This window comes from Streptomyces sp. NPDC018029, from assembly GCF_044327655.1.
In the GTDB taxonomy this organism is placed as follows: Bacteria; Actinomycetota; Actinomycetes; order Streptomycetales; family Streptomycetaceae; genus Streptomyces.
The window spans coordinates 54,510-110,251 of sequence record NZ_JBIRFV010000019.1; the positions used below are offsets into that span (position 1 = coordinate 54,510).

The 55,742-nt window shown below is 71.0% G+C and carries 55 protein-coding genes (2 of these 55 cut by a window edge); 24 read left to right on the forward strand and 31 right to left on the reverse strand.

Going from position 1 to position 55,742, the window contains the following annotated elements; translation table 11 throughout:
• On the forward strand, window positions 1-689 hold the 3' portion of the coding sequence (locus ACH4D5_RS38155; protein ID WP_398312620.1) for an isopenicillin N synthase family dioxygenase. Its footprint begins 244 nt before the window's first position; only the last 689 of its 933 coding nucleotides appear in the window; its start codon lies beyond the left edge, outside the window; its stop codon occupies window positions 687-689.
• A gap of 38 nt (window positions 690-727) precedes the next feature.
• On the opposite strand, the gene ACH4D5_RS38160 is transcribed toward ACH4D5_RS38155, so the two are convergent.
• The 9 genes from ACH4D5_RS38160 to hemL form a co-directional block, all read right to left on the reverse strand.
• Complete coding sequence (locus tag ACH4D5_RS38160; protein WP_398312623.1) at window positions 728-1,642, reverse strand: CU044_5270 family protein; 915 nt, start codon at window positions 1,640-1,642, stop codon at window positions 728-730.
• The gene (locus ACH4D5_RS38165) at window positions 1,639-2,274 is read right to left on the reverse strand and encodes an RNA polymerase sigma factor (protein ID WP_398312626.1); all 636 of its coding nucleotides are present in this window, start codon (window positions 2,272-2,274) and stop codon (window positions 1,639-1,641) included. Before ACH4D5_RS38165 ends, ACH4D5_RS38160 begins: the two co-directional genes overlap by 4 nt.
• Before the next feature lie 84 nt (window positions 2,275-2,358).
• Window positions 2,359-3,453 (reverse strand): c-type cytochrome biogenesis protein CcsB, encoded by a 1,095-nt coding sequence (gene ccsB, locus ACH4D5_RS38170; RefSeq protein WP_398312629.1) that lies wholly within the window; start codon window positions 3,451-3,453, stop codon window positions 2,359-2,361.
• Complete coding sequence (locus tag ACH4D5_RS38175; protein ID WP_398312632.1) at window positions 3,450-5,180, reverse strand: cytochrome c biogenesis protein ResB; 1,731 nt, start codon at window positions 5,178-5,180, stop codon at window positions 3,450-3,452. Before ACH4D5_RS38175 ends, ccsB begins: the two co-directional genes overlap by 4 nt.
• Window positions 5,181-5,183: 3 nt before the next feature.
• Window positions 5,184-5,948 (reverse strand): cytochrome c biogenesis CcdA family protein, encoded by a 765-nt coding sequence (locus ACH4D5_RS38180; protein WP_398312635.1) that lies wholly within the window; start codon window positions 5,946-5,948, stop codon window positions 5,184-5,186.
• Window positions 5,948-6,583 (reverse strand): TlpA family protein disulfide reductase, encoded by a 636-nt coding sequence (locus ACH4D5_RS38185; protein ID WP_398312638.1) that lies wholly within the window; start codon window positions 6,581-6,583, stop codon window positions 5,948-5,950. Before ACH4D5_RS38185 ends, ACH4D5_RS38180 begins: the two co-directional genes overlap by 1 nt.
• 85 nt (window positions 6,584-6,668) lie before the next feature.
• Entirely contained in the window at window positions 6,669-7,889 is a 1,221-nt protein-coding gene (locus ACH4D5_RS38190; protein ID WP_398312641.1) for a hypothetical protein, read from the reverse strand.
• Window positions 7,890-8,072: 183 nt separating this feature from the next.
• Window positions 8,073-8,777 carry a histidine phosphatase family protein gene (locus ACH4D5_RS38195; protein ID WP_398312644.1) on the reverse strand — a complete coding sequence of 235 codons (705 nt, stop codon included), beginning with the start codon at window positions 8,775-8,777 and terminating at the stop codon, window positions 8,073-8,075.
• On the reverse strand, window positions 8,774-10,099 hold the full coding sequence (hemL, locus tag ACH4D5_RS38200; RefSeq protein ID WP_398312647.1) for a glutamate-1-semialdehyde 2,1-aminomutase: 1,326 nt from the start codon (window positions 10,097-10,099) through the stop codon (window positions 8,774-8,776). The genes ACH4D5_RS38195 and hemL overlap by 4 nt, the downstream gene beginning before the upstream one ends.
• 335 nt (window positions 10,100-10,434) lie before the next feature.
• Between hemL and ACH4D5_RS38205 the strand changes: the two genes are divergently transcribed.
• A complete protein-coding gene (locus ACH4D5_RS38205) occupies window positions 10,435-10,872 on the forward strand; it encodes a hypothetical protein (RefSeq protein WP_030565229.1) in 438 nt (145 codons plus the stop codon).
• Between the two features lie 7 nt (window positions 10,873-10,879).
• Here the strand turns inward: ACH4D5_RS38205 and ACH4D5_RS38210 are convergent, their stop codons facing one another.
• Together ACH4D5_RS38210 and ACH4D5_RS38215 are read right to left on the reverse strand one after the other, a co-directional pair.
• Window positions 10,880-11,557 carry a CE1759 family FMN reductase gene (locus ACH4D5_RS38210; protein ID WP_398312650.1) on the reverse strand — a complete coding sequence of 226 codons (678 nt, stop codon included), beginning with the start codon at window positions 11,555-11,557 and terminating at the stop codon, window positions 10,880-10,882.
• Entirely contained in the window at window positions 11,554-12,690 is a 1,137-nt protein-coding gene (locus ACH4D5_RS38215) for an LLM class flavin-dependent oxidoreductase (RefSeq protein WP_398312653.1), read from the reverse strand. Before ACH4D5_RS38215 ends, ACH4D5_RS38210 begins: the two co-directional genes overlap by 4 nt.
• Before the next feature lie 156 nt (window positions 12,691-12,846).
• On the opposite strand from ACH4D5_RS38215, the gene ACH4D5_RS38220 reads away from it, so the two are divergent.
• Together ACH4D5_RS38220 and ACH4D5_RS38225 are read left to right on the forward strand one after the other, a co-directional pair.
• Entirely contained in the window at window positions 12,847-13,389 is a 543-nt protein-coding gene (locus ACH4D5_RS38220; protein WP_398312656.1) for a GNAT family N-acetyltransferase, read from the forward strand.
• A gap of 229 nt (window positions 13,390-13,618) precedes the next feature.
• Complete coding sequence (locus ACH4D5_RS38225; RefSeq protein ID WP_398312659.1) at window positions 13,619-15,058, forward strand: MFS transporter; 1,440 nt, start codon at window positions 13,619-13,621, stop codon at window positions 15,056-15,058.
• A gap of 38 nt (window positions 15,059-15,096) precedes the next feature.
• On the opposite strand, the gene ACH4D5_RS38230 is transcribed toward ACH4D5_RS38225, so the two are convergent.
• Window positions 15,097-15,615, reverse strand: coding sequence for a MarR family winged helix-turn-helix transcriptional regulator (locus ACH4D5_RS38230; RefSeq protein WP_398312662.1), 519 nt, complete (start codon window positions 15,613-15,615; stop codon window positions 15,097-15,099).
• Between the two features lie 113 nt (window positions 15,616-15,728).
• The gene (locus ACH4D5_RS38235) at window positions 15,729-16,172 is read right to left on the reverse strand and encodes a hypothetical protein (protein ID WP_398312665.1); all 444 of its coding nucleotides are present in this window, start codon (window positions 16,170-16,172) and stop codon (window positions 15,729-15,731) included.
• Between the two features lie 144 nt (window positions 16,173-16,316).
• Here ACH4D5_RS38235 and ACH4D5_RS38240 point away from each other — a divergent pair, with 144 nt between their 5' ends.
• The 3 genes from ACH4D5_RS38240 to ACH4D5_RS38250 all read left to right on the forward strand — a co-directional run bounded on the left by ACH4D5_RS38240 (window position 16,317) and on the right by ACH4D5_RS38250 (window position 17,742).
• Window positions 16,317-16,652, forward strand: a complete 336-nt coding sequence (locus ACH4D5_RS38240; RefSeq protein ID WP_398312667.1) for a YnfA family protein — start codon at window positions 16,317-16,319, stop codon at window positions 16,650-16,652.
• Between the two features lie 113 nt (window positions 16,653-16,765).
• Complete coding sequence (locus tag ACH4D5_RS38245; protein ID WP_398312670.1) at window positions 16,766-17,530, forward strand: SDR family NAD(P)-dependent oxidoreductase; 765 nt, start codon at window positions 16,766-16,768, stop codon at window positions 17,528-17,530.
• 2 nt (window positions 17,531-17,532) lie between these two features.
• Window positions 17,533-17,742, forward strand: a complete 210-nt coding sequence (locus ACH4D5_RS38250; protein WP_150217018.1) for a hypothetical protein — start codon at window positions 17,533-17,535, stop codon at window positions 17,740-17,742.
• 31 nt (window positions 17,743-17,773) lie between these two features.
• On the opposite strand, the gene ACH4D5_RS38255 is transcribed toward ACH4D5_RS38250, so the two are convergent.
• Entirely contained in the window at window positions 17,774-18,967 is a 1,194-nt protein-coding gene (locus ACH4D5_RS38255) for an RtcB family protein (protein WP_398312674.1), read from the reverse strand.
• A 201-nt stretch (window positions 18,968-19,168) separates the two neighbouring features.
• On the opposite strand from ACH4D5_RS38255, the gene ACH4D5_RS38260 reads away from it, so the two are divergent.
• The 10 genes from ACH4D5_RS38260 to ACH4D5_RS38305 all read left to right on the forward strand — a co-directional run bounded on the left by ACH4D5_RS38260 (window position 19,169) and on the right by ACH4D5_RS38305 (window position 30,268).
• Window positions 19,169-20,074 carry a DUF3558 domain-containing protein gene (locus tag ACH4D5_RS38260; RefSeq protein WP_398312677.1) on the forward strand — a complete coding sequence of 302 codons (906 nt, stop codon included), beginning with the start codon at window positions 19,169-19,171 and terminating at the stop codon, window positions 20,072-20,074.
• A 144-nt stretch (window positions 20,075-20,218) separates the two neighbouring features.
• On the forward strand, window positions 20,219-21,139 hold the full coding sequence (locus ACH4D5_RS38265; RefSeq protein ID WP_398312680.1) for a DUF3558 family protein: 921 nt from the start codon (window positions 20,219-20,221) through the stop codon (window positions 21,137-21,139).
• 194 nt (window positions 21,140-21,333) lie between these two features.
• Window positions 21,334-22,623 carry a DUF2637 domain-containing protein gene (locus ACH4D5_RS38270; RefSeq protein ID WP_398312683.1) on the forward strand — a complete coding sequence of 430 codons (1,290 nt, stop codon included), beginning with the start codon at window positions 21,334-21,336 and terminating at the stop codon, window positions 22,621-22,623.
• 81 nt (window positions 22,624-22,704) lie between these two features.
• Entirely contained in the window at window positions 22,705-23,427 is a 723-nt protein-coding gene (locus ACH4D5_RS38275; RefSeq protein WP_398312686.1) for a TetR/AcrR family transcriptional regulator, read from the forward strand.
• Window positions 23,428-23,579: 152 nt separating this feature from the next.
• Entirely contained in the window at window positions 23,580-24,254 is a 675-nt protein-coding gene (locus ACH4D5_RS38280) for a thermostable hemolysin (RefSeq protein ID WP_398312689.1), read from the forward strand.
• Window positions 24,251-25,825 (forward strand): AMP-binding protein, encoded by a 1,575-nt coding sequence (locus ACH4D5_RS38285; RefSeq protein ID WP_398312691.1) that lies wholly within the window; start codon window positions 24,251-24,253, stop codon window positions 25,823-25,825. The genes ACH4D5_RS38280 and ACH4D5_RS38285 overlap by 4 nt, the downstream gene beginning before the upstream one ends.
• An 823-nt stretch (window positions 25,826-26,648) precedes the next feature.
• Entirely contained in the window at window positions 26,649-27,563 is a 915-nt protein-coding gene (locus tag ACH4D5_RS38290; protein WP_398312693.1) for a TauD/TfdA family dioxygenase, read from the forward strand.
• A gap of 2 nt (window positions 27,564-27,565) precedes the next feature.
• Window positions 27,566-27,895 carry a darcynin family protein gene (locus tag ACH4D5_RS38295; RefSeq protein ID WP_398312695.1) on the forward strand — a complete coding sequence of 110 codons (330 nt, stop codon included), beginning with the start codon at window positions 27,566-27,568 and terminating at the stop codon, window positions 27,893-27,895.
• Window positions 27,882-28,874: a hypothetical protein gene (locus ACH4D5_RS38300; RefSeq protein WP_398312697.1), complete on the forward strand. Its 993-nt coding sequence runs from the start codon at window positions 27,882-27,884 to the stop codon at window positions 28,872-28,874. Before ACH4D5_RS38295 ends, ACH4D5_RS38300 begins: the two co-directional genes overlap by 14 nt.
• A gap of 11 nt (window positions 28,875-28,885) precedes the next feature.
• Window positions 28,886-30,268, forward strand: coding sequence for an MFS transporter (locus tag ACH4D5_RS38305; protein ID WP_398312699.1), 1,383 nt, complete (start codon window positions 28,886-28,888; stop codon window positions 30,266-30,268).
• A 19-nt stretch (window positions 30,269-30,287) separates the two neighbouring features.
• Here the strand turns inward: ACH4D5_RS38305 and ACH4D5_RS38310 are convergent, their stop codons facing one another.
• A complete protein-coding gene (locus tag ACH4D5_RS38310; RefSeq protein ID WP_398312701.1) occupies window positions 30,288-30,497 on the reverse strand; it encodes a hypothetical protein in 210 nt (69 codons plus the stop codon).
• A gap of 133 nt (window positions 30,498-30,630) precedes the next feature.
• A complete protein-coding gene (lysS, locus tag ACH4D5_RS38315) occupies window positions 30,631-32,412 on the reverse strand; it encodes a lysine--tRNA ligase (protein ID WP_398312704.1) in 1,782 nt (593 codons plus the stop codon).
• Between the two features lie 145 nt (window positions 32,413-32,557).
• On the opposite strand from lysS, the gene argS reads away from it, so the two are divergent.
• On the forward strand, window positions 32,558-34,315 hold the full coding sequence (argS, locus tag ACH4D5_RS38320) for an arginine--tRNA ligase (RefSeq protein WP_398312707.1): 1,758 nt from the start codon (window positions 32,558-32,560) through the stop codon (window positions 34,313-34,315).
• A 27-nt stretch (window positions 34,316-34,342) separates the two neighbouring features.
• On the opposite strand, the gene ACH4D5_RS38325 is transcribed toward argS, so the two are convergent.
• From ACH4D5_RS38325 to ACH4D5_RS38335, 3 genes are all read right to left on the reverse strand, one after another.
• Complete coding sequence (locus ACH4D5_RS38325; RefSeq protein WP_398312710.1) at window positions 34,343-35,272, reverse strand: hypothetical protein; 930 nt, start codon at window positions 35,270-35,272, stop codon at window positions 34,343-34,345.
• Window positions 35,273-35,381: 109 nt separating this feature from the next.
• Entirely contained in the window at window positions 35,382-36,608 is a 1,227-nt protein-coding gene (locus ACH4D5_RS38330) for a PLP-dependent aminotransferase family protein (protein ID WP_398312713.1), read from the reverse strand.
• Between the two features lie 111 nt (window positions 36,609-36,719).
• Window positions 36,720-38,021, reverse strand: coding sequence for a helix-turn-helix domain-containing protein (locus ACH4D5_RS38335; protein WP_398312716.1), 1,302 nt, complete (start codon window positions 38,019-38,021; stop codon window positions 36,720-36,722).
• Between the two features lie 181 nt (window positions 38,022-38,202).
• On the opposite strand from ACH4D5_RS38335, the gene ACH4D5_RS38340 reads away from it, so the two are divergent.
• The 3 genes from ACH4D5_RS38340 to ACH4D5_RS38350 all read left to right on the forward strand — a co-directional run bounded on the left by ACH4D5_RS38340 (window position 38,203) and on the right by ACH4D5_RS38350 (window position 40,489).
• Window positions 38,203-38,850, forward strand: coding sequence for a DUF4232 domain-containing protein (locus tag ACH4D5_RS38340; protein WP_398312719.1), 648 nt, complete (start codon window positions 38,203-38,205; stop codon window positions 38,848-38,850).
• 120 nt (window positions 38,851-38,970) lie between these two features.
• Window positions 38,971-39,444 carry a carboxymuconolactone decarboxylase family protein gene (locus tag ACH4D5_RS38345; protein WP_398312722.1) on the forward strand — a complete coding sequence of 158 codons (474 nt, stop codon included), beginning with the start codon at window positions 38,971-38,973 and terminating at the stop codon, window positions 39,442-39,444.
• A 145-nt stretch (window positions 39,445-39,589) separates the two neighbouring features.
• Complete coding sequence (locus tag ACH4D5_RS38350) at window positions 39,590-40,489, forward strand: NAD(P)-dependent oxidoreductase (protein ID WP_398312725.1); 900 nt, start codon at window positions 39,590-39,592, stop codon at window positions 40,487-40,489.
• Window positions 40,490-40,513: 24 nt separating this feature from the next.
• Here ACH4D5_RS38350 and ACH4D5_RS38355 read toward each other — a convergent pair whose 3' ends face one another.
• From ACH4D5_RS38355 to ACH4D5_RS38385, 7 genes are all read right to left on the reverse strand, one after another.
• Entirely contained in the window at window positions 40,514-41,494 is a 981-nt protein-coding gene (locus ACH4D5_RS38355; protein WP_398312727.1) for a zinc-binding dehydrogenase, read from the reverse strand.
• A gap of 91 nt (window positions 41,495-41,585) precedes the next feature.
• Complete coding sequence (gene hemB / locus ACH4D5_RS38360; protein ID WP_398312730.1) at window positions 41,586-42,575, reverse strand: porphobilinogen synthase; 990 nt, start codon at window positions 42,573-42,575, stop codon at window positions 41,586-41,588.
• Between the two features lie 123 nt (window positions 42,576-42,698).
• Entirely contained in the window at window positions 42,699-44,354 is a 1,656-nt protein-coding gene (locus ACH4D5_RS38365) for a uroporphyrinogen-III synthase (RefSeq protein WP_398312733.1), read from the reverse strand.
• Entirely contained in the window at window positions 44,351-45,310 is a 960-nt protein-coding gene (gene hemC / locus ACH4D5_RS38370; protein WP_398312736.1) for a hydroxymethylbilane synthase, read from the reverse strand. Before hemC ends, ACH4D5_RS38365 begins: the two co-directional genes overlap by 4 nt.
• Window positions 45,307-47,016, reverse strand: coding sequence for a glutamyl-tRNA reductase (locus ACH4D5_RS38375; protein ID WP_398312739.1), 1,710 nt, complete (start codon window positions 47,014-47,016; stop codon window positions 45,307-45,309). Before ACH4D5_RS38375 ends, hemC begins: the two co-directional genes overlap by 4 nt.
• Window positions 47,013-47,768, reverse strand: coding sequence for a redox-sensing transcriptional repressor Rex (locus ACH4D5_RS38380; protein ID WP_398312742.1), 756 nt, complete (start codon window positions 47,766-47,768; stop codon window positions 47,013-47,015). Before ACH4D5_RS38380 ends, ACH4D5_RS38375 begins: the two co-directional genes overlap by 4 nt.
• Before the next feature lie 314 nt (window positions 47,769-48,082).
• Window positions 48,083-48,373, reverse strand: a complete 291-nt coding sequence (locus ACH4D5_RS38385) for a glutaredoxin family protein (RefSeq protein WP_398312745.1) — start codon at window positions 48,371-48,373, stop codon at window positions 48,083-48,085.
• A gap of 136 nt (window positions 48,374-48,509) precedes the next feature.
• Here ACH4D5_RS38385 and ACH4D5_RS38390 point away from each other — a divergent pair, with 136 nt between their 5' ends.
• From ACH4D5_RS38390 to ACH4D5_RS38400, 3 genes are all read left to right on the forward strand, one after another.
• A complete protein-coding gene (locus tag ACH4D5_RS38390; RefSeq protein WP_398312748.1) occupies window positions 48,510-49,463 on the forward strand; it encodes an HAD family hydrolase in 954 nt (317 codons plus the stop codon).
• Window positions 49,464-49,763: 300 nt separating this feature from the next.
• Window positions 49,764-50,555 carry an ECF subfamily RNA polymerase sigma factor, BldN family gene (locus tag ACH4D5_RS38395; RefSeq protein ID WP_398312750.1) on the forward strand — a complete coding sequence of 264 codons (792 nt, stop codon included), beginning with the start codon at window positions 49,764-49,766 and terminating at the stop codon, window positions 50,553-50,555.
• A gap of 238 nt (window positions 50,556-50,793) precedes the next feature.
• On the forward strand, window positions 50,794-52,059 hold the full coding sequence (locus ACH4D5_RS38400) for a DUF5667 domain-containing protein (protein ID WP_398312753.1): 1,266 nt from the start codon (window positions 50,794-50,796) through the stop codon (window positions 52,057-52,059).
• Window positions 52,060-52,122: 63 nt separating this feature from the next.
• On the opposite strand, the gene ACH4D5_RS38405 is transcribed toward ACH4D5_RS38400, so the two are convergent.
• The 5 genes from ACH4D5_RS38405 to ACH4D5_RS38425 all read right to left on the reverse strand — a co-directional run.
• Complete coding sequence (locus ACH4D5_RS38405; RefSeq protein ID WP_398312756.1) at window positions 52,123-53,196, reverse strand: lysophospholipid acyltransferase family protein; 1,074 nt, start codon at window positions 53,194-53,196, stop codon at window positions 52,123-52,125.
• 14 nt (window positions 53,197-53,210) lie between these two features.
• Window positions 53,211-54,263, reverse strand: coding sequence for an NAD-dependent epimerase/dehydratase family protein (locus ACH4D5_RS38410; RefSeq protein WP_398312758.1), 1,053 nt, complete (start codon window positions 54,261-54,263; stop codon window positions 53,211-53,213).
• A gap of 183 nt (window positions 54,264-54,446) precedes the next feature.
• A complete protein-coding gene (locus tag ACH4D5_RS38415; protein WP_003948845.1) occupies window positions 54,447-54,545 on the reverse strand; it encodes a 30S ribosomal protein bS22 in 99 nt (32 codons plus the stop codon).
• Window positions 54,546-54,691: 146 nt separating this feature from the next.
• A complete protein-coding gene (locus ACH4D5_RS38420; RefSeq protein ID WP_362996452.1) occupies window positions 54,692-54,901 on the reverse strand; it encodes a helix-turn-helix domain-containing protein in 210 nt (69 codons plus the stop codon).
• Window positions 54,902-55,033: 132 nt separating this feature from the next.
• Window positions 55,034-55,742 carry the 3' portion of a phosphatase gene (locus ACH4D5_RS38425; protein ID WP_398312775.1) on the reverse strand. It continues 107 nt past the right edge of the window, so 709 of the gene's 816 nt are visible here — the last part of the coding sequence; its start codon lies beyond the right edge, outside the window; it ends in the stop codon at window positions 55,034-55,036.

Here is a 55,742-nt window from a genome sequence, read left to right on the forward strand (position 1 = left end):
GGCTCGGCCCCGGCGCCGAGGCGAACAGCTACGCGGAGGGCACGCCCGCTCCCCCGGACCTGAAGGAGTCCCTGTCCTTCGCGGCGGACGACCCGACGGGCGACCCGGCCGTGGACACCGAGTGGTTCACCCCCAACACCTGGCCGGAAGAAACCCCCGAACTACGGGCGCTCGTCCAGACGTACCTCCACGAGATGCGCGCCCTCTCCGACCGCCTGCTCGAACTGCTCGCCGTGGCACTCGGCGAGGCCGACGACTTCTTCACCCGCCACACCACCCACCCCACCTGGGGCTTCAACATCAACTGGTACCCGGGCCGGGAGCGCGTCGGCGACCCCGAGCCCGGCCAGTTCCGCATCGGCCCGCACACGGACTTCGGCACGGTCACGGTCCTCGACCGGCAGGCGGGCCGGGGCGGCCTCCAGGTCTTCACGGACGAGGGCGGCTGGGAGGACGCCCCCTTCGACCCGGCCGCCTTCACCGTCAACATCGGCGACCTGATGGCCCGCTGGACCGGAAACCGCTGGCAGTCCGGCCGCCACCGCGTCCTCCCCCCACCCGCCGACCACCCCACCGAGGAGCTGATGTCCCTCGTCTACTTCTACGAGTGCGACCCGGGCACGGACGTTAAGGGCATCGACTCCCACGTGTACCTGAGGGGCCAACTGGACGCGATCACGGTGGAGTAGCCGGGCCGCGACACGCCTTCCGCGGCCCGGACACGCGCCTACGGACGCCGTCCCGCCTCGTCGACGACGACGCGCTGCAGGACGGCGGTGTGGGCGGTCACCGTGCCCTTCTTGAAGCCCGTCGGCAGGTCCTCGACCGCCACCTGCCGCTCACCGAGGAACTGCTTGGTCTTCTTGTCGAAGATCAGCTCCTGGCGTTCGCCGTCGTTCTCGCGGGTGATGGCCACACCGTGCCGCCCCGCCGCGTCCACCACGTCCCCGCGCACCTCGACGCCGGGGATCGTCGACGCGGCGAGGTAGAGCGCGGCCGCCTGCTTCGGCGGCATCAGACCGCCGCACAGGTCGCCGACCTGGACGAACGCGTTCTGGTCCTTGCTCTCGCCGCCCGAGGCCACCCGGTACAGCCAGTCCCGCATGTTCACCGGGTCGGTCGGCAGCTTCTGCAGGCTGCGGTAGTGGGAATCGCCCTCCACGAGCGGCAGGTCCGGCGGCATCCGCTCGTGGTCGAAGCCGTCGACACGGTCGTTGATCACCTCCGTGTGCTTGCCGTCCACCGAACTCCAGTACTCCCGGACGTGCAGGGGCTGGAGGCGCGACGTCTCGTCGCTGCCCGTCTCCATGTACCTCTCTTTGGTCTTGATGTACACGAACTGGTCGTCACGCAGGCCCTTCGGGGCGGGCTGTGCCTTCGCCGCCGCGGCGATCTCCTCCAGCATCCGCACGGTCTCCTCCGACGGCGGCCCCGCCTGCGCCGCCCGGTCGCCGAACGGTGAGGCGACCAGGACGCCCGCCGTGACGGCCGCGGCCACCGCTCCCGCCACGAGCGCGGGCCGGAACCAGACCTTCCGTCGCGCGGGCGCCGTCTTCTCGTTCTGCCGGATCTCGGTCAACAGGTGCTCCTTGAGCAGGTGATGACGGCCCGGCGGAAGGTCGCGCTCGGGAAGCTCGTTCATCGTTCTCCCTCCCTGATGGGCCTGACCGCGGACGTGCGGCCACCTCTTACCTGTCCGTGCCCCTTGCGGGGTTCCACGGCTTTCGCGAGTTTTGTACGGGCCCGGGAGAGCCGGGAGCGCACGGTGCCGACCGGAATGCCGAGGGCCCGCGCGGCGGCGGTGTATTCGAGCCCCGACCAGACGCAGAGCGCGAGCACCTCACGCTCGGCGCGGCGCAGCTTCGCCAGCGCCGTACGGACCACGGCGAGCTGTTCCTCGTCGTCGATGCGCCCGGCGAGCTCGTCCGCGAAGTCGGGGACCGGCTCGTCCCGCGGCAGCCGGGCGACGGCGGCCGCGTGCCTGCGGGCCGCCCGGCGCACGTTGCGGGTGACGTTGGTGGCGACGCCCAGCAGCCAGGGCCGCAGCGACCCGCCGTCGGCGTCGACCCGGCCGCGCAGCCGCCACGCGTCGAGGAAGGTCAGGGACACGATGTCCTCGGCCGATGACCAGTCGCCCGTCAGCCGGTAGGCGTGGTTGTAGACGGAGCGCGCGTACGCGTCGAAGAGCTCGCCGAAGGCATCGGCGTCGCCGTCCCTGATGCGGACGCGCAGCGCTCTGTGACGTGCCTGAGGTTCCCCCTGATTCGTCTCCACGCCCTTTGACTGTCCGTACGGCAAAGGCCGGTTCCCGTGACCTGGGTCACGGGAACCGGCCTCACGAGGCGGCGCTGCGGCGGGTCAGACGCCGGCGTACGAGTGCTTGCCGGTGACGAAGATGTTCACTCCGTAGTAGTTGAACAGCCAGCAGCCGAAGGCGATCAGGGCCAGGTAGGCGGCCTTGCGGCCCTTCCATCCCGCGGTGGCGCGGGCGTGGAGGTAGCCGGCGTAGGCGACCCAGGTGATGAAGGACCAGACCTCCTTGGGGTCCCAGCCCCAGTAGCGGCCCCAGGCGTCGCCCGCCCAGATCGCGCCCGCGATGATCGTGAACGTCCACAGCGGGAAGATCGCGGCGTTCAGGCGGTACGAGAACTTGTCGAGGGAGGCCGCCGAGGGGAGGCGCTCCAGGACGGAGGTGGCGAACTTGCCGGGCTGGCCGCCGCCCGCCAGCTTCGTCTCGTAGCTGTCGCGGAAGAGGTAGAGCATCGTCGCGACGAACCCGACGTAGAAGACCGCGCCGCAGAAGATCGCGGTGGAGACGTGGATCCACAGCCAGTACGAGTGGAGGGCCGGGACCAGCTGGTCGCTGTCGGTGTACAGGACGGTGACGGCGAGGCCGAGGTCGAGCAGGACCGTCGTGACCAGCGGGAGGCCGAGCCAGGCGATGGGCTTCTTCAGCGCGAGCAGCACCAGGTACACGCCGACGGCGACGGTGGAGAAGGTGATGCTGAACTCGTACATGTTGCCCCACGGCGCGCGCTGCACCGACAGGGCGCGGGTGAGGACGCCGCCGAACTCCAGGAGGAAGGCGAGCACCGTGAGGGAGACCGCGATGCGGCCGTAGAGGTCGCCCTTCTCGTCCCCGGCGGAGGCGCCGGGACCGTCCGGCACGTCACGCGTACCGGCCACGGACCGGGTGACGACCTTCGGCCGCTCCAGGGTGGCGGTGCCGCCCTTGGCCTGGACGGTGACCGCGGGCGCCGCGGCCGCGGCGGTCTTGCTCGGGGTGAGCGCCGCGGCGGTGCGGGCGACCTTGCTGCGGCTGCCGAAGAGCCACTCCGCCATGTGCGCGAAGAAGGCCAGGAGGTAGACGGCCATCGCGGAGTAGATCAGCACGTTGCTGATGTGTGCGAGGTTTTCGTTGGGCTCGGCGGCCAGGGTGGTGGCGAGATTCACTTCTCGGCCCCTTCGGCAGGTACGACATCGGCGTTGGGCTCGGGCGCCGTCGGCGCCTGGTCGTGCAGGTGGGCGGCGAGCTGGGAGAGCTCCTCGGGGACCTTCGCGGACTCGCTGCGGCCGAGGCCCGCCATCTCCACGACGGTGACGCCGTCGGCGCCCCGGACCGCCCGCACCCACACGCGGCGGCGCTGGATGAACAGCGAACCCGCGAGACCGGCGACGGCGGCGATCGCGCCGCCGAGCGCCCATCCGGTGCCGGGCTGCTGCGAGATCTGGAAGGTCGCCCACTCCTTGAGGTTCTTCTCGAAGGTGATCGACCCGGCGCCGTCCGGGAGCTTCATGGTCTCACCGGGGCGCAGCCGCTGCTTGAACAGCTGGCCGTCGGCGTCCTTGAACTTCTTCATCTTGCGGGTGTCCAGCTGGTACACGTTCTGCGGGACACCGGCGTCGACGCCCAGGCTGCCGTGGTACGCGGACAGCGCGAGCACCGGGTACTCGGCGGCCGGGAACTGCGAGAACATCTGGCCCTTGCCGACGCCCGCGAAGGTCGGCACGAAGAAGGCGTTGAACCCGAGCTGGTCCGGCTTGCCGTTCTTGTCGCGGTAGTTGTCCATGACCTTGATGGCGCCGGTCGCGGTGCCGTTCTGGTCGATGGGCAGCAGCGGCACGGACGCCCGGTAGACGACCTTGCCCTTGCCGTCGCGGACGGTGACCGCGGGGGCGAAGCCGTGGCCGATGAGGTAGACCTTCGAGCCGTCGACCTCCAACGGCTTGTTGACCTCGATGGACTTCTTCTTCTCGGGGCCGTCGGCGCCCTCGGTGTAGGTGACGTCCGCACGGTAGGTGCGGGCCGTGCCGCGGTTGGGGCCCGACTTCTCGTACGTACCGACGAACCTGTCGAGCTTGAAGCTGAACGGTTCGAGGTTCGCGGAGTCGAAGAGGCTGCCGGACTTGAAGTCGTCGTACTGGCTGAGGGTGTTGGCGAAGCCGTCGCCCTCCATGATCAGCTTGCCGCCCTCGGACTTGAAGAGCTGCCCGGCGGCGAACGCGATCAGCATCACGATCAGCGCGATGTGGAACATCAGGTTGCCGGCCTCGCGCAGATAGCCCTTCTCCGCGGCGACCGAGGCGCCCGCGCCGGAGCCCGCGGTGTGCGCGCGGAAGCGGCGCTGCCTGAGCATCGTCAGCGCGGCCTCGTGCACCTGCTCGGGGTCGGCCTCGGTGCGCCACGTCGTGTACGCGGGCAGCCGCGTCAGCTTCTTCGGCGCGCCCGGCGGGCGGCCGCGGAGCTGGCCGACGAACTGCCAGGTGCGGGGCACGATGCAGCCGATGAGGGAGACGAAGAGCAGGATGTAGATCGCGGAGAACCACACCGAGCTGTAGACGTCGAAGAGCTGCAGCTTGTCGTAGATCGGGGCGAGCGTGGTGTGCCGCTCCGTGAAGTCCTGGACCTTGAGCTCGTCGACGTTGTTCTGCGGGATCAGCGAACCCGGGATCGCGCCGAGGGAGAGCAGCAGGAGCAGGATGAGCGCGACCCGCATCGACGTCAGCTGCCGCCAGAACCAGCGCAGCCAGCCGATGACACCGAGCTTGGGGAGGTTGGGCGCCGACTCGTCCCGCTCCCTGTCCCGCGGGGCGGTGGACATGCTGGCGCCCGCGGCACCGAATTCACCCTGCTCGTCAGGGGTTCCGGTCTTGCCCTCGGGCGCTTCCGTCTTGCTCATGGATCAGATCCCCACCGAGTAGCTGCTGGTCCAGACCTGCATGTCCTGCACGATGCTGTCCCACACACCGGTGACGAGGAGCAGGCCGGTCGCGATCATCATGATGCCGCCGACGCGCATCACCCACGCGTAGTGCCGCTTCACCCAGCCGAAGGCGCCGAGCGCCTTGCGGAAGGCGACGGCCGCGAGGATGAACGGAATGCCGAGCCCTAGCGAGTACGCGACACCGAGGATCGCGCCGCGCTGCGGATTGGCGCCGTCGAGGGAGAGGGCCATGACCGAGGCGAGGGTCGGGCCGATGCACGGCGTCCAGCCGACGGCGAAGAGGGCGCCCACCACCGGCGCGCCGGCCAGCCCGACGGCGGGCCGCTTGTGGAAGCGGAACTCGCGCTGGGTCAGCCACGGCATGAGCCCCATGAAGAAGAGCCCGAGGACGATCATCACCACGCCGAGCGTCGTGTTGATGGCGCTCTGGTGCTCCTTGAGCGTGCGCCCGAAGGCACCGAAGAAGACGGTGGCGGAGACGAAGACGACGGTGAACCCGGCCACGAAGAGGCCGGCCCCCGCGGCCATCCGGCCGCGCCGCGCCTCGCCGAGGTCCTGGCCGCCGACCCCGGTGACGTACGACAGATAGCCGGGCACCAGCGGCAGGACGCACGGCGAGAAGAAGGAGACGAGGCCGCCGAGCACAGCGACCGGGATCGCGAGGAGCAGGGCCCCGCTCATGACGGTCTCGTTCGGACCGACGACGGCCGCGAGCGTGGACATCACTTCTCCGCGAGGACGGGGTCGATCATCTTCCGCAGCTTCTCCTCGCTCAGCGGCTGCTGAGCGCGGGCCGCGATCTTCCCGTCCCGGTCGACGACGAGCGTGGAGGGAATGGCGTTCGGGTTGAGCGAACCCTGGGGGAAGCGCAGCATCAGCTTCCCCATCGGGTCGTACAGGCTCGGGTAGGGAACCTTGTGCTGCTTCTCGAACGAGATCGCCGGGCTGCGCTCGGGGTCACGCGTGTTGATCCCGACGAACTCGACGCCCTTGGACTTGGTCTCCTTGGCGAGCTTCACGAAGTTCGGCGCCTCGGCCCGGCACGGTGCGCACCAGGAGCCCCAGACGTTTATGACGACGATCTTGCCCTTGTAGGCCTTGGTGATGTCGAGCTTCTTGCCGTCGAGGGTCTCTCCGTCGAGCGACGGGTTCGGCTTGCGGTCGCCCTTCTTGACGGTGGCGATGCCATCGGACCCGGCGACGAAGTTGGTGTTTCCGGAACCGCCCGACACGCCGCCTGAGCTGCAAGCGGTCAGAGCCAGCGCCGCGACCGCGGCGCCTGCGGTGAGCAGGGCGGCACGGCTGCGACGGTGACTGCTGCTATCGACGCGGTGTGGGGCACGGCAGGCAACACTCATGTGAAAAGTTTCGCATGTCCATTTCGGGGATCTTCCGCACCCCCTCCACCGAACGAATCGCCCACTTCAGGCGCCCGAAAGACGCCTAGCGGAAGCTCTTCCAGCCCCCGGCGGGCTGCTGGCCGACCTCCAGGCCCTGGAGCTTCGCGAGCACCTTCGGGTCCTGCACGTCGAGCCAGTCGACGAACTGGCGGAACGACACGAGCCGCACGTCCTTCTTGCCCGCGATGTGCTTCAGCGCCTCCTCCACGGCATCCATGTAGATGCCGCCGTTCCACTCCTCGAAGTGGTTGCCGATGAAGAACGGCGCGCGGTTGGTCTCATAGGCGCGCTTGAAGCCGGCTATGTAGGACTCCGTGGCCTGCTTGCGCCAGCCCGGGTAGTTGTGCGCGGGCGCCTTCGTCGAGTTCTTCGACTGGTTGGCGAGGATGTTGTAGTCCATCGACAGGACCTCGAAGGAGTGCCCGGGGAAAGGCATGGCCTGCAGGGGCAGGTCCCAGACGCCCATCTTCTTCTGGGGCCACTTCTGGCGGCCGCCGGGCGAGGACGCGTCATAGCGCCAGCCGAGCTTCTTCGCCGTCGGGAGCAGATTGTCCTGACCGAGCAGACAGGGCGTGCGGCCGCCGACGAGTTCCTTCTCGTAGTCGAAGGGCAGCGACGGCAGATCGGTCCAGCCGGTGTTCGTACGCCACTTCTTCACAAAGGACTTGGCCTGGTCGATCTCGTCCTGCCATTGCGCGGACGTCCAGTTGGCGACGGTACCCGTACCCGTGCAGAAGTGCCCATTGAAGTGCGTGCCGATTTCATGGCCCTCGAGCCAGGCCTGCCGGACGTACTTCAGGGTGTCCTTGATGTGACCGTCGGTGAGATAACCGATGTCGGAGGCGCCGACCGCGTTGTTCGGCGGCCGGTACATGCGCTTCTTCGATTCCGGAAGCAGATAAAGCCCGGAGAGGAAGAACGTCATGTGCGCGTCGTGGTCCTCGGCGAGCTTCAGAAAGCGCGGGAACAGACCGTTCCCCACTTCGCCCGCGCCGTCCCAGGAGAAGATCACGAACTGCGGGGGCGTCTCGCCCGGCTCCAGCGGGACGGGCTTGCCCGGCTGACGTGGCTGCTTGCCGGTGTAGGCGGTCGACCCGTCACCGATCGGCTTGGCCGGGCGCTTCTCGGCACCGGCGCCTTCCCCGGCCTTTCCCGCGGACTTCGACGAATCGCCGCCGCCCCCGGAGCCGCACGCCGCGAGCCCGAAAGCGGCGGCCGTGCCCGCTCCGAGACCGAGCATTCCCCTGCGGCTGATGTCGCGCATTCCTACCCCATTCGTCGCGCCCTTGGATCCGTTCCTGCCGTATCTGCCATGCAAGAGGGACGACCCGTTAGAGGGCGCGACGAACAGTGGGGTTCCGGACAAGCCGCATTTATTTACGGTTATTTGCCGGACGGGACATACAGTTGCCGAGCGATTACACGCGGTTGCTCACAGGCCGGTTTATCAGGCCCCGAATGCCTTGCTGTTGCCCTTATTACTGCCCTTCACGGGCTTGGCACCGGCACGCAGATGTGCGGGCACGAGATCCCGGGCCGGCTCGCTGTAACCCACCGAGACGATTCGGTCGCCGCGGTACGTGAACGTCGTCAGCGAGGCGAGCGTGCACTGCCGCTTGCGCGGGTCGTGCCACAGCCGCCGCTTCTCCACGAAGCTGCGCACGATCCAGATCGGCAGCTGGTGGCTGACGCACACCGCCTCGTGCCCGCGGGCCGCGTCCTTCGCCGCGTCCAGGGCGCCCATCATCCGCACGACCTGCTCGACGTACGGCTCGCCCCAGGACGGCTTGAAGGGGTTGACGAGGTGCTTCCAGTTCTCCGGGTTCTTCAGCGCGCCGTCGCCCACCCCGAAGGTCTTGCCCTCGAAGACGTTGGCCGCCTCGATGAGACGGGCGTCGGTGGCCAGGTCGAGGCCGTGCGCCTTGGCGATCGGCGTCGCCGTCTCCTGGGCGCGGTCCAGCGGCGACGCGACGACATGCGTCACGTCACGGTGGGAGAGGTGCTCCGCGACGCGGTCGGCCATCTGCCGGCCGAGCTCGGACAGGTGGTAGTCGGGCAGCCGCCCGTACAGGATCCCGTCCGGGTTGTGGACCTCACCGTGGCGCATCACGTGGACGACGGTCAGCTCGTCGCCCGCCGGGGTGCCGGTCATGCGGTGGCCTCCGTCGCTTCCGCGGCCGCGCGCGCGGCACCCGGCAGGGCGGCGGCGATCCGCTCGACCGCCCGCTCGTCGTGGGCGGTCGACACGAACCACGACTCGAAGGCCGACGGAGGCAGATAGACGCCCTGCGACAGCATCGAGTGGAAGAACGCGGTGAAGCGGAAGGACTCCTGCGCCTTCGCGTCCTCGTAGTTCCGCACCTCGCGGTCGGTGAAGAAGACGGAGAACATGTTCGACGCGTTCTGCACGCGGTGCGCGACGCCCTCCTTGGCGAGCGCCTCGGTCACCAGGCCGCGCAGCTGCTCGGAGACGGCGTCGACCTTGGCGTACGCCGCGTCGTCGAGGAGCCGCAGCTGCGCGAGGCCCGCGGCCGTCGCGACCGGGTTCCCGGACAGCGTGCCCGCCTGGTAGACGGGGCCCGCCGGGGCGAGGTGCGCCATGACGTCGGCGCGGCCGCCGAAGGCCGCCGCGGGGAAGCCGCCGCCCATGACCTTGCCGAAGGTCATCAGGTCGGGCTTGACCCCGTCCACGCCGAACCAGCCGGCCTTCGACGTACGGAAGCCGGTCATCACCTCGTCCGAGATGTACAGCGCGCCGTTCTTGGCGCAGGCGGCCTTGAGGCCCTCGTTGAAGCCGGGGCGCGGGGGCACCACGCCCATGTTGCCGGGCGACGCCTCGGTGATGACGCACGCGATCTCACCGGGGTGCTTGTGGAACGCCTCCTGCACCGCTTCGAGGTCGTTGTACGGCACGACGATGGTGTCGCCCGCCTGGGCGCCGGTGACGCCCGGCGTGTCGGGGAGACCGAGGGTCGCCACGCCCGAACCCGCCGAGGCGAGCAGCGCGTCGACGTGTCCGTGGTAGCACCCGGCGAACTTGATGACCTTGGCGCGGCCGGTGAAGCCGCGGGCCAGCCGGATGGCGGACATGGTCGCCTCGGTGCCGCTGGAGACGAGCCGCACCTGCTCGACGGGCTCGATGCGGGCCACGATCTCCTCGGCGAGCGCGACCTCGCCCTCGCCGGGCGTGCCGAAGGAGGTGCCGTGCGACACGGCCTCCTGCACGGCGGCGATCACCTCGGGGTGGGAGTGACCGAGGATCATCGGACCCCACGAACACACGAGGTCGACGTACTCGCGGCCGTCGGCGTCAGTCAGGTACGGACCGGTACCGGACACCATGAAACGGGGCGTACCACCCACAGCGCGGAACGCGCGCACGGGAGAGTTCACACCGCCGGGCGTCACGGCCGCCGCACGGTCGAAAAGAGTCTGCGAAACTGGGGCGCTATACGGGAAGCTCACACGAGCCATGGTGTCAGAGCGTCCGGACATCCTGCGGACAGGTGTTTCACTCCACGTTTTAGAGGGTGACCGCGGGGGAGGTCACTGACACGATGATCGGGTTGCGTGGCGGGGGCCGCGAGGCCTAGAAAAGACAGGGCCGTGCCGCCCTGGCAAAGCAGTCGGGTGGAGATATGCATCGCGGTGGCGGACTGGGCGAGGGGACCGACGGCCTGGGCCCCCGGCGTGCCCGGCGGGGCAAGCACCGGCGCGAGGCGGAAGCGGAACCGGCGCAGGCGTCCGACCAGACGCTCGGCGCTTCCGGCGAGTCCCGGCGGGACCGGGTGACCAGCAGGAGTGGCGGGGTGGGGGTGACGTACAAGTACTTCGGAGCCCCGGACGGCGCCACCGCCGCCCGCGTGCCGATCTCGATGCGGCCCGAGGAGCTCGGCGGCGACGAGCTCGGCATGGGCGGCATGTTCACGAAGATCAAGCCGGAGACGATGGCCGCGATGGTCCTGACCGGCATCGAGGGCATACCCCTGCACAAGGTCCCCCCGCTCGAACTGGTCGTCCTCCACCCGGACTACGCCGTGGTGAAGCTCCCCATGACCGTCGTCGACCCGCTGCGCGGCGTCGGCGAGGAGTCGGTGGGCGCCGCGGCGTTCATCTGGTCCACCGTCCCGGACCGCGGCGGCCCGCGCGACGCCTTCAACGTGTACCAACTCCTCCACGAGTGGCAGGACTTCAGCCACCGCCTGCACGACGCGGGCCATCAGGCGTACTGCCTGGTCTGGCCCTGACGCTTGTTCACTCCACTCTGAGCGCGGCGAGTTGCTGCTCGAAGGGGACGACCTCGAAGCCGCCGTTCGGGTCCACCGACGTGATCGCACCGGTCAGCGAGCGGGGCGCGATCGCCGCGGCCGTGTCCGTGTCGGGCACCGCGCCACCGGCCACCGGCGCCTCCTCGCCGCCGGGCGCCATGAAGCGCGCCAGCTCCGTGCCCGCGCGGGTGATCCGCGCCGCGAGGCCCTCCTCGCCCCAGTCCTCCGACGCCGCGTACACGGCGGTCGGCAGGACCAGTGCCCGCAGGTAGCTGAAGAGCGGCCGCAGGGCGTGCTCGGTGACCAGCGAGTGCCGCGCGGTGCCGCCGGTCGCGCCGATCAGCACCGGCTTCCCGGTCAGCGCGTCCTTGTCGAGCACGTCGAAGAACGACTTGAACAGTCCGCTGTACGACCCGGAGAACACCGGCGTGACGGCGATCAGCCCCTGCGCGCCGGCCACCGCGTCGAGCGCGGCGGCAAGACGGGCGGGCGGGAACCCGGTGACGAGATGCCGGGCGATCTCCGTCGCCAGGTCCCGCAGCTCGATCACCTCGACCTCCACCTCGGCGCCGGCGTGGCGTGTCGTGGCGGCCGCCAGCCGGTCGGCGAGCAGCCGGGTGGACGAGGGCTGGCTCAGCCCCGCGGAGACGACGACGAGCTTCATGCGGTGACCTCCTTCTGGACCTGCTGGGCCTGCTGGGCCTGCTGGGCCTGCTGGGCCTGCTGGGCCTGCTGGTTCTTGCGGGCGGCGTGGGTCGGCGCGTCCGGGACGCCGGCCGGGCGGTTCTTCGCGAACTCCTCGCGCAGCACCGGCACGACCTCCTCGCCGAGGATGTCGAGCTGCTCCAGGACGGTCTTCAGCGGCAGCCCCGCGTGGTCCATCAGGAACAGCTGTCGCTGGTAGTCGCCCACGGTGTCGCGGAAGGCCAGCGTCCGCTCGATCACCTGCTGCGGGGAGCCCACGGTGAGCGGGGTCTGCTCGGTGAACTCCTCCAGGGACGGCCCGTGGCCGTAGACCGGCGCGTTGTCGAAGTAGGGCCGGAACTCCCGCACCGCGTCCTGGGAGTTCTTGCGCATGAACACCTGCCCGCCGAGCCCGACGATCGCCTGCTCCGGCGTGCCGTGCCCGTAGTGCGCGTACCGCGACCGGTACAGCTCGACCATCTTCGCGGTGTGTTCGGCGGGCCAGAAGATGTTGTTGTGGAAGAAGCCGTCGCCGTAGTACGCGGCCTGCTCGGCGATCTCCGGGGACCTGATCGAGCCGTGCCAGACGAAGGGCGCGACACCGTCGAGGGGCCGGGGCGTCGCGGTGAACGACTGCAGCGGCGTACGGAACTTGCCCTCCCAGGTCACCACGTCCTCGTCCCAGAGCCGGCGCAGGAGCGCGTAGTTCTCGATGGCGAGGTTGATGCCCTGGCGGATGTCCTTGCCGAACCACGGATAGACCGGGCCGGTGTTGCCGCGCCCCATCATCACGTCGACGCGCCCGTCCGCGAGGTGCTGGAGCATCGCGAAGTCCTCGGCGATCTTCACCGGGTCGTTGGTGGTGATGAGGGTGGTCGAGGTGGAGAGGACGAGCCGCTCGGTGCGGGCGGCGATGTAGCCGAGCATCGTGGTCGGGGACGACGGCACGAAGGGCGGGTTGTGGTGCTCGCCGGTCGCGAAGACGTCGAGGCCGACCTCCTCGGCCTTGAGGGCGATGGCGACCATGGCCTTGATCCGCTCGGCCTCGGTCGGCGTGCGGCCGGTGGTCGGGTCGGTGGTCACGTCGCCGACGCTGAAGATCCCGAACTGCATGGCTGGCTCACTCTCCGCGGGTCCGCGTTTTGTTTACGGTTCAACTATACCCGCAGAACGAGGGCCCGGGCCGACCTATTCCCGGCACGGATCCTCGGTCGGCGGGCGCCCCTTCACCGGCCCGCACTTGTCAGACCCCACACCTACGGTGAGGCAATGGACCAAGCGCACCGATCGCACCGATCACAGCCCGCGTCACCGGGCCGGCCACCGGCAATCCATCTCGAACCCTGGACCGACGAGGGTGGCCTCGCGCTGCTCCTGCGGCTCAACACCCCGGAGATGACGGAACATCTGGGCGGCCCGGAGACCCAGGAGAAGGTGGTCGACCGCCACCGCCGCTATCTCCGGCTCGACGACAAGGGCCGGATGTTCCGCATCACGGCCGACGGGCGGACGGCGGGCTCGATCGGGTTCTGGGAGACGACCTGGCAGGGCGAGCCGGTCTGGGAGACCGGCTGGGGCGTCCTGCCCGAGTTCCAGGGCCTGGGGATCGCCGCGGGCGCGGCGCGCCTGGTGATCGAGGAGGCGAGGGCGGCGGGCCGCCACGCCCACCTGCACGCGTTCCCCGCGACGGACCACGGCGCGTCGAACGCGGTGTGCCGCAAGGCGGGCTTCACGCTGCGCGGCGAGTCGACGGTGGAGTACCCGAAGGGCAACTGGCACGCGTGCAACGACTGGCGGGTCGTACTGCGGTGAGGTGAGGCGGCCCGGGAGGGGGACACGGACGGGGCAGGGCGCCCCACCCGCCCGAATCGCCTTGACAGCGCGGGGGCGCCACCCTCACATTTATCTGCGTCACGCAGCTTATGCGTAACGATACTTAGGCTTTACGAAACTTATGCGTTACGCAGTCAAATCGCCCGCCCCGTCGGCAAGCACCGCACAAGAGGTGCGCCGCTGCGCCGCTCCACACCCAAGGACTCACGTGACCACCACGTCCACGGACCCGGCCCCGATCCCGACCCCACCCCTGGCCCAGTCCCCCTCCGCCCGCCGCCGATGGGCGATCCTCGCCGTCGTCCTCGCCGCCGACATCCTCGATCTCGTCGACGCCACCATCACCAACATCGCCGCCCCCGCCATCACCGAGGACCTCGGCGGCGGCCCCGCCCTGATCCAGTGGCTCGGCGCCTCCTACGCGCTGGCGCTCGGCGTCCTGCTCGTCGTCGGCGGCCGGCTCGGCGACCGGTACGGGCGCCGCCGCCTCTTCCTCGTCGGCCTCGCCGGCTTCACGCTCGCCTCGCTCGTCTGCGGCCTCGCCCCCACGCCCGAGACCCTCGTCGCCGCCCGGCTCGCACAGGGCGCGTTCGGCGCGCTCGTCATCCCGCAGGGGTTCGGGATCCTCGGCGCCACCTGGCCCCGCGAGCACATCGGCAAGGCCTACAGCCTCTTCGGGCCCGTCATGGGCCTCTCCGCCGTCGGCGGGCCCGTCCTCGCCGGGTTCCTCATCGACGCCGACCTCGGCGGCCTCGGCTGGCGTCCCATGTTCCTGATCAACCTCGTGCTCGGCGGCGCCGCGCTCCTCGCCGCCGCCCGCCTCCTGCCGAAGGACGGCGGCGACCCCGCCACCTCCGTCGACGGCCCAGGCTCCGCACTCCTCGGCGCCGCCATGCTCGGTCTGCTCGCCGGCCTCATCGAAGGCTCCGCCAACGGCTGGGCGGCCGCCCCCGTCCTCCTCATCGCCGCCGGACTCATCGCCTTCGCCCTCTTCTGCCGGCGCCAGACCACCGCGCGGAACCCGCTGATCCGGCCCTCGCTGCTGCGCAACCGCGGCTTCACCTCGGGCCTCGTCCTCGGCGTCGTCTTCTTCGCCGCCGTCTCCGGACTGCTCTACGTCATCTCGCTCTTCCTGCAACAGGGCCTCGGGCTCTCCCCCTCCGACACCGCGCTCGGCCTGCTCCCCCTCTCCGCGGGCATCGTCGTCGCGTCCATCGCCTGCTACGGCCTCATCGGCAGGTTCGGCCGCACCCTCGTCCTCGCGGGCCTGCTGATCACGCTCACCGGCACCGGCTGGCTGCTCGCCCAGACCGCCGCCACCGGCACGGAGACCGGCAGGTGGGCCCTCGTCCCGCCGCTGCTCGTCATCGGCGTCGGCATGGGCACCTGCTTCGGCACCGTCTACGACGTCACGATCGGCGACATCGCCCCGGCGGAGGCGGGCAGCGCGAGCGGTTCACTGAGCGCGGTGCAGCAGCTCGCCAACGCCGTCGGCGCGGCCACCGTCACCACCGTCTTCTTCAAGACAGCGGGCGGCGGCGCCGGGCACGCCATGACCGTCAGCCTCGCCGTGGTCGCGGGCGTGACGCTGCTGTGCGTCCCCCTCGTACGCCTGCTGCCGCGCAAGGCACCGGAAGGACAGCACTGACGCCACGCAACCCGGGCGCCCCGCGTCGGACCGGCCCGTCAGCCGTCCAGCTCCCCGCCGCGGATCCGCTCCACCTGCGCCCCGCTGAATTCCACCGTGCGCTTCATATGGCCGATGAGCAGGGCGAGTTCGTCGTCGTCGAGCCCCTCGAAGAGCGCGTACCAGCCGCCGCTCAGCTTTCCCCACATCCGCCCGAACTCGGCCACCTTCTCCGGCACCGTCGCGACGAGCACCCGGCGCCGGTCGGCGGTGTCCCTTTCGCGTACGACGTAGCCCGCCTTCTCCAGGCGGTCGACGAGCCGCGTCGCCGATCCCGTCGTCAGCCCGGTCAGCTCCGCGACACGGCCGGTGGTGACGGGGCCGCTCTCCAGGCTGAGGAGGTTCAGACACTGCACGTCGGTGGGGTGCAGCTTCAGATGGTCGGCGACGGCCTGGTTGAAGAGGGCGTACGAGGCCATGTAGCGCCGCGACTCGACGGACAGCTCGCTCATCAGCAGCCCACGTCGGCCGTCGGCCGGCCGCCCGCTCTCCCCTTTGCCGTCTTTGTCGTCCGCCATGACGGGCACGCTCCTCCAGGAGGTCCATAGCTGCGTCGGACAGCAATCGTACGACGCACGTATCAGCGGCGCAGGCGCGTCGGAAGGGACATCACAGGTGACGTCAGACGTGATCAGAAGTGATAGGTGTCCCCGGTGTCGAGGGCCAACACCGCGTGCTCGTTGTTCCGCTGGTTCAGGTCCGCGGCGCCGCCCTCCGCCTCCGTGCCGATCCGCACGCTCACCGCGTCCGGCTCCCCCACCGTCCGGACCACGATCTCCACCGGCTCCCCCTTGGCCCCCGCGGCCAGCGCGCCCGTGCGGCACACCACCGCGCTCGTCCCCGACGCCAGACACGTCCCCGGCAGCGTCCGCACCTCCGCCACCGGCACCGACCAGCGCACGCGCACGGTGGCGTCGGCGAGGTCCGCGGGCCCGTGGTTCTGCGGCACGAACCGCACCGTCACGACGCCCTCGCGCACGGACACGTCACCGTGGAAGGCGAGGTCGGCCTCGGGGTCGCCGGGCAGGGCGGCAGCCGCGCCGCCGCCGAGGACCATGCCCACGGCAGCCGCCACGAGCGCCGCACCGCCGCACCACACACCCGCACGAGGAACCCGCACAGCAACCTCCGCCTCCGCCCCCGTCGGCCGAAACTTCCACTCCGTCCCGATACATGCCACTCCGCCGGCCCGGGAACACCGCATGCCACCCTGTTGACCATGCTCATCGTCCGCTCCGCCGCCCTCTTCGTCCTCGCCGCGCTGTTCGAGATCGGCGGCGCGTGGCTCGTCTGGCAGGGCGTGCGCGAGCACAAGGGCTGGGCGTGGATCGGCGCGGGCGTCATCGCCCTCGGCGTCTACGGCTTCGTGGCCACGCTCCAGCCCGACGCCGAGTTCGGCCGCATCCTCGCCGCGTACGGCGGCGTCTTCGTCGCCGGCTCGATCGCCTGGGGCATGGTCGCCGACGGCTACCGGCCCGACCGGTGGGACGTGACCGGGGCGCTGATCTGCCTCGCGGGCATGGCCGTGATCATGTACGCACCGCGCACACGCTGACGCACCCGCGGGCCCGCCGACCCGCACGCATATCCTGACGAGGACCGACCCCGGCGTACGCCATACGCCAGACGTCATCCGCCGTACGCCGTACCCCTGCCCGAGGAGCGCCCATGACCGCCGCAGCCAACCGCATCGCGATCATCACCGGCGCGAGCAGCGGTATCGGTGCCGCCACCGCCCGCGGCCTCGCCGCCGCCGGCTACCGCGTCGTCCTCACCGCGCGCCGCAAGGACCGCATCGAAGCGCTCGCCGCCGAGCTGAAGGACGCCGGACACGACGCGATGGCGTACGCGCTCGACGTCACGGACCGCGCCGCCGTGGACGAGTTCGCCACCGCCTTCCGCAAGATCGCGGTCCTGGTGAACAACGCGGGCGGCGCGCTGGGCGCCGACCCCGTCGCGAGCAGCGACCCGGCCGACTGGCGCCAGATGTACGAGACGAACGTCATCGGCACGCTCAACGTCACCCAGGCGCTCCTGCCCGCCCTCACCGCGAGCGGCGACGGCACGGTGGTCGTCCTCTCCTCGACCGCCGGGCACGGCACATACGAGGGAGGCGGCGGCTACGTGGCCGCGAAGCATGCCGAGCACGTCCTCGCCGAGACCCTGCGCCTGGAGATCGTCGGCACCCCCGTCCGCGTCATCGAGGTCGCGCCCGGCATGGTCAAGACGGACGAGTTCGCGCTGACCCGCTTCGGCGGCGACGCCGAGAAGGCCGCGAAGGTCTACGCGGGCGTCGCCGAGCCGCTCACCGCCGACGACGTGGCGGACACGATCACCTGGGCGGTGACCCGCCCGCCGCACGTCAACATCGACCTCTTGGTGGTCCGCCCGCGCGCCCAGGCCTCCAACACGAAGGTCCACAGGGAGTCCTGACGATGCGGCTCCCCGGCGACGACCCCGGCAGACCGGCGTACTCCGCGGACTCCCCCGACCCCCTGGAACGCCTCACCCACGAACACGAGGCCCGCTCCCTCGCCGAGGAGGCGAAGAACGAACGCCTGGTCTGGTGGTACCTGGCGTACTTCCTCTTCGGCATCCACATCGTCGCGTTCATCATGATCTACGCGGTCACCCACGCGAAGTGACGGCGGGCTCAGCCCTTCCCGCAGAACGGGCTCAGCCCTTCACGCAGACGACCTGCTTCAGCTTCGCCACGACCTGGACGAGGTCCTTCTGCTGGTCGATGACCTGCTCGATCGGCTTGTACGCGCCCGGGATCTCGTCCACGACGCCCGAGTCCTTGCGGCACTCGACGCCCCGCGTCTGCTCCTCCAGGTCCTTCGTCGAGAAGCGGCGCTTCGCCGCGCCCCGGCTCATGCGCCGGCCGGCGCCGTGCGAGGCGGAGTTGAAGGACGCTTCGTTGCCGAGGCCCTTCACGATGTACGAGCCGGTGCCCATCGAGCCCGGGATGATGCCGTAGTCCCCGCTGCCGGCGCGGATGGCGCCCTTCCTGGTGACCAGGAGGTCCATGCCGTCGTAGCGCTCTTCGCTGACGTAGTTGTGGTGGCAGGAGATCTCCCGCTCGAACATCGGCTTGGCCTTCTTGAACTCCTTGCGGATCACGTCCTTGAAGAGCGCCATCATGATCGCGCGGTTGTACTTCGCGTACTCCTGGGCCCAGAACAGGTCGTTGCGGTACGCCGCCATCTGCGGGGTCTCCGCGATGAAGACCGCGAGGTCGCGGTCGACCAGGCCCTGGTTGTGCGGCAGCTGCTGAGCCACGCCTATGTGGTGGTCGGCGAGCTCCTTGCCGATGTTCCGGGAACCGGAGTGCAGCATCAGCCAGACCGCGTCCGACTCATCAATACAAAATTCAACGAAATGATTTCCGGAGCCGAGCGTTCCCATTTGCTTGGCCGCGCGCTCCTCGCGGAACCTGACCGCTTCCGCGACCCCCTCGAACCGGCCCCAGAAGTCCTCCCACCCGGCCGTGGCCATGCCGTGGAAGCGCTCCGGCGCTACGGGGGCGTCGTGCATGCCGCGCCCCACCGGGATCGCCTGCTCGATTTTCGAGCGCAGGCGGGACAGGTCGCCCGGCAGGTCATTGGCGGTGAGCGACGTCTTGACGGCGCTCATCCCGCAGCCGATGTCGACGCCGACCGCAGCCGGGCAGACCGCGCCCTGCATGGCGATCACCGAGCCGACCGTCGCACCCTTGCCGAAGTGGACGTCCGGCATGACGGCCAGGCCCTTGATCCACGGCAGCGTCGCCACGTTCTGGAGCTGGCGCATCGCCGCGTCCTCGACCGTGGCCGGGTCCGCCCACATCCGGATCGGTACCTTCGCCCCCGGAACCTCTACATGCGACATATCGCCCTCATTCCCCCGCAATTATCCCTAATCAACGGTAATCAACCACAAGCCAAGAAGCGCAAATACCGGCGCCAAGGTCGACGAAAGGGGTGACGGACCGGCGTCCACGGCAGCGCGTGCGATACACATTGTGTCCACCGGCCGCCCACCAGCGGCAACCCAATAACCAGGCAGAGCCAGGCGAGAGGAGCCATCACGGTGCAGCGGAAGGCCAAGGCCCGGGTACCCGGCGTCGCCGCACTCATCGCGGTGCTGCTGACCGGCTGCACCGGTGGGTCCGGCGACGCCGGGGGCGACGACTCCAAGCCGGGTGACAGCGGCAGCTCGACCGCCGTCGCCCAGCCCGGCAAGTACCGCACGCTCCCCGAGCCCTGCGGCGAGGTCGACACCGACACCCTCGACGCGATGCTGCCCGGCATCGCGGAGATGGAGGACGCCGAGCAGCGCGAGAAGGCGTACGAGGGCACACCGACGGGGACGTACGACACCGACCGGCGCGTGGGCTGCCGCTGGAAGGTCGAGTCGTCCGGCGCCTCCCACCACCTGCTGATCGACTTCGAGCGCGTCGTCTCGTACGACGGCACGGTCAGCGACGACGCCCGCGCCGCCGAGGTCTACGCGACGAAGCTGCGCGAGGCGGGCCTCACCCGGCCGACCGGCACGTCCTCGGAGGACACGTCCCCCACCGCCGAGGACTCCGAGGCGGGCGACAAGCCCCAGGGCGGGAAGAACGGCCGCAGCGACGACGACAAGGGCGAGAAGGGCAAGAAGGGCGAGAAGGGCAAGAAGGACGACAAGGACAAGGAGTCGGGGAGTCCTGACGCCGGGGACGAGTCCTCCCTGTCCGCCACTCCGCCCCCCGGCCTGGAGCCCCGCACCCTCACCGACCTCGGTGACGAGGCGTTCCTCGACGACGCCCTCACCACCTCCGCCTCGGCCTCCCGTCACCGCACCGTGACTGTGGTGTTCCGCACGTCGAACGTCGTCGTGACCATCGAGTACGACGAGCAGCCCGGCCGTCGCACTGACGTCCCCGACAGCAAGGAAATGCAGGACAAGGCGCAGGAACTGGCCGACACGCTGGCCGGGGAGTTCGACGAGTAGGGAAGGGGCGTGGCGGGCGCGGACGGGGCCCCTGCTGCCGTGAAGCGGAGTCGTCCGTCGCCCCATGCGCGTACCGTGGCCCCTCGGACCCGACGACGTCACGAGACGAACTGGACGTCACGAGACGAACAGAGTGAAGGAACCATGCACCGACCTGCACAGCGAAAGCGACAGCTCCGCAGCCGCCTCCTCGTCTGCGCGGCCGCCGTACCGGCGATCCTCGTCGCCGGTTGCTCCTCCGACTCCGGCTCCGACTCCGGATCCGACGGGGCCAAGAAGGACGCGGGCGCCAAGGCCTCGGCCTCGGCCAAGGCCGGCGACAAGGCTCCGACCGTGGAGAAGGCGGCGTACGCCAAGCTTCCCGAGCCCTGCGAGGTCCTGTCGAAGAAGACGCTCGAGGACCTGGTGCCGAAGGCGAAGGACAAGTCCGGCAAGGCGGGCACGTCCACCGACACGGCGCTGCGCGGCAGCTGCTCCTGGGACAGCCTCGACAACAACGGCGTGGACGGCTCGCAGTTCCGCTGGCTGCGCGTCTCGCTGATGCGTTTCGAGTCGGACCCCTCGCTCGGCAGCGGTGCGAAGCGCGCCCAGGAGAACTTCGCCAAGCAGGTCGCGGACGCCCAGGCGATCAAGGACGCGAAGGGCGTCAAGGCGGAGCCGGTGCAGGGCGTCGGCCAGCAGGCGACGCTCGTGCGGTACGACCTGAAGAAGGACAAGGACACCTTCAAGCAGCAGACGTTCGTGACCCGCGTGGAGAACGCGGTCATCACCGTCGACTTCAACGGCGCGGGCCTCGCGGGCGACAAGTCCCCGGACGCCGGCAAGCTGGGGAAGGACGCGCAGAAGGCGGCCAAGGAGGCCGCGGAGGCGGTCGTGGCCGCCAATGAGGGTGACGGCGGCAAGGGTGGCAGCAAGGCGTCCTCCGACCCGAGCGAGAAGCCGAAGGCCGACGACCCGAAGGGCGACGACCCGAAGTCCGACGACGGCAAGTCCGACGACAGCAAGTCGGACGACGCGAAGGCCGACGACGCCACGGCCAAGAAGAAGAGCAGCAGCAAGGCCTGACGAGCGCGCCGGTGAACTCGCGCCGCGAGCAGGCACGTTGAAGGAGCCCGGCCCCGGGGGGCCGGGCTTCTGGCGTACCGGCACACGGCCTTCCGCACACGTGTGCCAGGCTGTCGCTCGCAAACAAGCGCAAACAAGCCGACACAGGCCTTGAGACAGGGACTTGAACAGGGAGGGGTTCGCGGGTGGCCGCGATGCAGCTGACACGCACGCACCGGATACTCATCGGGGTGGTCGTCGCCGGAGCGGTCGTCATCGCCGGGATCGGCTTCGCCGGGTCGTACGCGGCGGTGCGTGAGCTCGCCGAGAAGAAGGGTTTCGGCGACTTCTCGGCGGTGTTCCCCATCGGCATCGACGCGGGCATCTGCGTTCTGCTCGCCCTCGATCTCCTGCTGACCTGGCTGCGCATCCCCTTCCCGCTGCTGCGGCAGACGGCGTGGCTGCTCACGGCGGGCACGATCCTCTTCAACGCCGCCTCCAGCTGGGGCGATCCGCTCGGTGTCGCCATGCACGCGGTGATCCCGGTGCTGTTCGTGGTCGCCGTCGAGGCGGCGCGGCACGCGGTGGGCCGGATCGCGGACATCACCGCCGACAAGCACATGGAGGGCGTACGCCTGACCCGCTGGCTGCTCTCCCCCGTGCCCACCTTCAAGCTGTGGCGCCGGATGAAGCTGTGGGAGCTGCGCTCCTACGAGCAGGTCATCAAGCTGGAACAGGAACGTCTCGTCTACCAGGCGCGCCTGCAGGCCCGGTTCGGCCGCTCCTGGCGCCGCAAGGCGCCGGTCGAGTCGCTGATGCCGCTGCGCCTCGCGCGCTACGGCGTTCCTCTCGCGGAGACCGCCCCGGCGGGGCTCGCGGCGGCGGGCATCGAGCCGGTGCTGCTGCCGCCCGCCCCCGCGGTCTCGACGGTGAAGTCCGTCGGCGAGTCGCAGCAGCCGCAGCTGGCCGCCGGGCCCGCGGAGGCCGCCGCGCCCGAGCCCGAGTCCGGGCCCAAGCCCGCCCAGGGGCCGGAGCAGGAACCGGAGCCGGAGCCGCAGCACCCGGAGGAGATGCTCCCGGTGGCCAACCACACGAGCCCCTGGTTCGCGGCGCACAACGCGTCGTACGCGCCCGTGGCTCCGTACGACGAGTGGTACGCCGAGCAGGAGCGGCAGCACGAGCAGCAGGCGGGCGGCGCCGACGGCGAGCACGGTCCGGAGTTCCCCGTGCCGAACGGCGCGGGCGGCACGCGTCCGCTCGGCGACGGCATCCCGCAGCCAGACCCCGGCACCGTGCCTGCCCCCGCTCCCGCCCCTTCCGACGAGGACCTGTACCAGGTGTTCCGTCAGTCGATAGAGGGTGAGGGCATGCCGACTCCGGGCGCGTTCGCGGCGAACGCGGAGGCGGCCTTCGGTCTGCGCCTCCAGTCGCGCGAGCTGAACAACTACATGGACCGGTTCTCGGCCCGCCTGGAGAACGAGTTCGTGGAAGACCACATCGCGTAGTCCCTCCGCATGGCGTGTACAGGTACCGTGAAATTTTGACGTTCAGTCGATTCTCGACCATCTGTCACCCATAATTTCCCCATGCGGACATCCCAGAGGAAGACACGAGAAGTAGCAGAGCGCGACCAGGCGCTCGTGCGCCTGGCGCTGGACATGATCAGCAGGGACGGCTTCCACAACCTGACCCTGGGGAAGCTCGCCCAGGAGGCGGGTTACTCGAAGGGCACGGTCTACAACCACTTCGCCTGCCGCGAGGACCTGCTCATCGAGCTGTCCGCCGAGAGCGCGCGCCGCCAGCTGCGCTATTTCCAGGCCATCGCGGATCTGCCGTGGAGCGGCACCCGGGCGCTGTACGGCATGGCCTTCGCGTATCTGCACCACGCGGTGGTGGCCCCGGTGCTGTTCGAGTGCAGCATCACCGCGCGCACGGACGCGGTCTGCCGGACGGCGTCCGAGGACCGGATGACCCGGCGCGACCTGGTCGAATCCCAGATGGCGCAGGTGGTCGGCTTCGCCGTGCAGCGCACGGTGGCGGACGGCGCGTACCGCAATCCCGACGTGCCGACCGACGTGGCGGTGGACGCCCTGCGCGCCTACATCCTCGGGTACGCGGCGATGCATCTGCTCTCCCGCCGCTTCCTGTGGGCCGACGAGGAACACCTGGACGGCCGGCTCGCCGTCATGGCGTCGATGATGGGCGGCCTCGGCTGGCCGAAGCTCGACAAGGCGGAGCTGGCGGAGATCCACAAGGTCGTGGTCGGCATCGTCGGCGACATCACCCGGGACTACGAGACGGGCCGGTAGCACACCCCTCCCCTCCCCCTCGCCTCCCCTCCACCAAGCTCTGACCATCTCTTTGCCGACTCATTAAATGAACTGGGCGTCAAAAAACGACCAGTAGTCAATAATTGAGTCGTGCTCAGCCGCCGGGCTGGGCAGATGCGAATGGAGGGGCTATGCGCATCAACATCGCCCGCCGCGGCAGTGAGCTGTGGCAGGCGTGCACCGATCTCGCGAAGGATCGTTACGCGCGCGACTACCAGGCGCGGATCGAGCCGTCGCCGGACTGCTACATCGCTCTGTGCGCGGACACGGAGGGCGCCGGGGACACGGAGGGCGCCGGGGGCCCGGTCCCGCTGGCGTGTGCGGGTCTGACCTACGGGGGCACCAAGGACCTGCTGATCGAGAGTTACCTCGGCGGCCCGGTGACGGACCTGCTCGCCGAGCGGTCGGGAGAGAAGTGCCGGCCCGCCGACCTGATCGAGGTGGGTCCGCTCGCCTCGCGCGAGGCGGGGGCCGGCCGTGAGCTGATCCGGATGGTGCCTGCGCTGGTCTGGTGCAACGGCGCCTCGTACCTGCTGTGCACGGTCACCGCTCCGCTCGCGCGGATGCTGGACCGTATCGGCATTCGGTTCACCGGTGTGGCCGAGGCCCGCGAGGACTCCCTCCCGCCGGAGCAGCGCGGGAACTGGGGGACGTACTACGACACCGCTCCGGTCGCCGGCTATGTGGACCTGCGCGCCTTCGACGCGGGCCTCGGCCGGCAGGCGGGCGCGGGCTACCACCTCGCCGTCACCTGGGGGCAGGAGAGCGCGCTGGCCGGGGCCGGCCAGGGGGTGGACGCCCGATGAAGGCCGTGCGGGACAGTCTGCTCGCCGCCGAGCACCGCGACCGGATCCTGGTCGAGCGGCTCGCCGCGGACGGCACGACCGCCGAGACGTACACCTACGACCACATCGCCCGCTGGGCGGCGGCACTTCACCGCTGCCTGTCCGAGCCGGGCAGCCCGTACGCCACGCCGTCCGGCGCCCGGATCGGGCTCGTCGCGGGCAACGGACCCGAGTGGGTCGCCGCCGACCTGGCGCTCCTGCTGGGCGGTCTGGTGGAGGTGCCGGTGCCGCTGGCGTTCTCCGCCGAGCAGGCCGGGTCGCTGCTGCGCGAGGTCCACCTGTGTCTGGCCGACGAGGCCGGGGCCCACAAGCTCCACGAGTGGGGCCTCGCCGAAGCGCTCACGATCATCCCGATCGGCGAACACGCGGGTGGGGCCCACGCCGATCCCCAGCTGCTGCCCGCGCCCTCCGACGAGCGCATCATCAAGATCATTCATACGTCGGGGACCACCGGGACGCCCAAGGGCGTGAAGATCAGGGCCGGCGCACTCGGCGCCCTGCTGGAGTCACTGCACTCCGTTTCCCCACCCGGCGTGTACGCGCGCTATCTGTCGCTCGTACCGTTCAGCCTGCTCATCGAGCAGGTCACCGCGGTGTACTTGCCGCTGCTCAGCGGCGGCCGGATGGTCCTGCTGCCGGACACGGCCGCGCTCCTCGGCACGGCGGGCTCCCGCGCCGACGACGTCGTGGCGTGGCTGCGGGCGGCGCGCCCGACCGCCGCCGTGCTGCCGCCCGCGGCGGTGAGCGCGCTCGACAAGGCCGTCCGCGAGCCGGGCGCGGACGCCGACGCGCTGCTCGGTGCGGGGCAGCGGCCGTTCCTGATGGCAGGGGGCGCGCCTGTCGACGTGGAGGCGCAACTGCGGCTCGACGCGGCGGGGTTGCGGGTGCACGAGGGGTACGGCCTCTCGGAGAACAGCTCGGTGGTGTCCTGGAACACGCCCGAGCACTGGCGGCCGGGCACGGTGGGCAGACCGTTGCCGCACTGCCGGGTGAAGCTCTCGGCGGAGGGGGAGCTTCTGGTCACGTCGACGTCGCTGTTCGCGGGGTACACCGTGGAGGATCCGACCAGCCGCCCCGTGGACGCGGAGGGCTGGCTGCACACGGGGGACCGGGCGGAGATCGACGAGGACGGGTACATCCGGATCCTCGGCCGGCTGAAGAACGTCATCATCACCAGCCACGGCAGAAACGTTTCTCCGGAGTGGGTCGAGGGGAATCTGCGCAGCTGTTCCGCCGTCGTCGACGCTGTCGTGTTCGGCGAGGGCATGGAGCACCTGGTCGCGGTCCTCGTCACGCCCGACGACGTGGCGGCGGAGACGGCGCGGGAGCAGGCCCGGGCGTACGCGGAGGCGCACCTCGCCGAGACCGACCGTCCCGAGATGTTCGTCGTCGTGCAGGACGGCCGCGCCTTCCGCGACCGGTACTTCACCGTGACCGGCCGCCCGCGGCGGCAGCTCATCTACGACGACTTCGTGCCGGGCGCCGTGCCCGCGCCTGGCGGCGGCGCGCGGCTGACGGCGGCGCGTGGCTGACGGCACCTCGCAGCTGACCGCAGCACGCGGCAGTCGGCAGCGCGGTTGTCGACGGCCCGCGGAACACCGCACCTCGCGGCACACGGCAGCCCGCGGTTGCCGACGGCACGCGGCTGACGGCAGCGCGGTTGTCCACGGCATGTGGCTGACCGCAACGCGTGGCTGACGGCAGCACGGTTGTCGACGGCACGCGGCTGGCCGCAGCCCGCGGCTGTTGGTGGCGCGCAGCTGACCGCACCTCGCGCCAGACGGCAGCGCGGTTGTCGACGGCACGCGGCTGGCCGCAGACCGTGGCTGACGGCAGTCCGTGGCTGACGGCAGCGCGGTTACCGACGGCACGCGGAACACCGCACCTCGCGGCAGACAGCAGCGCGGTTGTCGACGGCACGCGGCTGATGGCAGCCCGCGGCTGACGGCAGCGCGTGGCTAACGGTCGCGGCTGACGGCAGCCCGCAGCGCGCGGCTGACGGCGGCCCGAAGCTGACCGCAGCCCACGGCTGACGGCAGCCCACGGCAGACGGCAGCCCACGGCTGTCGACGGCCCACGGCAGACGGCGGCACGCAGCTGATGGCGGCACGCGGCTAGACGCAGTCCGCCTCGACGCAACCCGCCTCTCACCACAGCGCCGGGCTCGCCACAGCGCGCCCGGCTCAACGCAGCGCCGACGCAGCACAGCACCAGCACAACGCGGCACCGGCGCAACCCAGCACCGGCTCAACGTAGCGCCAGCACAACGCAGCGCCGGCGCAACCCAGCGCCGGCTCAACGCCGCGTCGGCGCACCCGAGTGCACAGCAAATGATCAACAGGGGGATCACTTTCCATGGCAACGCTCACCCACAACGCCCTTCGTCTGACCTCCATCGGTGACGGCGACGGCATGATGATCAATCCGGCCGGCGGGACGGCCGGTTTCGCCGAGCTGTACGAGGCGGGCCTCGACCAGCTCCTCGCCGACGCGGGTCACCTCCTCATCCGCGGCTTCGACCCGGGTGTCGAGGAGTTCAACGAGCTCGTGCGGCGCTACAGCTCCCGTACGACGCTCGACCCGGCCCGCACCTTCCACGGCGACGCCGCGCAGAAGGTCGACTCCGGGCACGACCCGATCGGCCTGCACCTGGAGAACGGGGCGACGCCGTTCGCCCCCGACCTGCTGTGGTTCCACTGCGTCAAGGCGGCCAGGTCCGGCTCGGAGACGACCGTCTGCGACGGGTTCCGGGTCTGGGACGCCCTCTCCGAGCGGTCGCGCGAGCTGTTCGCCGCCCAGCCGGTGAAGTACACGCGCAACGTGCCCAGGGAGATGTGGCAGCGGCTCGCCGCCCACCTCGCGGGCGGTGGGCTGCAGCCCGACCAGATGGAGGTGTCCAGCCTGTACGCGCTGGCGAACGACGGCGCGGACGCGACCTTCACCGAGGAGGCGGACGGCAGCCTGACCTACACGTACACCGTGTACGTCGCCCACCCCACCCGCTGGTCGACCCGCACCGCGTGGGCCAACAGCCTGCTGGGCCCCTCCTTCAACTACGAGGCCCCCGAGATCCGCTTCGCCGACGGCTCCCCGATCCCCGACGCCGTGATCGCCGAGTACGCGGAGGTCACCGAGGCCGTCACCGAGGAGATCGCCTGGGAGGACGGCGACATCGTCCTCATCGACAACTCCCGTGTCATGCACGGCCGCAGGGCCATCACCGACCCCGACCGCACCATCCTCAACGCACAGAGCTACGCCAGGAGCTGACCATGAAGTACGGCATCGTCATCCGCTACGAATTCGACGCGTCGTGGCTGCGGCTCAGCAGGGACGAGCGCAACGCCAACGAGCAGGTCTTCCAGAAGGAGATCGTCGGGCCCTTCGCCGACAAGCTGTCCGTGCGGCACTTCGACGCGGAGGCCTTCTCCACCGACTACTCGGACTTCCTGTTCGTGGAGACCGACGACCTCACGTCCTACTACTACTTCATCGAGAAGCTCCGCGACAGCGACTTCATCGCGCATGGCTGGGTGCGCCTGCGCGACATCTCCATCGGCATCCAGGACGGCTACAAGGAGTACGAGAATGACAACGCCTGACCAGTTCGACGCCATCGCGGACGCCGTCCGTGCCGAGCTGGCCTCGGTGACCCGGCTCGCCCACATCAACACGTTCCACCCGGGCGCCTTCGACTGGGCGGAGGCACGCACCCCCGAGGAGCTGGCGTACGTCTCCACCGTCGCGTACGGCGAACCGGGCCACGAGGAGCAGGCCGTCGCCTACCTCACCAAGGAACTCGCCCAGCTCGCCGAGATCGAACGGCACGTGAGCACGGTCATGGCCATGGTCATGGGCGAGCTGCACGACCTGCGGGACGCGGTCAACGTCGGCCACGAGCTGCACCACGCCCTGTCGTGCTTCGCGGCCGAGGAGATCCAGCACGCGAACACCTTCTACCGGTACGTGCGCGCGCTCTCCGGCAATGAACCGCGCGTCGACAAGGCCCTGTTCGACGAGCGCCTCGACGTCTTCCGCACCGACGACCACCCGTACGTGAAGCTGGTCGCCCTGTGCTGCTCGGCGTACGTCGGCGAGTCCGTCATCACCGTCTTCGAGCACCGCGCCGACGCCCTCGACCCGGGGCGCGAGCGGTTCTTCACCCGGCTGCTGCACACGCACGGCCTGGACGAAGCCCGGCACGTGAAGATCGACCACGTCGCCATGAAGCTGATCTACCCGGCACTGACCGCTCCGCAGCAGGCCCGCGTACGCGAACTCCTCGACCAGATCGAGGAGTTGAACCGCAAGCTCGCCGACTCCTTCCAGGCGGCCACCGAGCGGATCCTCGGCATCGACTTCGTGACGGGCAACCCGGCCGCCGCCGTCCAGCTGGAGATGACCAAGGCGTTCGGCGGCAAGGTCTTCGCCGCCGACGGGACGCTGCACACCGTCGACGAGATCCTCGACGACGAACTCAGCGACATGATCACCGCGTTCTCCGGCACCGCGCGCGTCCACGCGGCGGGCATTCCGCCGCTCGCCGCCCCGGTACCGCCGCTCGTCGGGGCTCCCCAGTGACCTCGTCGACGGTGAGCACGGACGCGGCCCCGCAGGCCCCGGCGGCGGGCCGCGCCGCCGCCACGGGCCGGATCGCGGTGGCGGCGGCCGTGCTCGCCCTGCTCCTCGCGGCCATGGACGCCACCGTGATGGGCACGGTGCTGCCCAGCGTCCTCGCGGACGTCGGCGGCGGCTCCGGCGGCGGGTACGCCTGGCTGGTGTCCGGGTTCATGCTGGCCCAGGTCGCGGGCACCCCGCTCGCGGGCTGGGTCTCCGACCGGCTCGACGACCGGGTGCTCGCCATCGGCGCGACCGTGGTCTTCCTCGCCGCGTCCGTCGTCGCCGGGCTCGCCGACTCCTTCGGGGTGCTGGTCGCGGCGCGCGTCCTGCACGGGCTGACCGCCGGGGCGATCGTCGTGTCCAGCTACGTCATCGTCGGCCGGGTCTTCGGGCCCGAGCGGCGCGCCAAGGCGCAGTCCATGCTGAGCATGGTCTGGGGCGTGGCCGCGGTGCTCGGCCCCGTCGTCGGCGCGAGCCTCACCGAGGCGTGGGGCTGGCGCTGGGTGTTCCTCGTCAACGTGCCGCTGTGCGTGCTGGTCGTCGTCGCGATCGCGGTCGCGCTGCCCCGGCGCGCCGGCCACGAGGACGGTGCGGCCGCGCGCAAGGGCTTCCCGGTCGGGGAGTACGCCCTGGTCACCGGCGGCTCCGCGCTGTTCCTCTGCGGCCTGCAGGGGAGCTCGCTCGGCATCGGGACCGCGGGCGGGGCGGCCGCGGTGGTCGTCGGGCTGCTCGCCCTGGCGCTGGTGCGCCGCTGCGGCGGCAGCCTCGTCCCGCGGCAGATGTTCGCCCGGACACCGTCGGCGGGAGCGGCGCTCGCCACCGTCGGCGCGTGCGTCGTCATGTACGCCACGGTGACCGTGCTGCCCGTCCGGCTCGCCGAACGGGGCATGTCCACCGCGGGGGTCGCCGTGGTCGTCGGCCTCTCGGCGCTCGGCTGGGTGGCCGGCAGCGCCGTGACGGGCGGGCTGATCGCCAAGCGCGGCTACCGCCCCTCGATGGTCGCGGGCGCGCTCGCGCTCCTCGCCAGCGCCGCCCTCAGCGCCACCGGCGAACTCCCGTGGCTGGCCGGACTGTTGGCGGGCGTCGGCACGGGTGCGGTCACGGCGGCGACGCTCGCCCTGATCCAGGACCAGTCCCCGCCCGCGCAGCTCGGCGTGGCGACGTCGGCGGCGACGATGCTGCGCAACATCGGCTCGGCGGCGGGCGTCAACGGCATCGCGGCCCTCTCCGCGGCGGTCGCCACCTCGTCGTCGCACGACGGCGACCGGGCGTTCTGGGTCCTTGCAGCCGTTGCCGCGGTCACCGTCCTGCTGCCGGCCCTGTCCGCGCCCAAGCGGCGCGCGACCGTGGCCTGAGCGGGCCGAAGACGGGCTCTCAGGCGCGGGCCTTGCGGCAGTGCTTCGACGTCTCGCCGTAGAGGGCGAGCCCCGCGCCCACCACGAAGAGCGCGGCGTACAGCGGTGTGGGCACGTCCCACCACTTGTGCAGCATGCCCCAGGGGCCGTCGCCGAACAGCCGTCCGGCGACGCCCAGGCCGCCCTGAATTCCCACGACCCAACCGACGATGGCGATGATCTCTCTCATACGTCCACGATCGGCCACGGATCCGGGGCGCACGTCCTGCCTCCGGCCGAATCCGCGGTAGTCCGAAGGATGCACTACGCACGGCAAAGGCCCCGTTCCACCCGGAACGGGGCCTTGCTGTCTCACCGGGGCGCTAGGCGCCCAGCAGCTTGCGCACGCGGTCCGCACCGACCGCGAGGAGCAGCGTGGGCAGGCGCGGGCCGGTCTCCCGGGTGACGAGGAGGCGGTACAGGAGCGCGAAGAACGAGCGCTGCGCCACCTTGATCTCCGGCGGGAGCTCCTTCGCCGTCGCGTCCGCCGAGAAGCCCGCCTGCACCTTCGGCACGCCGTAGACGAGGTGGGTGAGGCCGTCCAGGGACCAGTGCGAGTCCAGGCCCTCCAGGAGGAGGCGGAGCGATTCGCGGCCCGCGTCGTCCAGCGAGCCGAGCAGCTCGGTGTCCGGCTCGGAGCGGACGATGGTGCGGGCCTCGGCCGGGACCTGGGTGGTGATCCAGTTCTCGGCGCGGTCCAGGCGGGGCCTGGCCTCGTCGAGGGACGTGATCGGGTCGGACGGGTCGAGGTCGCGCAGGATCCGCAGCGTCTGGTCCTCGGCGCCCGCGGTGATGTCGGCGACGGAGGCCAGCGTGCGGTACGGCAGCGGGCGCGGGGTCCGCGGCAGCTCACCGGCGGCGGTGCGCACCGCGCGGGAGTGCGCGGCGGCGTCTGCGGGCAGCGCCGAGCCGTCGGCGACCTTCGCCTCCAGCTTGTCCCACTCGTCGTAGAGCCGCTGGATCTCCTGGTCGAAGGCGATCTTGAAGGACTGGTTCGGCTTGCGGCGGGCATACAGCCAGCGCAGGAGCGGCGCCTCCATGATCTTCAGGGCGTCGGCCGGGGTCGGCACGCCGCCCTTGGAGGACGACATCTTCGCCATGCCGGAGATGCCCACGAAGGCGTACATCGGGCCGATGGGCTGAACGCCGTCGAAGATCTGCCGGACGATCTGGCCGCCGACGACGAAGGACGAGCCGGGCGAGGAGTGGTCCACGCCGGACGGCTCGAAGACGACGCCCTCGTACGCCCAGCGCATGGGCCAGTCGACCTTCCAGACCAGCTTGCCGCGGTTGAACTCGCTGAGCAGGACGGTCTCGCCGAAGCCGCACGCCGTGCAGGTGTAGACGAGCTCGGTGGTCTCGTCGTCGTACGAGACGACGGTGGTCAGGTCCTTCTCGCACTGGCCGCAGTAGGGCTTGTACGGGTAGTACCCGCCGGAGCCGCCGCTGCCGTCGTCCTCGCTGGCCGCGCCGGAGCCCTCGGCGGCCTCCAGCTCGGCCTCGTCGACGGGCTTCTGCTGCTGCTTGCCCTTGCCGGCCTTGGCGGGGTCCTTCTTGGTGCGGTACTGGTCGAGGATCGCGTCGATGTCGGCGCGGTGCTTCATCGCGTGCAGGATCTGCTCGCGGTAGGCACCCGACGTGTACTGCTCCGTCTGGCTGATCGGGTCGTACTCGACGCCGAGCTCGGTGAGCGCCTCGGCCATGGCGGCCTTGAAGTGCTCGGCCCAGTTCGGGTACGCGGATCCGGCCGGGGCCGGGACGGACGTCAGCGGCTTGCCGATGTGCTCGGCCCAGGACTCGTCGATGCCGGGGACGCCGGCCGGGACCTTGCGGTACCGGTCGTAGTCGTCCCAGGAGATCAGGTGGCGGACCTGGTACCCGCGGCGGCGGATCTCGTCGGCGACCAGGTGCGGGGTCATGACCTCGCGGAGGTTGCCGAGGTGGATCGGGCCCGAGGGGGAGAGTCCGGAGGCGACGACGACCACCGGCGCGGCGGCGCCCTCGTGTTTCGCGCCCGGGGCACGACGCTCCGACTCGGCGATGACCTCATCCGCATAGCGGGAGACCCAGTCGGTGGTATCGGTGCTCTGAGCCACGATCGGCACGCCTTTCCTCTTCTACGTGAGTACCGCTTGTCGGAGCCATTCTCCCAGGTCGCCCCGTAACCGCGAAAACCGCTTTTCACCGCGTGGGATACTCGGTTTTCGTAGCTTCAGCACACCAGGCACCCGAGCAGAACGGCACCCATTCATGGCCTCGGTCACGTCCCTCACCGCCTCCGTCCACCAGCGCCTCGCGGACGCCCTCTCGGCTGCCCTGCCGGAGGCCGGCGCCGCGGATCCGCTGCTGCGACGTAGCGACCGGGCGGACTTCCAGGCCAACGGCATCCTGGCGCTCGCGAAGAAGGCCAAGGCCAACCCGCGCGAGCTGGCCACCCAGGTCGTCGAGAAGATCACCGCCGGCGACCTGCTCGCCGACGTCGAGGTGTCGGGCCCCGGCTTCCTGAACGTGACGGTGACCGACAAGGCGATCATCGAGACGCTCGCCGCCCGCGCCGCCGACGGCGACCGCCTCGGCGTGCCCCTGAACCCGCACGCGGGCACGACCGTCATCGACTACGCCCAGCCGAACGTGGCGAAGGAAATGCACGTCGGCCACCTGCGTTCGGCCGTCATCGGCGACGCCCTGCGCCACATGCTGGACTTCACGGGCGAGAAGACGATCGGCCGCCACCACATCGGCGACTGGGGCACCCAGTTCGGCATGCTCATCCAGTACCTGATCGAGAACCCGGGCGAGCTGGCCCCGGCCGACGAGGTCGACGGCGAGCAGGCCATGTCGAACCTGAACCGGATCTACAAGGCGTCGCGCGCGGTCTTCGACGCGGACGAGGCGTTCAAGGAGCGGGCCCGCAAGCGGGTCGTCGCCCTGCAGTCCGGCGACAAGGAGACGCTCGACCTGTGGCAGCGGTTCGTCGACGAGTCGAAGGTCTACTTCTACTCGGTCTTCGAGAAGCTGGACATGGAGGTCCGCGACGAGGAGATCGTCGGCGAGTCGGCGTACAACGACATGATGGCCGAGACGGCGCGGCTCCTGGAGGAGTCGGGTGTCGCGGTCCGCTCGGAGGGCGCGCTCGTCGTGTTCTTCGACGACATCAAGGGCAAGGACGACCAGCCGGTCCCGCTGATCGTGCAGAAGGCGGACGGCGGCTTCGGCTACGCGGCCTCGGACCTCTCGGCGATCCGCGACAGGGTCGTCGGCCTGCACGCCACGACGCTGCTGTACGTGGTGGACGTACGCCAGTCGCTGCACTTCAAGATGGTCTTCGAGGCGGCCCGCCGGATGGGCTGGCTGAACGACGACGTCACCGCGCACAACATGGGCTACGGCACGGTGCTCGGCGCGGACGGCAAGCCGTTCAAGACGCGTGAGGGCGAGACGGTGCGCCTGGAGGATCTGCTGGACGAGGCGGTGCAGCGCGCCGCCGAGGTCGTGCGGGAGAAGGCGCGGGACCTCACCGAGGACGAGATCCAGGAGCGGGCGTTCCAGGTCGGCATCGGCGCCGTGAAGTACGCGGACCTCTCCACGTCGGCCAACCGCGACTACAAGTTCGACCTCGACCAGATGGTCTCCCTGAACGGCGACACGTCGGTCTACCTCCAGTACGCGTACGCGCGCATCCAGTCGATCCTCCGCAAGGCCGGCGAGGTCCGCCCCGCCGCCCGCCCGGAGCTGGCGCTCGACGCGGCGGAGCGGGCGCTCGGCCTGCACCTGGACGCGTTCGGTGACACGGTCGCGGACGCCGCCAAGGAGTACGCGCCGCACAAGCTGGCCGCGTACCTCTACCAGCTCGCGTCGCTGTACACGTCGTTCTACGACAAGTGCCCGGTCCTGAAGGCGGACTCCCCGGCGCAGATCGAGAACCGCCTGTTCCTGTGCGACATCACGGCACGGACCCTGCACCAGGGCATGGCCCTGCTGGGCATCAGGACGCCCGAGCGCCTCTGACGCCCGGGCGGCCTGGCGGGGGCGGGGTCAGGCGTAGTAGCGGATGGTGCCGTGCATGCCGGCTTCCCCGCCTCCGCAGTAGTGGCTGTAGCGGGCGGCGAGCGCCTTGATGGTGCCGTCGTCCGCCGTGGCGAGGCGGGTGACGGTCAGGCTGCCGCTCGCCTCACCGCACCCACGGCCGTTGCCGTGCATCGACAGGCCGCCCTTCTCGGTCGTGACGGTGTAGGTGCGGCCCGCTTCGAGCCTGTCGCCCTCCGGCACGTAGAAGCGGACGGTCCAGTCCTCCCGCTTGCCCTCGACGGTGTACCGGAAGCCGGTGCGGACGTTCCCGTCGAGCAGGAAGGTGCTGCGGGCCCCGGTGTGCGACCCGGCCGTGCCCTGCCCGATCCAGTCGTCCGCGTCGCTCTTGTAGCTGTACGAGAGCGGGAACGCGTCGTACTTGACGGTGCCCTTGAGGGCGGGGGCCGTGGCGCTCTCGCAGTTCTGCGTGAAGGTGGCGTCGAGCCGGGTGACCTGGCCCGACGCGTCGGTCTCGATCTGGTTGACGGAGAACTGGCCCCAGATCCGGTTGCAGCCGCGGTGCTCGCCGGTCACATCGAGGCCGGGGGCGCGGCCGGTGCGGAAATCCGCGCGCTCGGCGTCGCGGTAGACGCCGGGGTGCAGCTTCTCGCCCTTGGGCGCCGCGAGCTGGACCTCCCAGTTCGCGTCGGGCAGCTCCACCGTCACGTCCTCCGCGGTGCCGCTGATCCGCAGGGCGGTGTCCGGTGCCTTGTACGAGGCGGACTTGCCGTCGCCTATGTAGTCGCCCGCGGCGCTCGTGTACGCGTACGAGCTGACGGCCACCGGGTCACCGGGGGCGGCCTGCGCGGGGGCGGCGACGGCGAGCAGGCCGCCGGCCACCGCGACGCCCACCAAGGCGCGCCGGAGTCTCCCGGCGGGCAGAACCGAAGTACGCATGGATGATCCCCTCTGTGAAGCATCCGCACTCCCCGGGCGGATGAGCTGTCAACAGTGGTCACCCTAGGCTCGCCGGCCGACAACTGCCCCTGCGCTCCCGCGAGTTAGCTCATTTTTCACCGAGCCCCCGGCCGATACCCCGGCCGAGCCGCCGAAGCCCCTCCGCGATCTCCTCCTCGGTCTGCGTCACGAAGCACATGCGCAGGGTCGACCGGTCCGGTTCCCCGGCGAAGAACGGCGCCCCCGGCACGTACGCCACGTCGTGCGTGACGACCGTCCGCAGCAGTTCCGTCGTGTCGTAACCGTCGGGCAGCTTCGCCCACACGAACATGCCGCCCTCCGGCCGGATCCACCGGGAGCCCTCCGGCAGCGCGTCGGCGAGGCCGGCGAGCATCGCGTCCCGGCGGTCGCGGTAGACGTCCGCGACGCGGGCGACGTGCGCGTCCAGGTCCCGGTCGGCCAGGTAGCGCGCCGCGGCGAGCTGGTTGACGGTGGGCGTGTGCAGGTCCGCGGCCTGCTTGGCGACGGCGCAGGCGCGCAGCAGCGCGGCGGGCGCGCGCAGCCAGCCGAGCCGCAGGCCGGGCGCCATGACCTTGGAGAAGCTGCCGAGGAGGACGGTCCGGTCACCGGCGCCCGGGTACGTGGCGATCCACGGCGCCCGCTCGCCCTCGAAGCGCAGTTCGCCGTACGGGTCGTCCTCGACGATCCAGAGCCCGCGCCGCCCGGCGATCTCGGCGATGGCCGCGCGGCGGTCGGCGGGCAGGGTGCGGCCGGTCGGGTTCTGGAAGGTGGGGACGGTGTAGAGCAGCTTGGGGCGGTGCAGGGCGACGAGTTCGTCGAGGGCGGCCGGGTCGATGCCGGACTCGTCGCAGGGCACGGGCAGCACCCGCGCGCCCGCGAAGGCGAAGGCCTGGAGTGCCGCCAGGTAGCAGGGGTTCTCGACGAGGACGGTGTCGCCGGGCTCGATCAGCGCGGTCGCGAGGAGCGAGAGCGCCTGCTGGGATCCGGTGGTGACGAGCACGTCGTCGGCGTCGGTCGGCAGGCCGCGGACGGCCGCCCGCGCGGCGACGGCGGTACGCAGCGTGGGCTCGCCCTCGGTCGTCGAGTACTGCAGCGCCCGCGCCGGGGTCTCCTCGAGGACCGCGCGGAAGGCGGCCGCGATGCCGTCGGCGTCGAAGAGGCCGGGGGCGGGCAACCCGCCCGCGAAGTTGATGACTTCGGGCCGCGCGGTGACCGCGAGGATGTCCCGTACGGGCGAGCCCCCGACCGCTGCGGCGCGCGCGGCGAGCGGCGGCGTGGGGGCGGCTGCGGTACGGGCGGGCTCGGTGACGGTCACGGCGGCGGCTCCTCGGCTGTGGCGGCTGTGGCGTGTGTAGCCCGCACCCTAAGCACGTAGGTGCGGGCTACACACGCCATTCCGGGATGCGGACGCCGACGAGGAGGCGGCTCAGCCGTCCTGCAGCTGCCTCGTCCACTTGGAGCCGCCGGGCGGCCAGCCGTAGGTGGGGCGCCCCTTCTTGCCGCTGGTGCGGAACGGCTTGGCCTGGTCGTCGATGCGCAGCGAGCCGTGCCGCTTGCCGCTCGACCACTGCAGCTCCAGGTACCACCGCACGTCGTGCAGATCGGTGTCGGCCATGATGAAGAAGACCTCGGGGTCGTTCTCACTGACCTTGTACGGGAAGTCGCGCTGGCCCGACTGGGGTTTGAGGCGCGGCGAGCCGTCGTCGAGGTCGATGGAGAAGGACTTGGGGTCCACGTTGCCGCCGCAGCCGGTCGCCATCTGGAAGTTGTTCCAGGCCAGCGGCGCGCTGGTGCTCTGCACCCGGACGTTCATGTCCTGGAGGACGACGGTGTCCTTGCCCATGCCCTGGACGGTGACCTCGATGAGCTGCCGGCCCGCGGGGACGGCGCCGAGGTCACCGACCCAGCCGGCCGCGTCCTGCACCGCGGGCTGCTGCGGCACCTCGTCGGCCTTGCGGTTCACCAGGAAGTCCTGGAGGCAGGGGTCGTCGAAGGCGTACGGCCTGGTTCGAGCCGTCACCGGCACGCCGGGGTCGCTCTGCGCGCCGCCGGACGTGGGCCCCTTGCGGCCGGGGTGGGAGGCGTCGGGAGGCGGGCTCCCCTTTCCGGACGGCGAGGCCGAGGGGGCGCCCTTCTTGTTCTCGGCGTCGTCCTTCTTGTCCTTGCCGTCGTCCTTGCCCTCGGCCCTGGCCTTGCCGGGCGCGGTGTCCGCGGGGTCACCGGGTTCCGGGGAGGAAGCGGCCTGCGCCTTGTGCCGGTTCCCGTCGCCGTCTCCCCCGCCGCTCATGGCGAGGGCGACGGAGCCGAGCCCGACGACCGCGGCGACGGCGGCCGCGAGGACGACGGTCCGCCGCCTCCGTGACGGGGGCTGCTTGGAGAGGACCACGACCTGGTCCGGGTCCGACTCCGACTCCGACTCCGGGTCCGCCTGCTCCTGTGGGGGTGGGGCCGGCGCGGGCTCCGGGGCGCTCGGGGCGACGGGCTCCGCCTTCCTGCCCCGCGTCGCGTCCGCGAGGATCCACCGCCGGTGGACCTCGACGAGCTCTTCGGGGGTCGCTTTGCAGAGCCGGGCGAGCCGCTCCACGGGGGCGAACTCCGTTGGCACGGCATCCCCGTTGCAGTACCGGTGCAACGTCGACGTACTCATGTGAAGCCGTCGCGCCAGCACTCCATAGCTGAGCCCGGACCGCTCCTTGAGCTCCCGCAGCAACTCCGCGAGAGACGCCATCTCCGCCCTCCACCATTCCATTCAGACGTTCCAGGGGGAGGTCATACCCCCTGGCCAGAGTCGGTACGAACGTTCCAGCGTCCCCAACTCCCGGGCCCCCGTAGCGCCTCGGCCGAACCACGGCACAAGCTGTGGCCCATACAAGCACGCCGCTTCCGGCACTCCAGACAGAGGATCAGCCATGTTCCGCACCGGCCCCCGCTCCCGTTCCCGTACCACCCTCGCCGTCCGTACCCTCGCGGCCACCGGGATCGCCCTCGGCGGGCTGTCCCTGACGGCCTGTTCGGACGGCACAGGCACCCGGGACGAAGGCGCGGCGACGCTCGTGGCACAGACGACGACCAAGCACAGCACGGTTCCCGGGCCCACCACCAACCGGCGCACCGGGGACCGGGCGCGGCAGCCGGTCGCCTGCACCGGCGCCAACACCGAGGTGCAAGTCACCGAGGTCACCCGCCCCGCGAACCACCTCCTGATCACCGCCACGAACATCGGCGACGTGCCCTGCCACGCCTACAACGCCCCCTACCTCCGCTTCGACGACACCCGATCCACGACCGCCGTCGACCACGACTCCGTGCCGCAGGCGGTCGTCACCCTGCGCCCTGGCCGGTCGGCGTACGCGGGCGTCGTCCCGGCGGCGGCGGACGGCGGCGGCACGGACGGCCGCACCGCCCACCGCCTCGGCGTCCACTTCGCCGACCGGGCGATGGACGGCAGCATCGGCCCCGAGGCGGTTCTGGAGCTCCCCGCGGGGGGTGTGTACGTGGACAGCTCCGCCACGGTCACCTACTGGCAGCCGTCGCGGCAGGACGCCCTGGACCGGTGACCTCGGACGACCGCCCGGCGAAGAGAGATCCAGGTCACAACCGTTCCTGTCACATCCCGGCCGTGCCCGTCCGTCGTAGAGGTGTAGGACCTGGCACCAACAACGGCACAGGAGCACATCATGGAACCCCGTTTGAACGTCTTCGCCAGCCCGGCCGCGGGAAAGGCCATCAAGCACCTGACCGCGGTCAACAAGGCCGTCTCGGAGACGGGGCTGCCGGCCGCGACGCAGGAGCTGGTGCGGATCCGCGCGAGCCAGATCAACGGTTGCGGGTTCTGCCTCGACATGCACACCAAGGAAGCGATCGCCGCCGGTGAGACGTCGACGCGTCTCCACCTGGTCGGGGCGTGGCGCGAGGCCACGGTGTTCACCGAGGCCGAGCGTGCCGCCCTGGAGCTGACGGAGGAGGGCACCCGCATCGCCGACGGGGCGGGCGGTGTCCCGGACGAGGTGTGGGCCAACGCCGCGAAGCACTACGACGAGGAGCAGCTCGTCGGCCTGGTGACGCTGATCTCGCTCATGAACACCTTCAACCGGCTGAACGTCATCGTCCAGCAGCCCGCCGGCGACTACCAGCCCGGCCAGTTCGGCTGACCACCACCCGGCCCCGGGGGGGGCTCCGACCTGCTCACACACCTTTTGGTGAGTACCGCACAAAAAAGTCGGTACTTGTCCGGTGGTGGGGGCGGGACGAGGATCGAACGCGTACCCGACGCAACGCCCTCGAAGGAGCTCCCCCGTGCCCAGCAACGGCAGCAGCAAGCAGGCCGGCACGTCCCCCGTCAGCGTCCTCGGCCTCGGCCTGATGGGCACCGCCCTCGCCACCGCCCTGGTCAAGGCCGGGCACCCGACGACCGTGTGGAACCGCACGAAGTCCAAGACCGGGCCCCTCGCGGCCCAGGGCGCCACCCCCGCCGACACCGCGCGGGACGCCATCACCGCCGCCGACCTCGTCATCGTCTGCCTCACGACCAACGACAACGTACGCACCCTGCTGGCGCCCGAGGCCGACGCGCTCGCCGGCCGCACCGTCGTGAACCTCACCAACGGAACCCCGGGCCAGGCACGGGAGTTGGCGGACTGGGCGGCGGCGCACGGCATCACGTACATCGACGGCGGCATCATGGCCGTCCCGCAGATGATCGCCACCCCCGGCGCGTACATCTTCTACAGCGGCACCGACGAGGCGGCCTTCGAGACGCACCGCCCGACGCTCGCCGCCCTCGCCGACACCAAGTGGGTCGGCAAGGACCCCGGCCTCGCGGCGCTGTACGACCTGTCGCTGCTCACCGGCATGTACGGCATGGCGATGGGTGTCGCCCAGGCCTTCGCGATGATCCGCAGCGAGGGCATCCCGGCCCGTGAGCTGGCGCCGCTGCTCACCGACTGGATCATCGCGATGACGCAGGGGCTCGTCCCCACGGGCGCCGAGGCGCTCGACACCGACCAGCACCTGACGGACGTCTCGAACCTCGCCATGAACCGCGAGGCGTTCCCCAACTTCACCACCGCGTTCGCCGAACAGGGCCTGCGCACCGACCTGTTCGAGCCGTTCCAGGACCTCTTGGACCGCGCCGTCGAGCAGGGCTATGGAGCCGACGGGTTCTCGCGCATGCCGCTGCTGCTCACGAAGGACTGACGTGCGGGGCACCGGGCGGCGGGGTCACGGGACGAGCACCACCTTCCCCGTGGTCTCCCGGCGCTCGAGGGCGGCGTGCGCCTCGGCCGCCCGCTCCAGCGGGAACGCCTGGACGGCGGGCGCCAACTCCCCCTTGGCGGCCGCCTCCAGGGCCTCCCGCTCGTACGCGGGACCGTCCTCGGGGCTCCCGAGCAGCTGGAGCAGCGCGTTGGTGAAGGTGATCCGCCGCTCCGCGAGCACCTCGGGGCCCGGCTCGAAGGCCTCCTGCGACGACCAGCCGATGACGACGTACCGCCCTCCGTCGGCGATCAACTCGAAGGCGGCAGCGCCCTTTTCACCGCTCACCCCGTCGAGTACGGCGGTGACGCGCCGCCCGCCGCCGAGCCGCTCGGCGACCTCGCGCTGCCAGCCGGGCTCGTTGTAGTCGACGGCGATGTCGGCGCCGAGCGCGCGTACGGCCTCGACCTTGGCGGGGCCACCGGCCGCACCGATCACCGTCGCCCCGAGGGCGTGCGCGTACTGGACCACGAGCCGCCCCACGCCACCGGCGGCGGACGTCACCAACACCACGTCGTCCGCACGAAGTTGAGCCGCACCCAGAAGCCCCATGGTGGTGGCCCCCGTCACCACCATGGCCACCGCGTCCTCGAAGCCGAGCCCGTCCGGGACGGCGTGCAGCTTCGCCACGTCGGCGACCGCCAGCTCGGCGTACCCGCCGGGTGCCGAGCGCGAGACCACCACGGGCCGCCCGAGCCATGTCTTGTCGACGTCGGGGCCCACGGCCTCCACCGTCCCCGCGACCTCGCCGCCGAAGACGGCGGGCAGCTCGGGCAGCGGCGGCGCCATGTCGGACGCCTCGCCCCGGCGCATGACGGTCTCGACGAAGTGGACTCCCGCCGCCCGTACGGCGATCCGCACCTGCCCGGGCCCCGCGACGGGGTCGGGCAGGGTCTCGTACCGCAGGTTCTCGGCGGGACCGAACTCGTGCAGGACGACAGCGCGCATGGTGTGCTCCTCGGAACGTGGAAACGAACGTCGATGCACACCACCCTCCGACCTCAACCAAGGTTGAGGTCAAGGGCCGCCGGCCCGCGGCTCAGAGCTGCCGCGCGACCTCGGTCGCCCAGTACGTCAGGATCATGTTCGCGCCCGCGCGCTTGATCCCCGTCAGGGACTCCATGATCGCCCTGTCCCGGTCGATCCAGCCCCGCTCGGCGGCGGCCTCGATCATCGCGTACTCACCACTGATCTGGTACGCGGCCACCGGCACCTCCACCGCGTCGGAGACCCGGGCGAGGATGTCGAGGTAGGGGCCCGCGGGCTTCACCATCACCATGTCGGCGCCCTCCTCCAGGTCGAGCGCCAGCTCCCGCAGGGACTCCCGGGTGTTGGCGGGGTCCTGCTGGTAGGTCTTGCGGTCGCCCTTGAGCGACGAGCCGACGGCCTCGCGGAAGGGGCCGTAGAAGGCCGAGGAGTACTTCGCGGTGTACGCGAGGATGGCGACGTCCTCGTGCCCGACCTGGTCCAACGCGTCACGCACGACGCCGACCTGACCGTCCATCATGCCGCTCGGGCCCACCACATGGGCGCCCGCGTCGGCCTGCACCTGCGCCATCTCCGCGTACCGCTCCAGGGTCGCGTCGTTGTCGACACGGCCCTCGGCGTCGAGGACACCGCAGTGCCCGTGGTCGGTGGTCTCGTCGAGGCACAGGTCCGACATGACGATGAGGTCGTCGCCGACCTCGGCACGCACGTCGCGGAGCGCCACCTGAAGGATGCCGTCCGGGTCCGTGCCCGGCGTTCCCAGGCCGTCCTTCTTCGACTCCTCCGGCACACCGAACAGCATGATCCCGGCGACCCCGGCCTCCAGCGCCTCGACGGCCGCCTTCTTCAGGGTGTCGCGGGTGTGCTGCACGACGCCGGGCATGGCGCCGATCTCCACCGGCTCGCTGATCCCCTCGCGCACGAACGCGGGCAGGATCAGATCGGCCGGATGCAACCGCGTCTCGGCGACCATGCGCCGCATGGCAGGAGTGGTCCGCAACCGCCGCGGCCGCGCCCCGGGAAACGATCCGTACTTAGTCACTGCAACCCTCACCTCGAACCGCTGGGCATTTACCTGCTGTGGGCAGGCGTGCCGCAGGGCGGCACGGGTGGGCACAGCCCCCGGTGCAGAGCACCAAAAGGGGAGGCGCCCACCCAAAGGTACCTACGGGGCGGTACGGCGCCGACGGGACCCCGGCCGACGCTCACTGGGCCGAGTAACAGGATCCCCCGCTTCAAGAGCGGCCACCCGCCGCCGCGTACCGAACTCCGCCAAGGCCTCGGCCAGCTTGTGCACGGACGGCTCCGGAGCCATCACATCCACCCGCAGCCCATGCTCCTCCGCGGTCTTCGCGGTGGCGGGCCCGATGCAGGCGATCACCGTGACGTTGTGCGGCTTCCCGGCGATCCCGACGAGATTGCGCACCGTGGACGACGAGGTGAAGAGCACCGCGTCGAAGCCACCGCCCTTGATCGCCTCACGGGTCTCCGCCGGCGGCGGCGACGCCCGCACCGTCCGGTAGGCGGTGACGTCGTCGACCTCCCACCCGAGGTCGATGAGCCCGGCGACGAGCGTCTCCGTGGCGATGTCGGCCCGCGGCAGGAACACCCGGTCGATCGGGTCGAAGACCGGGTCGTACGGCGGCCAGTCCTCCAGGAGCCCCGCGGCCGACTGCTCACCGCTCGGCACCAGGTCCGGCTTCACGCCGAAGGCGATCAGCGCGGCGGCGGTCTGCTCGCCGACGGCCGCGACCTTGATCCCGGCGAAGGCACGCGCGTCGAGCCCGTACTCCTCGAACTTCTCCCGCACCGCCTTGACGGCGTTGACGGACGTGAAGGCGATCCACTCGTACCGGCCGGTGACCAGGCCCTTGACCGCGCGCTCCATCTGCTGGGGCGTGCGCGGCGGCTCGACCGCGATGGTCGGGACCTCGTGCGGCACGGCGCCGTACGACCGCAGCTGGTCGGAGAGCGAGGCCGCCTGCTCCTTCGTACGCGGCACGAGCACGCGCCACCCGAAGAGCGGCTTCGACTCGAACCACGACAGCTGATCGCGCTGGGCGGCGGCGCAGGACTCGCCGACCACGGCTATGACGGTCCGGCCGCCGTCCGGCGAGGGCAGCACCTTCGCCTGCTTGAGGACCTGCGCCACCGTGCCGAGCGTCGCGGTCCAGGTGCGCTGGCGCGTCGTCGTACCGGCGACGGTGACGGTCATCGGGGTGTCCGGCTTGCGGCCCGCGGCCACCAGCTCACCGGCCGCCGCGGCCACGGAGTCGAGCGCCACCGAGACGACGACCGTCCCGTCGGACGCGCCGACCTCGCTCCAGCAGCGGTCGGACGCGGTACGGGCGTCGACGAAGCGGACGTCCGTGCCCTGCGCGTCCCGCAGCGGCACACCCGCGTACGCGGGCACACCGACCGCCGCCGCGATGCCCGGCACCACCTCGAAGGGGATGCCCTCGGCGGCGCAGGCGAGCATCTCGTCCGCCGCGTACGTGTCGAGGCCCGGGTCGCCGCTCACCGCACGCACGACCCGCCTGCCGCCCCGCGCCGCCTCCATGACAAGATTGGCGGCAGCTCGGAACGGCGTCGCGTCGGCGGTCATTGACGTGTCGTCAGCTGTCGGCTGGGGTGTGTCCACACCTCCCCTGGCATGCACGCGGACGACGTCGAGCACATCAGGCTCGGCGATCAGCACATCCGCTCGGGCCAGCGCCTCGACGGCGCGCAGGGTCAGCAGTCCCGGATCTCCGGGTCCGGCACCGAGGAAGGTGACGTGCCCGTGTGCGGGAAGGCCTGGAAGGTTCGAGGTGGGGCTCAAAGTGCTCGCTCCCCCATCAGACCGGCCGCGCCCTTGGCAAGCATCTCGACCGCGAGTTCGCGGCCCAGCGCCATGGCTCGGGTCTCCGTCTCGGGCACGGGACCGGTGGTGGACAGCTGCACCAGCGTCGAGCCGTCGGTCGTACCGACGACGCCGCGCAGGCGCATTTCCTTGACAATCTGCCCGTCGGCCAGCAAGTCGGCCAACGCACCCACGGGTGCGCTGCAGCCGGCTTCCAGGGCGGCGAGCAGGGACCGCTCGGCAGTCACGGCGGCCCGGGTGTACGGGTCGTCGAGCTCGGCGAGCGCGGCGGCGAGTGACGCGTTGTGCGCGGCACACTCGATCGCCAGTGCCCCCTGGCCGGGGGCGGGCAGAACGGTGTCCACCGACAGGAGCTCGGTCACCTCGTCGGACCTGCCGACGCGGTTGAGTCCGGCGGCGGCGAGCACGACGGCGTCGAGCTCCCCCTTGTGGACGTATCCGATGCGGGTGTCGACGTTCCCCCGGATCGGCACGGTCTCGATGGTCATGCCGTGGCTGCGCGCGTAGGCGTTCAGCTGCGCCATGCGGCGCGGCGAACCGGTGCCCACGCGGGCTCCGTCGGGGAGCTCCGCGAAGGTCAGCCCGTCGCGCGCCACCAGCGCGTCGCGCGGGTCCTCGCGCACCGGCACCGCGGCGAGGGTGAGCTCGGCGGGCTGCGCGGTGGGCAGGTCCTTGAGCGAGTGCACGGCGAAGTCGACCTCGTCGCGGGCCAGCGCCTCGCGCAGCGCCGCCACGAAGACGCCGGTGCCACCGATCTGCGCGAGGTGCTCGCGCGAGGTGTCGCCGTACGTCGTGATCTCCACCAGCTCGACGGGGCGCCCCGTCAGCTCCTTGACTGCCTCGGCCACTTGGCCGGACTGGGCCATGGCCAGCCTGCTGCGCCTGGTCCCGAGTCTGAGGGCCCTCTCGGTCATGCCCGGCCTCTATTCGGGTCGTCGTTCTCGTTGTTCAGGTGGTCAGCCCTGCTGACCGCCGCGACCGTCTGCGGGTCGAGGTCGAAGAGCGTGCGCAGCGCGTCCGCGTACCCGGCGCCGCCGGGCTCGCTCGCCAGCTGCTTGACCCGCACCGTCGGCGCGTGCAGCAGCTTGTCGACGACGCGGCGCACGGTCTGGGTGATCTCCGCGCGTTGCTTGTCCTCGAGACCCGGCAGGCGTCCTTCGAGCCGGGCCATCTCGCCCGCCACCACGTCGGCGGCCATGGTGCGCAGGGCGACCACGGTCGGCGTGATGTGCGCGGCCCGCTGGGCGGCGCCGAAAGCGGCGACCTCGTCGGAGACGATGCCGCGGACCTGCTCGACGTCGTTGGCCATGGGCGCGTCGGCGGAGGCCTCGGCCAGCGACTCGATGTCCACGAGCCGCACGCCGGGCACGCGGTGCGCGGCGGCGTCGATGTCGCGGGGCATGGCGAGGTCGAGGAGGGCGAGCACGGCCGGGCGGGCCGCACCGGCCGACGACGCGCGCAGGCGCCGCTCCGGGAGCCGGCCCGTGACGCGCGCGGCGGCCACCAGGGCGGCGATCGCGTCAGCCTCGGCCCGCGGGTCGGCGGCCTGCTCCTCGCGGCGCTCGGCCGGGGCGTTGTCCACCCAGGCCGCGTGCTGTTCCAGAGACGCCGCGTCCATCCCGGCGACGGCCTCCTCGCCGGCGACGGAGAAGCCGCGCGGCGCGGACAGGTCGACCGGGCAGCCCTCGTCGGCCACGGTGGCCGTCCGGGCACCGGAGCCCGGCGAACCGTTTCCGGCCTGCGCGGGCGCCTCGTCGAGCGGGCCGTCGGCCGGGGGCACGCGCCCCTCGACGGCGGCGGTGACGGCTTCCGCGGTCAGCACCAGACCGGTCGCTCCCGTGCAGGAGACGGCCACGTCGGCACGTGTCAGTTCGTCCGCCACGGCGTCCATGGGGACGGCGCGGGCGCGCACCCCGTGGTCGCCCGACTCGCCGAGGATCTCCGCGAGCCGCTCCGCGCGCTCCAGCGTGCGGTTGGCGACCACGATCTCCGCCACACCGGCGCGCGCGAGCGTCGCCGCGGCCAGCGAGGACATGGAGCCCGCGCCGATGACCACGGCCCGCTTGCCCGCCGCCCAGGCGTCGACCGGCTCGCGCGCCGCGAGCTGTTCGAGGCCGAAGGTCACGAGGGACTGCCCGGCCCGGTCGATGCCGGTCTCGGAGTGCGCGCGCTTGCCGACCCGGAGGGCCTGCTGGAAGAGATCGTTGAGGAGCTTGCCCGCGGTGTGCAGCTCCTGCGAGCGCGCCAGGGCGTCCTTGATCTGCCCGAGGATCTGCCCCTCGCCGACGACCATCGAGTCAAGGCCGCACGCCACCGAGAAGAGGTGGTGGACGGCGCGGTCCTCGTAGTGGACGTACAGATAGGGGGTGAGCTCCTCCAGGCCGACGCCGCTGTGCTGCGCGAGCAGCGTGGACAGCTCGGCGACGCCCGCGTGGAACTTGTCCACGTCGGCGTAGAGCTCGATGCGGTTGCAGGTGGCGAGCACGGCCGCCTCGGCGGCGGGCTCGGCGGCCAGGGTGTCCTGCAAAAGCTTGGCCTGCGCGTCCGCGGACAGCGCGGCACGCTCGAGGACGCTCACGGGGGCGCTGCGGTGACTCAGCCCCACGACCAGGAGACTCATGCCGGCATCACGGCGGGGACGTCCCCGTCGGGTCCCTTCCGCTGCTGCTTGGCCGAGACGGGCGGGACGGGGCCCTCGGGCGCCGCGTCCTCCCCGGCCTTGCGCTGCTCGTGGAAGGCGAGGATCTGCAGCTCGATGGAGAGATCGACCTTGCGTACGTCGACACCGTCCGGCACGGACAGGACGGTCGGCGCGAAGTTCAGGATGGAGGTCACACCGGCGGCGACGAGCCGCTCGCAGACCTGCTGGGCGGCGCCGGCCGGGGTCGAGATGACGCCGATCGAGACGCCGTTCTCCTCGATGATCTTCTCGAGCTCGTCGGTGTGCTGCACCGGCATGCCCGCCACGGGCGTGCCCGCCATGGCCGGGTCGGCGTCGATCAGGGCCGCCACGCGGAAACCGCGGGAGGCGAACCCGCCGTAGTTGGCGAGGGCGGCGCCGAGGTTACCGATGCCGACGATGACAACCGGCCAGTCCTGGGTCAGCCCGAGTTCACGGGAGATCTGGTACACGAGATACTCGACGTCGTAGCCGACGCCGCGCGTCCCGTAGGACCCGAGGTACGAGAAGTCCTTGCGCAGCTTCGCGGAGTTGACCCCCGCGGCGGCCGCGAGCTCCTCGGAGGAGACCGTGGGCACCGAGCGCTCCGACAGTGCGGTGAGGGCTCGGAGGTACAGCGGAAGCCTGGCGACGGTGGCCTCGGGAATCCCTCGGCTGCGGGTCGCCGGTCGGTGAGTTCGGCCAGTTGCCACGGTGCTCCTGCGGGTAGAGCGGGGCTGCAGGCGGTCACTCGTCCCCAGACCGCCCCGTCGAATGCAGGCTATGTCTTTGTGAACGCGTGCACAAAGATGGTGTCCGATTTGCCCGGCCAACGTGACCGGGGTCACGCGCCCCCGGCGCGCGATCGTGGAACCGGCGCGCACGGAGCGTCGTTGCTCATTTGATGGGGGCAAAACCGCACACTCTCCTCACGATCATCGCCCCCGAGACCAAAACCGCCCCAAAGCGTAATCGACTTCGCGGGAACTTTGGACTGGTCGGTCAGTAGGTGAAAGACCTTTCCGGCCTACCCGGCGAGCTCGCGCCGCAGCCGGCCCTCGTCCACCCGCCAGAAGGTGTGCTGCTCCCCGTCCACGAGCACCACCGGAATCTGCTCCCAGTAGGCCCGGTGCAGCTCCTCGTCCCGCGTGATGTCCTTCTTCTCCCAGGGCGTGCCGAGCTCCCCGCAGACCTTCTCGATCACCGCCTGTGCGTCATCGCACAGATGACAACCCGGCTTCCCGATCAGGGTGACCAACCGCTCCTGCGGCTTCTTCTTCTCCGTACGACCGCCACTACGGCGAAAAATCGGGCTCATGGCCCCATTCTCGCCCGGCGTGCCGCGCCGGAGGACATCCCCGGCGCGCTCCGATTAACGGCTCGGTCGCGGAGAGTTCACAGGCCCGAATCCTCCCGACTCCGGGACCACCGAACAGACTGGCTATGCTCACGACATGGCCGCTCTCGGATGGCTCACCCCCCGTAGGCGCTCCGCCACGGCGCGGAGCGTGTTGGCAGGCGAGGCCTCGGCCGAGGCAGCGCGCAAGTCCTCGCAGGAACTGGAGGAGCTCGACGCCCTCGCCGCGCGGACCGCGCCCGACGAAGCCCCGCGGGAGCCGGAGTTCCCCGTCGTCGGCGACGACAAGGCCGCCGCCTTCTTCGACCTCGACAACACCGTGATGCAGGGCGCCGCGATCTTCCACTTCGGCCGCGGCCTCTACAAGCGGAAGTTCTTCGAACGCCAGGAACTGTTCCGGTTCGCCTGGCAGCAGGCGTGGTTCAGGCTCGCCGGCGTCGAGGACCCCGAGCACATGCAGGACGCCCGCGACAGCGCCCTCTCCATCGTCAAGGGCCACCGCGTCGCCGAGCTGATGTCCATCGGCGAGGAGATCTACGACGAGTACATGGCCGAGCGGATCTGGCCGGGCACCCGCGCCCTCGCCCAGGCCCACCTCGACGCGGGCCAGAAGGTCTGGCTGGTCACCGCCGCCCCGGTGGAGATCGCCACGGTCATCGCCCGCCGCCTCGGCCTGACCGGCGCCCTCGGCACCGTCGCCGAGTCCATCGACGGCGTCTACACCGGCAAGCTCGTCGGCGAACCCCTGCACGGCCCCGCGAAGGCCGAGGCGGTCCGCGCCCTGGCCGCCGCCGAGGGCCTCGACCTGGGCCGCTGCGCCGCGTACAGCGACTCGCACAACGACATCCCGATGCTCTCGCTCGTCGGGCATCCGTACGCGATCAATCCCGACGCCAAACTGCGCAAGCACGCCCGCGCCAGGGACTGGCGGCTGCGCGACTACCGCACCGGCCGCAAGGCCGCGAAGGTCGGCATCCCGGCCGCCGCCGGCGTCGGCGCGCTCGCGGGCGGCGCGGCCGCGGCCGTGGCCCTGCACCGCCGCCGCCACTGAGCATCCGTCGGTCCTACCCCAGGGTGTCTCCCGCCAGTCGCGCCGGTAGCACTCGGCCACAACACGCCTCAGGCCGACACGGAATGTGAACTCATTCGATCAACAAGTGCTCACTCTCCGGCACTTGAACGGGCGTCAATCGGTTACAGAAGCGACGTAATCGATGATTTGAGCAACTGGGTGTAGTGCTGCCTGTACGAAGCGTTATTCTCCTCAGACGCATAAGGGACCCCACACGTCGCTACGACGGGTGAACGGTCCCGCACTGCACGTGATGGAAGCTCTGCCTCTGGGAGTCCCGTGTACCCACACGTCGGGGTTGACACCTCGGGCCTGGCTACGCTGCGCGCAACGGTCATCGACCGCTTGCGCGGCTTCGTCCCCACCGCGTACGCCGTCCCCGCCGTCCCCGCCCTCGCCGTCCCCGCACCCGCCGGGCCGTGCTATGCCCTGGCGAACGGCGGTGCGGCAGTCGGCAGACGGGGCCGTTCCGCCGCTGCCGCCACCTCCGCACCCACCCCCCGCCGTCCCGCCGCGGACAGCGACAGCGCCCGCATGATGGAGCTCGTCGAGCGCGCCCAGGCCGGCGAGTCCGACGCCTTCGGCCGCCTCTACGACCAGTACAGCGACACGGTCTACCGCTACATCTACTACCGCGTCGGCGGCAAGGCGACCGCCGAGGACCTCACCAGTGAGACCTTTCTGCGCGCCCTCCGCCGCATCGGCACCTTCACCTGGCAGGGCCGTGACTTCGGCGCCTGGCTGGTCACGATCGCCCGCAATCTCGTCGCCGACCACTTCAAATCGAGCCGTTTCCGCCTCGAAGTGACCACCGGCGAAATGCTCGACGCCAACGAAGTCGAGCGCAGCCCCGAGGACTCCGTCCTGGAGTCCCTCTCGAACGCCGCCCTCCTCGAAGCCGTCCGCCGCCTCAACCCCCAGCAGCAGGAATGCGTGACCCTGCGCTTCCTCCAGGGCCTCTCCGTCGCCGAGACCGCGCGGGTCATGGGCAAGAACGAAGGCGCGATCAAAACCCTTCAGTACCGCGCGGTGCGCACCCTCGCCCGCCTGCTGCCCGACGACGCCCGCTAGCGGCCCGCCATGCCCAACTCCCCCTCCGTGGCGGCCAGATGGTCGCCACGGAATTGTCGCGGTCCGATCATCCGCCGTCCGTAACCCAAGTGCCGCGACGCTCGTTGTGCGGGATGCAGGCTCCCTGTGGTCGCTACCTGGCTGGCTCCGCTCACTCGATCGTGTGGAAATGGTCAGGACATGCAACCCTCAGGACCCCCTGGGGAGTCGACCGTCATGACGAGAGGAGGTGCCGCCAGTGATCGCGAACGTATCGGCCCACCGGCGGGCGAACGCCTTCGCCCAGGCCCTGGAGGAGCGTTCCGACCAGGGCCCGGCAGCCGAGCAGTCCGAGGACTCCGCACTCACGCCCGCGCCCGCGGCCGCACCCGTGGAGTCCACCGAAACCACCGCGGCCCGCGCCGAGCCGACCGAGCAGGGCCACCTACTGGCCCTGGCGGACGGCCTCGACGCACTGCCCAAACCCGCCCTCGACCCCGAGGTCAAGGTCGTCCAGCGCGCCCAGCTCGTGGCCGCGATGGAAGCCATGCTCCTGGAGGGCGGCACCCCGTCGGTGCCACAGCAGCGGTCCCGCAAGGGTGCCCACCGGGCGGGCGCCCTGCAGAAACTGCGTCCGCGCTCCCGCCTGTCCAAGGGGATCGCGGCCGGCGGCCTCACCGTCGGCGTCGCCGCGGGCGCGTTCGGCGGTGTCGCCGCCGCCAGCTCCGACGCCCTCCCGGGCGACTCGCTGTACGGCCTCAAGCGCGGCATGGAGGACTTCAAGCGGGGCCTGGCCGACGACGACAGCGACCGCGGCCGGATCTACCTCGACCAGGCCTCCACGCGGCTGAGCGAGGCCCGCAGGCTCATGGAGCGGGGCCGCTCAGGCGCCCTCGACCACGAGTCGCTCGGCGAGGTCAGGCGAGCCCTCTCCGGCATGCGGCACGACGCCACGGAAGGCCACCGCCTCCTCCTCGAGGCGTACGAGCGCGACGGCTCCCTGGGCGCCATCCAGGCGCTGTCCGCGTTCTCCCGGTCGCACCGCGAGGCGTGGAGCGACCTCCAGGGCCGCCTCCCCGTCCAGCTGGGCGACGTGGGCGAGCAGGTGAACTCCGTCTTCGACGCCATGGACGAAGAGGTCGAACCGCTGCGGTCCCTGCTGCCCCGCCCCCCGGAAAAGGGCGGCAGCACCGGCCGGACGTCCCAGAGCCCCAGCGGCTCCGACAGCTCCGACGGGCGCCCCACCCGCCCCTCGGGCAGCGGCAGCTCGCACGGCGGCGGTGCGGGCAGCGACAGCAAGCCCAGGCCCTCCACGTCGGACCGCGAGGACGAGGGCATCCTCGGCGGCACCACCGGCGGCCTCCTCGACCCGCCGGACGACAAGAAGACGAGCCCGGCCCCCTCGGACGGCAAGAGCAAGCCCGGCCAGCACACCACGCCCCCCAAACCGGACGTGACGCTGCCACCGCTCCTGCCGGGTCTCCAGCTCCCGGAGCTGGGCATCAAGGGCGAGGACACGAAGTAGCACCCACCAGTACGCGGTCGGGGGCGCCCTCCACACAGGAGGGCGCCCCCGATTGCGTACGGCCTAGAAGAACACCGACCGCCGCTGCACCAGCAACTTGTACAGCGAATGCTGGATCTGCTCGCGCACCTGGTCCGTCAGGTTGAACATCAGCATCGGATCCTCCGCCGCCTCCGGCGGATACCCGTCCGTCGGAATCGGCTCCCCGAACTGGATCGTCCACTTCGTCGGCAGCGGCACCGCCCCCAACGGCCCCAACCACGGAAACGTCGGCGTGATCGGGAAGTAGGGGATGCCCAGCACCCGCGCCAGCGTCTTCGCGTTGCCGATCATGGGGTAGATCTCCTCCGCCCCGACGATCGAGCAGGGCACGATCGGCGAGCCCGTCCGCAGGGCCGTCGACACGAAGCCGCCGCGGCCGAACCGCTGCAGCTTGTACCGCTCGCTGAACGGCTTTCCGATGCCCTTGAAGCCCTCCGGCATCACACCGACCAGCTCGCCCCGCTCGAGGAGCCGCTCCGCGTCCTCCGCGCAGGCCAGCGTGTGCCCGGCCTTGCGGGCCAGTTCGTTGATCACCGGGAGCATGAAGACGAGGTCGGCGGCGAGGAGCCGCAGATGCCGGCCGTGCGGGTGGTTGTCGTGCACCGCGACCTGCATCATCAGGCCGTCAAGCGGCAGCGTTCCGGAGTGGTTGGCGACGATCAGCGCCCCGCCGTCGGCGGGGATGTTCTCGATGCCCTTCACCTCCACCCGGAAGTACTTCTCGTAGAACGGGCGGAGCAGCGACATCAGGACCTGGTCGGTGAGCTCCTCGTCGTAACCGAAGTCGTCGACCTCGTACTCCCCCGTGAGCCGCCGCCGCAGGAAGGCCAGGCCGCCCGCGACGCGCCGGTCCCACCCGCCGCCGCTCCGCGGCTCGGGCCCCTGCTCCCGCCCTGAAGGCTCCGGGGGCGTCACCCGCGGGTCCCCGCCCTGTTGGGGGCCGCCCTGCGGGGGCCCGTCCTGCTGCCCGGGCAGCGCCTTGACCCCGGCCACGGGATCACCCTTGCGCCGGGGCGCGGACCTCCGTCGCGAGGTGCGCTGCGCACTCCCGCGCGACCGGTCGTCGTCGAACGGAATGACCTTGGCGTCCGCCATGGTTGACGCTCTCCTCAGTTGGCGCTCTGGTGGCCACCCGCGAGGGGCAGCGCGGCGATCCGGTCGACTGCCCCCGCGAGGGCACCTGGCGGCAGCAGTCCCGGGCCCCGGCTGCGCACGAAGTCCGCGAAGGCCTCCGCGGTCGTGTACTTCGGCCGGAACCCCAGTGTCTCGCGCATCTGCCGGGTGGCCACGACCCTGCCGTGGGTGAGCAGTCTGATCTGCTCGGGCGAGAAGTCCGTCATGCCGACCGTGCGCAGCGCCGAACCGACCCAGGTGACGGCCGGCAGGAAGAGGGGCACGGTGGGGCGGCCGAGCCGCCGCGAGCACTGCGACAGGAGCAGCTGGCCGTCGCCGGCGATGTTGAAGGTGCCGCTGTTGAGCGTGCCGCGCTGCGGCTCGTGCGAGGCGAGCCGCAGCACCTCGACCGCGTCGTCCTCGTGGACGAACTGCAGGCGCGGGTCGTAGCCGAACACGGTCGGCAGGACCGGCAGCGAGAAGTACTCGGCGAGCGGGGAGTCCGCGGCGGGCCCCAGGATGTTCGCGAAGCGCAGCACGCACACGGCGACGTCGGGGCGGCGCCGCGCGAACCCGCGCACATAGCCCTCGACCTCGACGATGTCCTTGGCGAAGCCGCCGCTCGGCAGCGACTTGGGCGGTGTGGTCTCCGTGAAGACCGCGGGGTCCCTGGGCGCCGAGCCGTACACGCTGGTGCTCGACTTCACCACGAGCCGCTTCACCGTCGGCGACTTCTGGCAGGCGCCGAGCAGCTGCATCGTGCCGATGACGTTGGTTTCCTTGACCGAGCCGCGGCCGCCCCTGCCGTCGAGGGCGGTGGCGCTGACGTCCATGTGGACGACCGTGTCGACGCTGTGCTCCGCGAGGACCCTGGCGATCGTGGGCTGCCGGATGTCGGCCTGGACGAAGTCCGCACCGCCGAGATGGTGCTCGGGCGGGACGACGTCGACGGCGATCACCCGGTCGACTTCGGGATCGCGCTGGACCCGCCGGACGAACCGTCCGCCCAGCTGCCGGGCCACTCCGGTCACGAGCACGACCTTGCCCAAGATCAGCGCCTGCCTTTCCCCGACCCTCGCCCCACCACCGTCGCCGCACCACCGTCGGCGTTGCGGACCACGCTAGCGGGTGGACGTCGCGCTGTGACGACCGCGCACCCAGAGACGGCCGAAAACACCGAAGCCCTCCCGTCGGATGACGGGAGGGCTTCGGACACGCTGTGCAGCTGTCGCTTACTTCTTGTTGCGACGCTGAACGCGAGTGCGCTTCAGCAGCTTGCGGTGCTTCTTCTTGGCCATCCGCTTACGCCGCTTCTTGATAACAGAGCCCACGACTACCCTCGCTCACTTCTCTTCACTCGGTGCGGGGCAGCAGACTGGGCCCACACGACCTACGTCGGCCTAGCCTACCTGTCCCCGCGTGAGGGACGTAATCGAGGAGCCATGAACCCTGCGCCACGGGCCCGGGGACCCGTGACTCAACCAGCCTCAACCCCCACATAAGACTCGCGGAGGTACTCGTGAACCGCCTGCTCCGGGACCCGGAAGGACCTCCCGACCCGGATGGCGGGCAGATGACCGCTGTGCACCAAGCGGTACACGGTCATCTTGGACACTCGCATCACCGCGGCGACTTCCGCCACGGTCAGGAACGCGACCTCGTTCAGCGGCCTCTGCTCTGCAGCCATGACACCCCACCTGAACCTTCCGCACATGACGGGCACCGGCTTCCCCTTCCGGTGACTCTTCGTCTCTGCGCGCTCACTCCCCAGACTAGGGGCGGATGATGCGAGTGGGGAAGAGGAGCCGCGATCGGCCGCCTACTGTGACAGACACGCTCGATTGAGTACATAGCGAGTAAGCGGTCGGTAGTAATCAGACCGCACAGCGTCATCAAGCGGAACGACGACGGACACCTGCCCCTCGGCCTCTCCGACGAACAGCGCGGGATCGTCCGTATCCGCCAGACCGATCGCCTCAAACCCCAGCTGACCTGCTCCGCAGACCCATCCGTGGTCCCCGATGACCAACTCGGGAAGCGGTCCGCCGGCCTCCGCAGCGGCGTCCAGAGCGGCACGAATCGGGAGGGGTGAGTGGGTGTGTGCGCCGGTGTCACTCCCGGTGGGACGCGCGCCGGGTTCGCGCACCAGCGCGACTCCTTGTACGTAGTCAAGGTTGTACGTGCGTAGGCCGAACCGGGTCGTTATGTCGACACTGCTGCCCTGCGCGGGGGTGAGGACGGGACATCCCGCCGCCGACAAAGCGTCCGCCAACGCGGCGTAGAACCCGAGCAGTCGGTGCGGATGACCGGTCCCGAGAAGCACCGGGAGCCGCCGCCGCGCCGCCGCCGCGAGCCGTTCCGCAAAGGCGTCGAGCGCCGTCAGCGTCCGCTCGGGATCGATGACATCGGCGCCCGTGGTGCACCCCGGGTCGGCGGACACTCCGCACTTGTCGGACATCAGGCGCAGCAGGTCGCCGGAGCCCCAGCTCCACTCGGGGTCGAGCCCCAGCAGTATCCGTGGGTCCCGC

Coding starts and splice junctions, on each gene's coding strand:
- ACH4D5_RS38160 (WP_398312623.1), bottom strand. CDS start 1,642: ATGAACGAGCTTCCCGAGCGCGACCTTCCGCCGGGCCGTCATCACCTG.
- ACH4D5_RS38175 (WP_398312632.1), bottom strand. CDS start 5,180: ATGAGCAAGACGGAAGCGCCCGAGGGCAAGACCGGAACCCCTGACGAG.
- ACH4D5_RS38180 (WP_398312635.1), bottom strand. CDS start 5,948: ATGTCCACGCTCGCGGCCGTCGTCGGTCCGAACGAGACCGTCATGAGC.
- ACH4D5_RS38185 (WP_398312638.1), bottom strand. CDS start 6,583: ATGAGTGTTGCCTGCCGTGCCCCACACCGCGTCGATAGCAGCAGTCAC.
- ACH4D5_RS38190 (WP_398312641.1), bottom strand. CDS start 7,889: ATGCGCGACATCAGCCGCAGGGGAATGCTCGGTCTCGGAGCGGGCACG.
- ACH4D5_RS38195 (WP_398312644.1), bottom strand. CDS start 8,777: ATGACCGGCACCCCGGCGGGCGACGAGCTGACCGTCGTCCACGTGATG.
- hemL (WP_398312647.1), bottom strand. CDS start 10,099: ATGGCTCGTGTGAGCTTCCCGTATAGCGCCCCAGTTTCGCAGACTCTT.
- ACH4D5_RS38210 (WP_398312650.1), bottom strand. CDS start 11,557: ATGAAGCTCGTCGTCGTCTCCGCGGGGCTGAGCCAGCCCTCGTCCACC.
- ACH4D5_RS38215 (WP_398312653.1), bottom strand. CDS start 12,690: ATGCAGTTCGGGATCTTCAGCGTCGGCGACGTGACCACCGACCCGACC.
- ACH4D5_RS38220 (WP_398312656.1), top strand. CDS start 12,847: ATGGACCAAGCGCACCGATCGCACCGATCACAGCCCGCGTCACCGGGC.
- ACH4D5_RS38230 (WP_398312662.1), bottom strand. CDS start 15,615: ATGGCGGACGACAAAGACGGCAAAGGGGAGAGCGGGCGGCCGGCCGAC.
- ACH4D5_RS38240 (WP_398312667.1), top strand. CDS start 16,317: ATGCTCATCGTCCGCTCCGCCGCCCTCTTCGTCCTCGCCGCGCTGTTC.
- ACH4D5_RS38245 (WP_398312670.1), top strand. CDS start 16,766: ATGACCGCCGCAGCCAACCGCATCGCGATCATCACCGGCGCGAGCAGC.
- ACH4D5_RS38250 (WP_150217018.1), top strand. CDS start 17,533: ATGCGGCTCCCCGGCGACGACCCCGGCAGACCGGCGTACTCCGCGGAC.
- ACH4D5_RS38255 (WP_398312674.1), bottom strand. CDS start 18,967: ATGTCGCATGTAGAGGTTCCGGGGGCGAAGGTACCGATCCGGATGTGG.
- ACH4D5_RS38265 (WP_398312680.1), top strand. CDS start 20,219: ATGCACCGACCTGCACAGCGAAAGCGACAGCTCCGCAGCCGCCTCCTC.
- ACH4D5_RS38270 (WP_398312683.1), top strand. CDS start 21,334: ATGCAGCTGACACGCACGCACCGGATACTCATCGGGGTGGTCGTCGCC.
- ACH4D5_RS38275 (WP_398312686.1), top strand. CDS start 22,705: ATGCGGACATCCCAGAGGAAGACACGAGAAGTAGCAGAGCGCGACCAG.
- ACH4D5_RS38280 (WP_398312689.1), top strand. CDS start 23,580: ATGCGCATCAACATCGCCCGCCGCGGCAGTGAGCTGTGGCAGGCGTGC.
- ACH4D5_RS38285 (WP_398312691.1), top strand. CDS start 24,251: ATGAAGGCCGTGCGGGACAGTCTGCTCGCCGCCGAGCACCGCGACCGG.
- ACH4D5_RS38290 (WP_398312693.1), top strand. CDS start 26,649: ATGGCAACGCTCACCCACAACGCCCTTCGTCTGACCTCCATCGGTGAC.
- ACH4D5_RS38295 (WP_398312695.1), top strand. CDS start 27,566: ATGAAGTACGGCATCGTCATCCGCTACGAATTCGACGCGTCGTGGCTG.
- ACH4D5_RS38300 (WP_398312697.1), top strand. CDS start 27,882: ATGACAACGCCTGACCAGTTCGACGCCATCGCGGACGCCGTCCGTGCC.
- ACH4D5_RS38310 (WP_398312701.1), bottom strand. CDS start 30,497: ATGAGAGAGATCATCGCCATCGTCGGTTGGGTCGTGGGAATTCAGGGC.
- argS (WP_398312707.1), top strand. CDS start 32,558: ATGGCCTCGGTCACGTCCCTCACCGCCTCCGTCCACCAGCGCCTCGCG.
- ACH4D5_RS38325 (WP_398312710.1), bottom strand. CDS start 35,272: ATGCGTACTTCGGTTCTGCCCGCCGGGAGACTCCGGCGCGCCTTGGTG.
- ACH4D5_RS38335 (WP_398312716.1), bottom strand. CDS start 38,021: ATGGCGTCTCTCGCGGAGTTGCTGCGGGAGCTCAAGGAGCGGTCCGGG.
- ACH4D5_RS38340 (WP_398312719.1), top strand. CDS start 38,203: ATGTTCCGCACCGGCCCCCGCTCCCGTTCCCGTACCACCCTCGCCGTC.
- ACH4D5_RS38345 (WP_398312722.1), top strand. CDS start 38,971: ATGGAACCCCGTTTGAACGTCTTCGCCAGCCCGGCCGCGGGAAAGGCC.
- ACH4D5_RS38355 (WP_398312727.1), bottom strand. CDS start 41,494: ATGCGCGCTGTCGTCCTGCACGAGTTCGGTCCCGCCGAGAACCTGCGG.
- hemC (WP_398312736.1), bottom strand. CDS start 45,310: ATGACCGAGAGGGCCCTCAGACTCGGGACCAGGCGCAGCAGGCTGGCC.
- ACH4D5_RS38375 (WP_398312739.1), bottom strand. CDS start 47,016: ATGAGTCTCCTGGTCGTGGGGCTGAGTCACCGCAGCGCCCCCGTGAGC.
- ACH4D5_RS38385 (WP_398312745.1), bottom strand. CDS start 48,373: ATGAGCCCGATTTTTCGCCGTAGTGGCGGTCGTACGGAGAAGAAGAAG.
- ACH4D5_RS38390 (WP_398312748.1), top strand. CDS start 48,510: ATGGCCGCTCTCGGATGGCTCACCCCCCGTAGGCGCTCCGCCACGGCG.
- ACH4D5_RS38405 (WP_398312756.1), bottom strand. CDS start 53,196: ATGGCGGACGCCAAGGTCATTCCGTTCGACGACGACCGGTCGCGCGGG.
- ACH4D5_RS38420 (WP_362996452.1), bottom strand. CDS start 54,901: ATGGCTGCAGAGCAGAGGCCGCTGAACGAGGTCGCGTTCCTGACCGTG.